Source organism: Streptomyces sp. NPDC004752 (assembly GCF_053601275.1).
This window is the reverse complement of sequence record NZ_JBSGBN010000010.1, coordinates 57,672-115,342: the sequence shown is the minus strand read 5'-3', so window position 1 is coordinate 115,342 and position 57,671 is coordinate 57,672. Positions and strand designations below refer to the sequence as shown.

41 protein-coding genes and 5 pseudogenes (2 of these 46 cut by a window edge) are annotated in these 57,671 nt (G+C 70.1%); 33 read left to right on the top strand and 13 right to left on the bottom strand.

What is annotated here, in order from left to right; genetic code table 11:
* Nucleotides 1-990, top strand: partial view of a GTPase HflX gene (hflX, locus tag ACWEKM_RS06775; RefSeq protein WP_451620083.1) — the 3' portion only. 504 nt of this gene lie to the left of the window's left edge; 990 of the gene's 1,494 nt are visible here — the last part of the coding sequence; the start codon falls outside the window, past its left edge; its stop codon occupies nt 988-990.
* 86 nt (nt 991-1,076) lie between these two features.
* On the opposite strand, the gene ACWEKM_RS06770 is transcribed toward hflX, so the two are convergent.
* Complete coding sequence (locus ACWEKM_RS06770) at nt 1,077-2,282, bottom strand: trypsin-like serine peptidase (RefSeq protein ID WP_451620082.1); 1,206 nt, start codon at nt 2,280-2,282, stop codon at nt 1,077-1,079.
* A 129-nt stretch (nt 2,283-2,411) separates the two neighbouring features.
* A complete protein-coding gene (locus ACWEKM_RS06765; protein WP_451620081.1) occupies nt 2,412-3,635 on the bottom strand; it encodes a trypsin-like serine peptidase in 1,224 nt (407 codons plus the stop codon).
* Between the two features lie 288 nt (nt 3,636-3,923).
* Here ACWEKM_RS06765 and ACWEKM_RS06760 point away from each other — a divergent pair, with 288 nt between their 5' ends.
* The 4 genes from ACWEKM_RS06760 (at nt 3,924) to ACWEKM_RS06745 (ending at nt 10,400) form a co-directional block, all read left to right on the top strand.
* Complete coding sequence (locus ACWEKM_RS06760) at nt 3,924-4,652, top strand: hypothetical protein (protein WP_451620080.1); 729 nt, start codon at nt 3,924-3,926, stop codon at nt 4,650-4,652.
* A gap of 175 nt (nt 4,653-4,827) precedes the next feature.
* Nucleotides 4,828-6,810, top strand: coding sequence for an IucA/IucC family protein (locus tag ACWEKM_RS06755; protein WP_451620079.1), 1,983 nt, complete (start codon nt 4,828-4,830; stop codon nt 6,808-6,810).
* 70 nt (nt 6,811-6,880) lie between these two features.
* Nucleotides 6,881-7,873 (top strand): GNAT family N-acetyltransferase, encoded by a 993-nt coding sequence (locus ACWEKM_RS06750; protein WP_451620078.1) that lies wholly within the window; start codon nt 6,881-6,883, stop codon nt 7,871-7,873.
* 550 nt (nt 7,874-8,423) lie between these two features.
* Nucleotides 8,424-10,400: an ATP-dependent DNA helicase gene (locus tag ACWEKM_RS06745; protein ID WP_451620077.1), complete on the top strand. Its 1,977-nt coding sequence runs from the start codon at nt 8,424-8,426 to the stop codon at nt 10,398-10,400.
* 142 nt (nt 10,401-10,542) lie between these two features.
* On the opposite strand, the gene lexA is transcribed toward ACWEKM_RS06745, so the two are convergent.
* Nucleotides 10,543-11,322, bottom strand: coding sequence for a transcriptional repressor LexA (gene lexA / locus ACWEKM_RS06740; protein WP_451620076.1), 780 nt, complete (start codon nt 11,320-11,322; stop codon nt 10,543-10,545).
* A gap of 506 nt (nt 11,323-11,828) precedes the next feature.
* Between lexA and nrdR the strand changes: the two genes are divergently transcribed.
* Nucleotides 11,829-12,380, top strand: a complete 552-nt coding sequence (gene nrdR, locus ACWEKM_RS06735; protein WP_451620075.1) for a transcriptional regulator NrdR — start codon at nt 11,829-11,831, stop codon at nt 12,378-12,380.
* A 162-nt stretch (nt 12,381-12,542) separates the two neighbouring features.
* Nucleotides 12,543-15,428, top strand: a complete 2,886-nt coding sequence (locus ACWEKM_RS06730) for a vitamin B12-dependent ribonucleotide reductase (RefSeq protein ID WP_451620074.1) — start codon at nt 12,543-12,545, stop codon at nt 15,426-15,428.
* 599 nt (nt 15,429-16,027) lie between these two features.
* Here ACWEKM_RS06730 and ACWEKM_RS06725 read toward each other — a convergent pair.
* Nucleotides 16,028-16,648, bottom strand: a complete 621-nt coding sequence (locus tag ACWEKM_RS06725; RefSeq protein WP_451620073.1) for a TerD family protein — start codon at nt 16,646-16,648, stop codon at nt 16,028-16,030.
* Nucleotides 16,649-16,724: 76 nt separating this feature from the next.
* On the opposite strand from ACWEKM_RS06725, the gene ACWEKM_RS06720 reads away from it, so the two are divergent.
* The 3 genes from ACWEKM_RS06720 to ACWEKM_RS06710 all read left to right on the top strand — a co-directional run bounded on the left by ACWEKM_RS06720 (nt 16,725) and on the right by ACWEKM_RS06710 (nt 19,023).
* Nucleotides 16,725-17,330: a YdbC family protein gene (locus ACWEKM_RS06720; protein ID WP_451620072.1), complete on the top strand. Its 606-nt coding sequence runs from the start codon at nt 16,725-16,727 to the stop codon at nt 17,328-17,330.
* A 118-nt stretch (nt 17,331-17,448) separates the two neighbouring features.
* Entirely contained in the window at nt 17,449-18,108 is a 660-nt protein-coding gene (locus tag ACWEKM_RS06715) for a histidine phosphatase family protein (RefSeq protein ID WP_451620071.1), read from the top strand.
* Between the two features lie 12 nt (nt 18,109-18,120).
* Nucleotides 18,121-19,023, top strand: coding sequence for an ADP-ribosylglycohydrolase family protein (locus ACWEKM_RS06710; protein WP_451620070.1), 903 nt, complete (start codon nt 18,121-18,123; stop codon nt 19,021-19,023).
* Between the two features lie 309 nt (nt 19,024-19,332).
* On the opposite strand, the pseudogene ACWEKM_RS06705 reads toward ACWEKM_RS06710, so the two are convergent.
* Nucleotides 19,333-19,833: pseudogene (locus tag ACWEKM_RS06705) on the bottom strand (MFS transporter); the annotation flags it as partial.
* Between the two features lie 102 nt (nt 19,834-19,935).
* Here ACWEKM_RS06705 and ACWEKM_RS06700 point away from each other — a divergent pair.
* From ACWEKM_RS06700 to ACWEKM_RS06690, 3 genes are all read left to right on the top strand, one after another.
* Nucleotides 19,936-20,169 carry a TetR/AcrR family transcriptional regulator C-terminal ligand-binding domain-containing protein gene (locus tag ACWEKM_RS06700; RefSeq protein ID WP_451620069.1) on the top strand — a complete coding sequence of 78 codons (234 nt, stop codon included), beginning with the start codon at nt 19,936-19,938 and terminating at the stop codon, nt 20,167-20,169.
* Between the two features lie 81 nt (nt 20,170-20,250).
* Nucleotides 20,251-20,952, top strand: a complete 702-nt coding sequence (locus tag ACWEKM_RS06695; RefSeq protein WP_451620068.1) for a ribonuclease HII — start codon at nt 20,251-20,253, stop codon at nt 20,950-20,952.
* Nucleotides 20,953-21,020: 68 nt separating this feature from the next.
* Nucleotides 21,021-21,653 carry a hypothetical protein gene (locus ACWEKM_RS06690; protein ID WP_451620067.1) on the top strand — a complete coding sequence of 211 codons (633 nt, stop codon included), beginning with the start codon at nt 21,021-21,023 and terminating at the stop codon, nt 21,651-21,653.
* Between the two features lie 279 nt (nt 21,654-21,932).
* Here ACWEKM_RS06690 and ACWEKM_RS06685 read toward each other — a convergent pair whose 3' ends face one another.
* Both ACWEKM_RS06685 and ACWEKM_RS06680 read right to left on the bottom strand, forming a co-directional pair.
* A complete protein-coding gene (locus tag ACWEKM_RS06685; protein ID WP_451620066.1) occupies nt 21,933-22,553 on the bottom strand; it encodes a hypothetical protein in 621 nt (206 codons plus the stop codon).
* Nucleotides 22,554-22,835: 282 nt separating this feature from the next.
* Nucleotides 22,836-23,764, bottom strand: a pseudogene (locus tag ACWEKM_RS06680) (hypothetical protein); the annotation flags it as partial.
* A gap of 196 nt (nt 23,765-23,960) precedes the next feature.
* Here ACWEKM_RS06680 and ACWEKM_RS06675 point away from each other — a divergent pair.
* A complete protein-coding gene (locus tag ACWEKM_RS06675; RefSeq protein ID WP_451620065.1) occupies nt 23,961-26,120 on the top strand; it encodes a RecQ family ATP-dependent DNA helicase in 2,160 nt (719 codons plus the stop codon).
* Nucleotides 26,121-26,567: 447 nt separating this feature from the next.
* Here the strand turns inward: ACWEKM_RS06675 and ACWEKM_RS06670 are convergent.
* A pseudogene (locus tag ACWEKM_RS06670) lies at nt 26,568-27,452 on the bottom strand (bifunctional RNase H/acid phosphatase); the annotation flags it as partial.
* Nucleotides 27,453-27,472: 20 nt separating this feature from the next.
* Entirely contained in the window at nt 27,473-30,394 is a 2,922-nt protein-coding gene (locus tag ACWEKM_RS06665) for a helix-turn-helix transcriptional regulator (RefSeq protein WP_451620064.1), read from the bottom strand.
* A gap of 474 nt (nt 30,395-30,868) precedes the next feature.
* Between ACWEKM_RS06665 and ACWEKM_RS06660 the strand changes: the two genes are divergently transcribed.
* Genes ACWEKM_RS06660 through ACWEKM_RS06640 form a run of 5 tightly spaced genes read left to right on the top strand, consistent with a single transcriptional unit; the run spans nt 30,869 to nt 36,106 of the window.
* Nucleotides 30,869-31,633, top strand: a complete 765-nt coding sequence (locus ACWEKM_RS06660) for a class I SAM-dependent methyltransferase (RefSeq protein WP_451620063.1) — start codon at nt 30,869-30,871, stop codon at nt 31,631-31,633.
* A 13-nt stretch (nt 31,634-31,646) separates the two neighbouring features.
* Entirely contained in the window at nt 31,647-32,528 is an 882-nt protein-coding gene (locus tag ACWEKM_RS06655) for an FAD binding domain-containing protein (RefSeq protein WP_451620087.1), read from the top strand.
* Nucleotides 32,519-33,016, top strand: a complete 498-nt coding sequence (locus ACWEKM_RS06650) for a (2Fe-2S)-binding protein (protein WP_451620062.1) — start codon at nt 32,519-32,521, stop codon at nt 33,014-33,016. Before ACWEKM_RS06655 ends, ACWEKM_RS06650 begins: the two co-directional genes overlap by 10 nt.
* Nucleotides 33,013-35,364, top strand: a complete 2,352-nt coding sequence (locus ACWEKM_RS06645; protein ID WP_451620061.1) for a xanthine dehydrogenase family protein molybdopterin-binding subunit — start codon at nt 33,013-33,015, stop codon at nt 35,362-35,364. Before ACWEKM_RS06650 ends, ACWEKM_RS06645 begins: the two co-directional genes overlap by 4 nt.
* Nucleotides 35,357-36,106, top strand: coding sequence for a class I SAM-dependent methyltransferase (locus tag ACWEKM_RS06640; protein WP_451620060.1), 750 nt, complete (start codon nt 35,357-35,359; stop codon nt 36,104-36,106). Before ACWEKM_RS06645 ends, ACWEKM_RS06640 begins: the two co-directional genes overlap by 8 nt.
* An 8-nt stretch (nt 36,107-36,114) precedes the next feature.
* On the opposite strand, the gene ACWEKM_RS06635 is transcribed toward ACWEKM_RS06640, so the two are convergent.
* Nucleotides 36,115-36,411, bottom strand: coding sequence for an ArsR/SmtB family transcription factor (locus ACWEKM_RS06635; protein WP_451620059.1), 297 nt, complete (start codon nt 36,409-36,411; stop codon nt 36,115-36,117).
* 130 nt (nt 36,412-36,541) lie between these two features.
* On the opposite strand from ACWEKM_RS06635, the gene ACWEKM_RS06630 reads away from it, so the two are divergent.
* From ACWEKM_RS06630 to ACWEKM_RS06600, 7 genes are all read left to right on the top strand, one after another.
* Nucleotides 36,542-38,002, top strand: a complete 1,461-nt coding sequence (locus ACWEKM_RS06630) for an MFS transporter (RefSeq protein ID WP_451620058.1) — start codon at nt 36,542-36,544, stop codon at nt 38,000-38,002.
* 418 nt (nt 38,003-38,420) lie between these two features.
* Nucleotides 38,421-39,098 (top strand): GTP cyclohydrolase II, encoded by a 678-nt coding sequence (locus tag ACWEKM_RS06625; RefSeq protein ID WP_451620057.1) that lies wholly within the window; start codon nt 38,421-38,423, stop codon nt 39,096-39,098.
* Nucleotides 39,095-40,783 carry a WD40 repeat domain-containing protein gene (locus ACWEKM_RS06620; protein ID WP_451620056.1) on the top strand — a complete coding sequence of 563 codons (1,689 nt, stop codon included), beginning with the start codon at nt 39,095-39,097 and terminating at the stop codon, nt 40,781-40,783. Before ACWEKM_RS06625 ends, ACWEKM_RS06620 begins: the two co-directional genes overlap by 4 nt.
* Before the next feature lie 124 nt (nt 40,784-40,907).
* Nucleotides 40,908-41,900: a formylglycine-generating enzyme family protein gene (locus tag ACWEKM_RS06615; RefSeq protein ID WP_451620055.1), complete on the top strand. Its 993-nt coding sequence runs from the start codon at nt 40,908-40,910 to the stop codon at nt 41,898-41,900.
* A complete protein-coding gene (gene ribD / locus ACWEKM_RS06610; RefSeq protein WP_451620054.1) occupies nt 41,897-43,027 on the top strand; it encodes a bifunctional diaminohydroxyphosphoribosylaminopyrimidine deaminase/5-amino-6-(5-phosphoribosylamino)uracil reductase RibD in 1,131 nt (376 codons plus the stop codon). The genes ACWEKM_RS06615 and ribD overlap by 4 nt, the downstream gene beginning before the upstream one ends.
* Nucleotides 43,024-44,331 carry a flavodoxin family protein gene (locus ACWEKM_RS06605; protein WP_451620053.1) on the top strand — a complete coding sequence of 436 codons (1,308 nt, stop codon included), beginning with the start codon at nt 43,024-43,026 and terminating at the stop codon, nt 44,329-44,331. The genes ribD and ACWEKM_RS06605 overlap by 4 nt, the downstream gene beginning before the upstream one ends.
* Nucleotides 44,328-45,113 (top strand): class I SAM-dependent methyltransferase, encoded by a 786-nt coding sequence (locus ACWEKM_RS06600; RefSeq protein ID WP_451620052.1) that lies wholly within the window; start codon nt 44,328-44,330, stop codon nt 45,111-45,113. Before ACWEKM_RS06605 ends, ACWEKM_RS06600 begins: the two co-directional genes overlap by 4 nt.
* A gap of 47 nt (nt 45,114-45,160) precedes the next feature.
* Here ACWEKM_RS06600 and ACWEKM_RS06595 read toward each other — a convergent pair.
* A pseudogene (locus ACWEKM_RS06595) lies at nt 45,161-45,340 on the bottom strand (hypothetical protein); the annotation flags it as partial.
* Nucleotides 45,341-45,481: 141 nt separating this feature from the next.
* Here ACWEKM_RS06595 and ACWEKM_RS06590 point away from each other — a divergent pair.
* The 5 genes from ACWEKM_RS06590 (at nt 45,482) to ACWEKM_RS06570 (ending at nt 53,693) form a co-directional block, all read left to right on the top strand.
* Nucleotides 45,482-46,987, top strand: coding sequence for a DUF4192 domain-containing protein (locus ACWEKM_RS06590; protein ID WP_451620051.1), 1,506 nt, complete (start codon nt 45,482-45,484; stop codon nt 46,985-46,987).
* Between the two features lie 538 nt (nt 46,988-47,525).
* A complete protein-coding gene (locus ACWEKM_RS06585) occupies nt 47,526-48,284 on the top strand; it encodes an NUDIX hydrolase (protein ID WP_451620050.1) in 759 nt (252 codons plus the stop codon).
* Between the two features lie 148 nt (nt 48,285-48,432).
* Nucleotides 48,433-50,658, top strand: a complete 2,226-nt coding sequence (locus ACWEKM_RS06580; protein ID WP_451620049.1) for an ATP-binding cassette domain-containing protein — start codon at nt 48,433-48,435, stop codon at nt 50,656-50,658.
* A gap of 162 nt (nt 50,659-50,820) precedes the next feature.
* Nucleotides 50,821-51,708, top strand: coding sequence for a FadR/GntR family transcriptional regulator (locus ACWEKM_RS06575; RefSeq protein WP_451620048.1), 888 nt, complete (start codon nt 50,821-50,823; stop codon nt 51,706-51,708).
* Between the two features lie 443 nt (nt 51,709-52,151).
* The gene (locus ACWEKM_RS06570; RefSeq protein ID WP_451620047.1) at nt 52,152-53,693 is read left to right on the top strand and encodes an RNA polymerase sigma factor; all 1,542 of its coding nucleotides are present in this window, start codon (nt 52,152-52,154) and stop codon (nt 53,691-53,693) included.
* A gap of 116 nt (nt 53,694-53,809) precedes the next feature.
* Here ACWEKM_RS06570 and ACWEKM_RS06565 read toward each other — a convergent pair.
* A pseudogene (locus ACWEKM_RS06565) lies at nt 53,810-55,027 on the bottom strand (IS30 family transposase).
* Between the two features lie 135 nt (nt 55,028-55,162).
* On the opposite strand from ACWEKM_RS06565, the gene ACWEKM_RS06560 reads away from it, so the two are divergent.
* Complete coding sequence (locus ACWEKM_RS06560) at nt 55,163-56,023, top strand: serine protease (RefSeq protein WP_451620046.1); 861 nt, start codon at nt 55,163-55,165, stop codon at nt 56,021-56,023.
* 108 nt (nt 56,024-56,131) lie between these two features.
* Here ACWEKM_RS06560 and ACWEKM_RS06555 read toward each other — a convergent pair whose 3' ends face one another.
* The gene (locus ACWEKM_RS06555) at nt 56,132-56,362 is read right to left on the bottom strand and encodes a DUF7455 domain-containing protein (protein WP_109495566.1); all 231 of its coding nucleotides are present in this window, start codon (nt 56,360-56,362) and stop codon (nt 56,132-56,134) included.
* A gap of 440 nt (nt 56,363-56,802) precedes the next feature.
* Between ACWEKM_RS06555 and ACWEKM_RS06550 the strand changes: the two genes are divergently transcribed.
* Nucleotides 56,803-57,671: the 5' portion of a DNA gyrase/topoisomerase IV subunit B gene (locus tag ACWEKM_RS06550; RefSeq protein ID WP_451620045.1), read on the top strand. 1,255 nt of this gene lie beyond the right edge of the window; the window shows 869 of its 2,124 coding nt (coding positions 1-869); it begins with the start codon at nt 56,803-56,805; its stop codon lies beyond the right edge, outside the window.

Sequence of the window (57,671 nt, the reverse complement as noted above, 5' to 3'; positions counted from 1 at the left end):
AAGGTCAAGGTCATCGACCGTACGGCCCTGATCCTCGACATCTTCGCCCAGCACGCCAAGTCCCGAGAGGGCAAGGCGCAGGTGGCGCTCGCGCAGATGCAGTACATGCTGCCCAGGCTCCGCGGCTGGGGCCAGTCGCTGTCCCGCCAGATGGGCGGCGGCAAGGGCGGCGGCCTCGCCACCCGTGGCCCCGGTGAGACCAAGATCGAGACGGACCGGCGGCGGATCCGCGAGAAGATGGCGAAGATGCGCCGGGAGATCGCGGAGATGAAGACCGGCCGTGAGGTCAAGCGTCAGGAGCGCAAGCGGCACAAGGTACCCTCCGTCGCCATCGCGGGCTACACCAACGCCGGTAAGTCCTCGCTGCTCAACCGCCTCACGGGCGCGGGCGTCCTGGTCGAGAACGCGCTGTTCGCGACCCTGGACCCCACCGTCCGCCGGGCCGAGACCCCGGGCGGCCGGGTGTACACGCTCGCGGACACCGTCGGCTTCGTCCGGCATCTGCCGCACCACCTGGTCGAGGCGTTCCGCTCCACCATGGAGGAGGTCGGCGACTCCGACCTGATCCTGCATGTGGTGGACGGCTCGCACCCGACCCCCGAGGAGCAGCTGGCCGCCGTGCGCGAGGTGATCAGGGACGTCGGCGCCACCGATGTGCCCGAGATCGTCGTCATCAACAAGGCGGACGCGGCCGACCCGCTGGTGCTCCAGCGGCTGCTGCGCGTCGAGCAGCGGTCCATCGCCGTCTCGGCCCGCACCGGCCGGGGCATGGACGAACTGCTCGCGCTCATCGACAACGAGCTGCCCAGGCCGTCCGTCGAGATCGAGGCCCTGGTGCCGTACACGCACGGCCAGCTGGTCGCCCGCGCTCACACCGAGGGCGAGGTGATCTCCGAGGAGCACACCGCGGAGGGCACACTGCTCAAGGCGCGGGTGCACGAGGAGCTGGCGGCCGACCTCGCGCCGTACGTCCCCGCGCCGCTCGCCTGAGCCATCGCGACACAGGTGGGCCACCGTGACACAGGCCGAGGGCCCGCTCCCGCCGACCGCGGGAGCGGGCCCTCGGCCCTCCGGGGTCACTGGCCGCCGTACGTCCTGCTCATGTTCTGGTAGAGCGCCTCGGCCTCCTGGCCGAGCTGGGGGCCCGCTAGCCAGGTGTTGTTCGTCGGGCCGATCGACGTGTTCGAGACCAGCACGGTCCTGCCGTTCGCCACCCGGAACCAGCCGCCCCCCGACGACCCGCCGGTCATCGTGCAGCCGATGCGGTACATCGTCGGCAGCGACGGGCTCAGTGACAGCCGGCCCGGCCGGTCCACGCACTTGAACATCTTCAGACCGTTGAACGGCGGCGCCGCCGGGTATCCCCAGGCGCCCATGCTGGCCGTCTCGGCCGCGGACGGCGCGGAGAAGTCCACGTCGAGCGCCGCGCCGACGGTTTCCTCCAGGGACTTCGACCCGTTCTCCGGCTTCACATGCAGTACGGCGTAATCGTGCGCGGCGCCCGCGCCGCCCGTCTCCGAACCGCCCTGGATCCACTCGTTCGACGTGGCGGCCCAGTTTGCCCACCAGGTGCCGTACGGCGCGATCTGCGAGGTCGTCGCCCCCGACAGCTTCGCCTCCGACTTGCCTAGATCGTTGTACGACGGCACGAAGGCGATATTGCGGTACCAGCCGCCGTTCTGCCCGGCGTGCACGCAGTGACCGGCCGTCCACACCAGGTTGGACCTGCCCGGATGGTTGACGTCCTTGATGACCGTGCCGGAGCAGACCATCGAGCCCTCGGGGGAGTCGAAGAAGACCTTGCCGACCGGGGCCGCGTTCTCGTGGTACGGCGTCTTCTCCGCCTGCGCGTGCACGGGCTGCGGCTCCGGGTCGCTGACCCCCTGGTCCGCGGAGGCGTCCTGCGTCGAGATCGTCTTGTCGGCCTCCTTCGCGGACTGCATCCGCTCCGGCTTCCAGAGGCCCTCGATCACCGGGTTGACGAAGTCCTTGGCCTCACTGAGCCACTTGTCCTTGTCCCAGTCCTTCCAGCCGCCGTCGGCCCACTTGTCGACATCGATGCCGTGCTCCCGGAGCTTGCCCGCGATGTCGGCCGGGATACGAGCCTTGCCGTCATCGGATCCCGCGGCCTGAGAGGCGCCGGACTTGTCGCCCGCCTTCTCGTCGTTCGAGCCGCCGCAGGCCGTCGCCGTGAGTGCCAGTGCCGCGACGAGACCGGTGGCCGCGAGGACGGTGCGCCGCCGCCCGCGCCGGTGCGCGAAGGGCGTACGTATGGAACGCATGGTGCGATAACCCCCGTTGAAGCGTGTGATGACACCCCACTATGCCCGTGGGGTTGGGGACGAACGGCGGCGAGGAGGTGAAGGTTCCCATGACGCCCCGCCGCCCCTGATCCGGCTTTCGGCCAGGCGCTACTGCGCGGCGAACTTCTTGCTGACCGCGCTGTACACACCCTCGGCCACATCACCCAGCCGCGGACCGGCCAACCAGCCCGAACTCACCGGGCCGATGGATGTGTTGGACACCAGCGCCGGCTTGCCGTCGGAACCGGCCTCCACCCAGCCACCGCCGGACGAACCACCCGTCATCGTGCAGCCGATGCGGTACATCGTCGGGTCCGACTTGCTGAGCGACAGCCGCCCCGGCTTGTCCTGGCACTGGTACAGCGACTGACCGTCGAACGGCGCCGCCGCCGGGTAACCGGTCGCCGTGATGCTCGCCACCTTCGGCACCGGCGGGGCGTCGAAGTCCACCGGAAGCGCCGAACCGACCGTCTCCTCCAGCGACTTGCCGCTGCCGCCCTCCTCGGGCGTCACATGGATCACGGCGAAGTCGTACGAGGCACCGTCCCCGCCCGTCTCACCGCCCTGCTCGATCCACTGCTGGGAGGTCTGCGCCCAGTCGCCCCACCAGATCCCGTACGGAGCGATCTGCTCCTTGGTGGCGCTCTGCAACTCCTCGTTCGTCATGCCCTTGTCGTTGTACGACGGCACGAACGCGATGTTGCGGTACCAACCCCCCTTCTTGCCGGCATGCACACAGTGGCCTGCGGTCCACACCATGTTGGACTTGCCGGGGTGCGCCGGGTCCTGCACCACCGTCGCCGAGCAGACCATCGTGCCCTCGGGGGAGTCGAAGAACACCTTGCCGGCGGTGGCGGCATGGGTGTGGTACGGCGGCTGCACCGCCTGTGCCTTCACCGGCGCCGGCGTCGGGTCGGTCACCCCCTGGTCACCGGAGAGGTCGTTGTCGTCCACGCCCCGGTCCGGGTCGTCGGCGTCCCGCATGCGGTCGGGGTCCCACAGGCCCTTGATGATCGGGTTGATGAAGTCGTTCGCCTCACGCAGCCAGTCGTCCTTGTTCCAGTTCTTCCATGCGCCGTTCTTCCACTGGTCGACGTCGATCCCGTGCTCCTTGAGCCGCTCCTTGATGTCCTCCGGGATCTTGATCTTTCCGTCGTCAGCGGACGCGGAGGCGGTGGCCTGACCGCCCGCGTTGTCGTCGCCGTCGCCATTGCACGCGGTGGCGGTGAGCGCCAGCGCCGAGACGAGGGCGACGGCCGCCAGCACGGGGGAGGTTCTGCGGCCCGTACTCCTCCCGCGGCGAACGGTGAAGGACGGCCGTATGGATCGCATGGTCTTGACTCCCCCTGGTGGTAAGGAAACTCGGTGCTGCGACCGTGATGTCAGGCGGAACTCAAGGGGAGTTCACGCCGGTCTCACGGCCCTCTGGGAACGGCACCACACACTATGCGTTCGCTGTGGGGGACTTCCGACGGAACAGCAACAGTTGCGTCACGGCAAGGATCTTGAAGCAACCCGTAACCCGCTGGGCGGTCCGGGGTTGTAGCCGTGAGGGGCCTGCTGCCCGTGCCCGGTCCCGCGGATCAACTCGCCTCTGGAACAGCGGGAGGACTCGGAGCCGTGGCCGTGACCGATTCGGTGACCGATCCGGTGACCGGGGAGCCGTCCGGGGGAGCGCACGCCGCCCCAGCGGGCACCCCGGCGACCCCGTCGAGACGCGAGCCGACAGCCCGCACCAGCGCACCGCTCTTTCCCACCGCCCTGGTGCGATCGCCCGGGCTGACCCTCGATGCCACGGGCGACCACCGCCGCCTCGACTGCCGCTCCGGCGCCGAAACCCTCACCGCCGACCACAGCGCCCCCGCCGCCCTGGAGGCCGTCCGCCAGGTCCTCACCCAGGGCACGCCGCTCTTCGCGCTCGACCTGGCCGCCCCCATCGGGGACGCCTTCGTGCCCGAACCGCTCCGCGCCCTGCTGCTTGCTCTCACCGACTGTGACCGGGCCCGCAGGCGGTGCTACGGATCGGACGGTACGGACGCCGTCGCGGCGGGACTCGTCATGACCCGTGACGCCCCCTCGTACCCTCGCCCTCACCGGCACCCATCCCGGCGTGGCCACCGGTATCCCGACCGCGCCCGTCGACGCCTGCACCGCACGTATCTCCCGGCTTCCGCACCTCCGGGACCACAGCCGTCTGCTCGGCGCCGACAGCCGGTTCGTTGGCCGCAGAACTCCCCGCCCGCGGCCCGCTCGCCCGACGCCGCAGGCCCGGAGGCCGAGAGGCCCGGAGGCCGCACCGGCTGGACGGGACGGACCACTACGCCGTTCCATGTCGGCACCGTCCCGTGAGTCGGGCAAGCCCGAAAGGCCGCCGCGCTGTCGCCTCACCCATGCACCGTCACCTTCGCGCCCTCATGAACCGCCTCCCCTCGCTGTCTCGTCATCGCCCGACGCCTCGTCGCATGAGGCCGAGCGACGCAGAAGGCCATCGCACACCTGCTCCGCACGCCCCCTAGGAACAGTCTTGAACGCCAGCACCACCCCCAACGGCCGTTCCCGCACCCCTGACACCACCTCCCACGACAGACACACCCCGCCTACGCCGAGGGCCGAGCGGGTACCCGAGCAGAAACCCCGGACCCTGGAGGCGGACCGTCCCTGGGGCCTGTCCGAGGACTTCCTGGAGCACCCCGACGTTCACACGGCCGCCCAGAGCGCAGCCGTGGAGAACCTGCTCCGCTGCTGGGTCCGCGAGATGAACCTCGCAGCGCCCGACGCCGGCCCTGACGCCGAGGTCGGCACCGGCACCCGCTCCGGAACTCTTCGCATCCCGTTGCCCCACAGCGGGGCGGCCTTGATGGCACCCGTGCGCTACTGGTCCCCGACCGGCTGGCACCGATTCGGCCGCCCGTGCCTGGCCGACGCCCCCGCGGACGCCCCGCCGGTCGACGCCGTGACCCTCGCGGCACTGATCACTAAGGAGACGCTCGGCGGCTCCCACGCCCCCGCCGGTGCGGACACCGCCCTGACCACCAGCGGCGGAGATCTGGCCGCGCGAGTGGCCGACTCGGTCCGCCGCACCGCTGTCTTCATCAGCGACCGGCGCACCCACCCAGCCGACGGACCCGACGCGTTCCTCAGCGCCGAACAGGCACTCCTGCTCGGACACCCGTTGCACCCGACCCCGAAGAGCCGCGAGGGCCTGTCCGAGGCCGAAGCCCGTCCCTACTCTCCGGAGCTGCGTGGCTCCTTCCCTCTGCACTGGATGGCCGTATCACCTTCCTTGCTCGCTGCCGACTCGGCCTGGACCGAGCGTGGACGCCCCGTCCGGGCGGATCACCTCACGGCACGGCTCGCCGGCTCTGGGCTGCCCTTGCCCGACGGGTTCGCCGCCCTGCCCCTACACCCCTGGCAGTCGCGTGAGGTCCGGCACCGACACGACATCGCCGCCCTCCTCGACGCGGGGTTGCTCCAGGAACTCGGTCCTTTCGGATTCCCGTGGCATCCCACCTCCTCTGTACGCACCGTCCATCAATCCGGTGCTCCCGCGATGCTCAAGCTGTCGCTGGGCCTTCGGATCACCAACTCCCGCCGGGAGAACCTCCGTAAGGAACTTCACCGCGGCGTCGAGGTGCACCGCCTGTTGCGCTCCGGCCTGTCCCTGCAGTGGCAGGCCGTGCACCCGGGCTTCGACATCGTGCGCGACCCCGCCTGGCTGGCTGTCGACGACCAGGACGGCCTGCCCGTCCGGGGACTCGATGTGGTGATCCGGCACAACCCCTTCGCACCCAGCGACGACGTCTCATGCCTTGCCGGTCTTGTCGCGCCTCGGCCCATGGCCGTCCCTGCCGCCAACAGCCACCTTGAGGCCGCGAGGGCACAGCCTGTTCAGTCCCGCCTTGCCCAAGTCGTCACGCGTCTCACCGAGCGGACTGGTCGTCCCCGTGGAGCGGTCGCCGCGGAGTGGTTCCTGCGCTACTTGGAACATGTCGTGCGTCCCGTGCTGTGGTTGGACAGCGAGGCAGGGATCGCCCTGGAGGCGCACCAGCAGAACACGCTGCTCTTGCTGGACGGCGACGGCTGGCCTGCGGGCGGCCGCTACCGAGACAACCAGGGCTACTACTTCCGCGAGTCCCGGCGAGCCGAACTCGACGCACGACTGCCCGGCATCGGCGAGCACAGCGATACGTTCGTCTCCGACGAGGTCACCGACGAACGGTTCGCCTACTACCTCGCCATCAACAACGTGCTCGGCCTGATCGGTGCGTTCGGCTCGCAGCACCTCGCCGACGAGCGCCTGCTCCTGGCCGCGTTCCGTCGTTTCCTCGCCGGCATCGCCGCGGGGCCCACACCGCTGCGGACCTCCCTCCCCGCCCGCCTGCTCGACTCACCTGTCCTGCGCTGCAAGGCCAACCTGCTCACCCGGTTGCACGGCCTCGACGAACTCGTCGGCCCGGTCGACACCCAGTCCGTCTACGTCACCATCGCCAACCCCCTTCATTCCTGAACCGAACAGCACCCACTTCATTCACCTTCCGAGGAACGAGAGCCACCTCGGCCGCTGAGAGGAGCGCGGCATGTCCCCTGCCGACGCGAGCACCGACACCGGACCCGTGCCCGTTCACCCCGGCTCCTGCAATCCCGGAGGGGAGAGCGAGGACACGTTGGACCTGCGCCTCCCCGACGAGCTCGTCGCTTTCTTCGCCGGGGAGCCGAAGGACGCCGACGGCCGAGCCGGTGCCGGCACCGGTGCTGGTCCCCTCGCCGCGGGGGACGAGTGGCGGCTGTCTCCGACGAGGGCCGACCTGAGCGCACGCCTTGCGACGGATGCCGGTCGGCGCTCGGTGCCAGACGCCGGGTCTTCCTCCGCGGCTCGGGGTGGCTTGCCGTCCGCGGCACAGGGTGGCTCGCCCTCCGAGACCGATGCTCGCTCGTCCTCTGAGATCCATGCTCGATCGTTCTCCGCGCCCGACGCCGCTCTGTTCTCTGTCGCGGGCGATGACCTCCTCGACCATGTCGCTGGCTGGGGCCCGACCGGCACACGCGCGGGCCTGTTCCAGTTGGTCCCCGTCCGCCTCGGCCACGATCTCCCGCTCATCAGCCGCTGGATGAACGACCCGGCGGTTGCCGCGTTCTGGGAATTGGCCGGTTCCCAGGACAGGACCGAGGAGCACCTGTGTGCCCAGCTCACCGGTGACGGCCGTAGCGTGCCGTGTCTCGGCATGCTGGACGGCACCCCGATGAGCTACTGGGAGATCTATCGGGCGGATCTGGATCCACTGGCCCGCCACTACCCGGCCCGCCCGCACGACACCGGGATCCATCTCCTTGTCGGCGGCGTCTCCGACCGGGGGCGGGGCCTGGGGTCCGCCCTGCTCAGAGCCGTGGCCGATCTCGTCCTGAGCCGACGGCCCGCCTGCGCGCGAGTTGTCGCCGAGCCCGATCTCCGCAATACGCCGTCCATTGCTGCCTTCCTTTCTGCAGGCTTCCGGTTCGCTGCCGAGGTCGACCTGCCCACCAAACGGGCCGCTCTCATGATTCGGGACCGGTCACTGCGCGATGTGCTGTAGCGCCGAGTGACGATGCATTCACATGTGGTACACCGCTCGGGCCGCTCCGGTTCCCAGCCGACCGAACCGGATGTGAGCGAGGCAGCCGGTTCGACTACATCGAGACAGCCGGATTGCCGGTCGCCTCGTCTTCCGCCGTGAGTCAAGCGATCCGGATGCGGAACGGCGCGCTCCCCGGCACGGCCACGGTCTTCATTTCACCTACCGGAATCAGCCCGACCGGACCCGATCGTCCGGCCCGGCATCCGCTGGAGCCCGTTCGCCCCGGCCCTTGTCCGGCCCTGCTCCAGTGCCACACCGCCCTGAGACCCGCTCCGCCCCCACCCCTCTTCACGTCCCGCCGAGGAGGCCCCACCGTGATCCGCTCCGACCGTCGCCGGTCCCGTCCGTGGCCTCTCAGCCAACCCCACGCCCCTCGGCCCCTCGGCATCCGAGAAGCCCTGTCCGCTGGCCCGTTGTTCGGCCCGACCACCTGCCCACACCCCGTCCCCCCTCTCGTCTCCGGCTTGATCGCCCGTTTGTCGGTGCCGGGCCGTAGGGTGGTCGGGCTATGACGAAGCCCTCACTCCCCGAACTCCTGCATGCCGCTGTCACAGCCGTCGGCGGCACGGAGCGCCCCGGCCAGGTGACCATGGCCGAATCGGTCGCCGAAGCGATCGACGACGGATCCCATCTGCTGGCCCAGGCCGGCACCGGCACCGGTAAGTCGCTGGGCTATCTCGTGCCCGCGCTCGCGCACGGGGAGCGTGTCGTCGTCGCGACGGCCACCCTCGCCCTGCAGCGCCAGCTCGTGGAGCGCGATCTGCCGCGCACGGTCGAGGCACTGCACCCGCTGCTGCGCCGCCGCCCGGAGTTCGCGATGCTCAAGGGACGATCGAACTATCTCTGTCTGCACCGTCTGCACGAGGGCGTGCCGCAGGACGAGGAGGAGGGGCTCTTCGACCAGTTCGAGGCGGCGGCGCCGACCAGCAAGCTGGGCCAGGACCTGCTTCGGCTGCGTGACTGGGCGGACGAGACCGAGAACGGGGACCGGGATGATTTGACGCCCGGTGTGTCCGACCGCGCCTGGGCGCAGGTGTCGGTCTCCTCCCGAGAGTGCCTGGGCGCCTCGAAGTGTGCCTATGGCGCCGAGTGCTTCGCCGAGACGGCCCGCGAGCGGGCCAAGCTCGCCGAGGTCGTCGTCACCAACCACGCGCTGCTCGCGATCGACGCCATCGAGGGCGCCCCGGTGCTTCCTCAGCACGAGGTACTGATCGTGGACGAGGCGCACGAACTGGTTTCGCGTGTCACCGGCGTCGCGACCGGTGAGCTGACGCCCGGGCAGGTCAACCGGGCGGTGCGCCGCGCCGCGAAGCTGGTCAACGAGAAGGCCGCAGACCAGCTCCAGACCGCGGCCGAGGGCTTCGAGCGACTGATGGAGCTGGCCCTTCCGGGCCGACTGGAGGAGATCCCGGAAGACCTCGCCTACGCCCTGATGGCGCTGAGAGACGCCGCCCGCACCGTCATCTCCGCGATCGGCGCGACGCGTGACAAGTCGGTTCAGGATGAGGACGCAGTCCGCAAGCAGGCGCTTGCGTCCGTGGAGACGGTGCACGACGTGGCGGAGCGCGTGGCGAACGGCTCAGAGTGGGATGTCGTCTGGTACGAACGCCACGACCGCTTCGGCGCCTCTCTCCGCGTCGCTCCCATGTCCGTCTCGGGCCTTCTCAGGGAGAAGCTCTTCGCGGACCGCTCCGTCGTCCTCACCTCCGCCACGCTCAAACTGGGCGGTGACTTCAACGGGGTCGGCGCCTCCCTGGGCCTCGCCCCGGAGGGTACGGAAGGCGAGGATCTCCCGCAGTGGAAGGGCATCGACGTCGGCTCTCCCTTCGACTACCGCAAACAGGGCATTCTGTATGTGGCCAAGCACCTGTCCCGCCCGGCACGGGATGGTGACCGCGTCGACATGCTCGACGAGCTGACCGAACTCATCCAGGCGGCAGGTGGCCGCACGCTCGGCCTCTTCTCCTCCATGCGCGCGGCTCAGCTCGCTGCCGAGGAATTGCGCTCGCGGGTCCCCGAGTTCCCGATTCTGCTCCAGGGCGAGGAAACCCTCGGCGAGCTGATCAAGAACTTCGCAGCGGATCCCAAGACCTGTCTGTTCGGCACCCTGTCGCTGTGGCAGGGCGTCGACGTCCCCGGTCCCAGCTGCCAGCTGGTCGTGATGGACAAGATCCCCTTCCCGCGCCCCGACGACCCACTGATGAGCGCCCGCCAGAAGGCGGTGGAGGACGCGGGCGGCAACGGCTTCATGGCGGTCGCCGCCACTCATGCGGCGCTCCTGATGGCGCAGGGCGCGGGGCGGCTCGTCCGGGCGTCGGGGGACCGGGGTGTGGTCGCCGTGCTGGACCAGCGGCTGGCCACCGCGCGGTACGGCGGTTACCTCAAGGCGTCACTGCCCGACTTCTGGTACACGACGGACCGTAACCAGGCGCGGAAGTCGCTCGCCGCCATCGACGCCGCAGCACAGCAGGCCGAGGCTAGGTGATCGCGGTCGGCCTGTCCTCACGCCGGGGCAGGCCACCCGCGATGCGACGCCGCCGGGTATTGGTTCTGTACAGGGCAGGGCCCCGGAACCGGCGCAGGGGTTCCGGGGCCCGGTCAGGGGGACGCGACGGCCCGTCCGGCGGTCAGACGCGCCGCAGGACCGCGACGACCTTGCCCAGGATGGTCGCGTCGTCACCGGGGATGGGCTCGTATGCGGAGTTGTGCGGGAGGAGCCAGACGTGGCCGTCCTCGCGCTTGAAGCGCTTGACGGTGGCCTCGCCGTCGAGCATCGCGGCCACGATGTCGCCGTTCTCAGCGACCGGCTGGCGGCGCACGGTGACCCAGTCCCCGTCGCAGATCGCGGCCTCGATCATGGAGTCGCCGACGACCTTCAGCACGAACAGCTCGCCGTCGCCGACTAGCTGCCGGGGGAGAGGGAAGACGTCCTCGACCGACTCCTCGGCGAGGATCGGGCCACCGGCGGCGATGCGGCCGACGAGCGGGACGTAGGACGCGGCGGGCTTGCCGGCGGTGTCCGTGGGCTGCACGGTCATCGTCTGGTCGGAGCCGCGGACCTCGTACGCGCGCGGGCGGTGCGGATCGCGACGCAGGAAGCCCTTGCGCTCGAGAGCCATCAACTGGTGCGCGACCGAAGAGGTGCTGGAAAGGCCGACGGCCTGGCCGATCTCCCGCATCGACGGTGGGTAGCCACGCCGCTGCACGGAGTCCCTGATGACCTCGATCACCCGGCGCTGTCGGTCGGTGAGTCCCGAGCTGTCAGCCCGGATGCCTGGAGGTCGGCCGGGCAGGGAGCGCTTGTGCCCTTCTGGATTCGCGGCTTCGTTCATCGCATGCACCGGCTCAAGTCGGCCCTGGGAGCGGTCCTGGGCGGTGATGATGGCACTGTCTGCGGTGGTGGTCACGTCGGCCCCTCTCGATGGTCTCCCTGCTGGACAACGGTAGTTGCTTTCGAAAGGTTGCGCCAAACACACGTTCGAGTGAAAAAACGCGGTTCGCCTCACGTGATCACGTGACTGGGTGTATGGCTAACGGGGCACCCAGCGGATAAAAGGGCTCATTGTTGTACCCTTCACCGCCGGGGCGATGACCTCATGGGTTGCGCGCCCAGTCTGCCATCCGGAGGCCCGTCAACCGGGAGCCGGTCCCCGTTCGTGTCCGAGTCGCACGCGTCCTCCGCGCGGCGTCCACGGTATCTCCGTATCCCCCGCCGCGGTACGCACGCGACACGCGCGCGTGTCGATGTGGTGAGCCAGGCACCACATCTAGTGGTTGGATTGCTACAGCAACCCACAAGTTGTGGTCCCCTGGGTCTTCGGCGTCCGGGAGATCGCCTATGCTGGGGGCTGCTTCGAGGGGCCCAGGGGGTCCTTCGAGGCCATTGAGTCTGCTGTGAGGAGGGTTGGAGATCATGCACTGCCCCTTCTGCAGGCACCCCGACAGTCGTGTCGTGGACAGTCGGACGACCGACGACGGCACGTCGATCCGCAGGCGCCGTCAGTGCCCGGACTGCGCCCGCCGCTTCACGACCGTGGAGACGTGCTCGCTCATGGTGGTCAAGCGGTCCGGAGTCACCGAGCCTTTCAGTCGTACCAAGGTCATCAACGGCGTGCGCAAGGCATGCCAGGGGCGGCCCGTCACCGAGGACGCGCTCGCCCAGCTCGGCCAGCGGGTCGAGGAGGCGGTGCGGGCCACCGGGAGCGCCGAGCTGACCACCCACGACGTGGGACTGGCCATACTCGGCCCGTTGCAAGAGCTCGATCTCGTCGCCTATCTGCGATTCGCCTCCGTCTACCGGGCGTTCGGCTCGCTTGAGGACTTCGAGGCCGCCATCGCCGAGCTCAGGCAGGCGAGGCGAGCCACCGCCGCGGACGACGATGACGCGGGAGCGGGGAGCCAGGAGGACGAGCGTGGGCGCGGAGGGACCGCCGAGGTCCCCGTGTCGGTGCACGCCGCCGACTGAAGGGTGCGCCGGGGCGGACGGGGGTCCGGGATCCGGCCGGGCGGCGGCAAGTGAAGACCTGTTGCGGGCGGCAGTGTGGGAGCCCGCAATACAAGTACAGAACACCGTGCCACGGGAACATCCGGGCACTTCGGGGCGTTGTAGCCCGTACAGGGAGGCGGCATGACAGAGACGGCGAGCGGTCCGGCACGAGGTGCCCGAGCCAAGGGCGCCAAGGCCACCAAGGGGCTGCGTATCGAGCGTATTCACACCAACCCCGGCGTACACCCGTACGACGAGGTCGAGTGGGCGCGCCGTGACGTCGTCATGACCAACTGGCGCGACGGCTCGGTCAATTTCGAGCAGCGTGGCGTCGAGTTCCCCGACTTCTGGTCGGTGAACGCGGTCAACATCGTCACCAGCAAGTACTTCCGCGGTGCCGTGGGCACCCCGCAGCGCGAGACCAGCCTTAAGCAGCTGATCGACCGCATCGTGAAGACGTACCGGAAGGCCGGAGAGGACTACAAGTACTTCGCCTCGCCCGCCGACGCCGAGATCTTCGAGCACGAGCTGGCGTACGCCCTCCTGCACCAGATCTTCAGCTTCAACAGCCCCGTCTGGTTCAACGTCGGCACACCCCAGCCCCAGCAGGTCTCCGCCTGCTTCATCCTGTCCGTCGACGACTCCATGGAGTCGATCCTCGACTGGTACAAGGAAGAGGGCATGATCTTCAAGGGCGGCTCCGGCGCCGGCCTGAACCTCTCCCGTATCCGCTCGTCCAAGGAACTGCTGTCCTCCGGCGGCAACGCCTCCGGTCCGGTCTCCTTCATGCGCGGCGCCGACGCCTCGGCGGGCACCATCAAGTCCGGCGGAGCCACCCGCCGCGCCGCCAAGATGGTCATCCTCGACGTCGACCACCCCGACATCGAGAACTTCATCGAGACCAAGGTGACGGAGGAGGCGAAGATCCGCGCCCTGCGCGACGCGGGCTTCGACATGGACCTGGGCGGCGACGACATCACCTCCGTCCAGTACCAGAACGCCAACAATTCCGTCCGCGTGAACGACGAGTTCATGAAGGCCGTCGAGCAGGGAGGAAAGTTCGGCCTCCGCGCGCGGATGACCGGCGAGGTCATCGAGGAGGTCGAGGCCAAGGCCCTGTTCCGCAAGATGGCCGAGGCCGCCTGGGCGTGCGCCGATCCCGGCATCCAGTACGACGACACCATCAACCACTGGCACACTTGCCCGGAGTCCGGCCGGATCAACGGCTCGAACCCCTGCAGCGAGTACATGCACCTGGACAACACGTCCTGCAACCTCGCCTCGCTGAACCTGATGAAGTTCCTGAAGGACGACGGCAAGGGCAACCAGTCGTTCGAGGTCGAGCGCTTCGCGAAGGTGGTCGAACTCGTCATCACCGCGATGGACATCTCCATCTGCTTCGCGGACTTCCCGACTCAGAAGATCGGCGAGAACACGCGCGCGTTCCGCCAGCTCGGCATCGGCTACGCCAACCTGGGCGCCCTGCTGATGGCCACCGGCCACGCCTACGACTCCGACGGCGGCCGCGCCCTGGCCGGCGCCATCAGCTCCCTGATGACCGGCACTTCGTACCGCCGCTCCGCCGAACTCGCAGCGGTCGTCGGACCGTACGACGGCTACGCCCGCAACGCCGACGCCCACAAGCGCGTCATGAAGCAGCACGCCGACGCCAACGGTGCGGCCGTTCGCATGGATGACCTGGACTCCCCGGTCTGGGCCGCCGCCACGGAGGCGTGGCAGGACGTGCTGCGCCTCGGCGAGAAGAACGGATTCCGCAACTCCCAGGCGTCCGTCATCGCTCCGACCGGCACCATCGGTCTCGCGATGTCCTGCGACACCACCGGCCTGGAGCCCGACCTCGCTCTGGTCAAGTTCAAGAAGCTGGTCGGCGGCGGCTCGATGCAGATCGTCAACGGCACCGTCCCGCAGGCCCTGCGCCGCCTGGGTTACCAGGAGGAGCAGATCGAGGCGATCGTCGCCCACATCGCCGAGCACGGCAACGTGATCGACGCCCCCGGCCTCAAGCACCAGCACTACGAGGTGTTCGACTGCGCCATGGGCGAGCGGGCGATCTCCCCGATGGGCCACGTCCGCATGATGGCCGCGATCCAGCCGTGGATCTCCGGTGCCCTGTCCAAGACGGTCAACATGCCGGAGTCGGCGACCGTCGAGGAGGTCGAGGAGATCTACTTCGAGGCGTGGAAGATGGGCGTCAAGGCGCTCGCGATCTACCGTGACAACTGCAAGGTGGGCCAGCCGCTCTCCGCGAAGAAGAAGGACGACGCCAAGAAGACCGAGGCCAAGGCCGAGGAGGCCCCCAAGGTCGAGAAGGTCGTCGAGTACCGCCCGGTCCGCAAGCGCCTCCCGAAGGGACGTCCCGGCATCACCACGTCCTTCACCGTAGGCGGCGCCGAGGGCTACATGACCGCCAATTCCTACCCGGATGATGGTCTCGGTGAGGTCTTCCTGAAGATGTCCAAGCAGGGTTCGACCCTCGCGGGCATGATGGACGCCTTCTCCATCGCCGTCTCCGTCGGCCTTCAGTACGGCGTGCCCCTGGAGACTTATGTCTCCAAGTTCACCAACATGCGCTTCGAGCCGGCCGGTATGACCGACGACCCGGACGTGCGGATGGCCCAGTCGATCGTCGACTACATCTTCCGTCGCCTGGCGCTGGACTTCCTGCCCTTCGAGACGCGCTCCGCGCTCGGTATCCACTCCGCCGAGGAGCGCCAGCGTCACCTGGAGACCGGCTCCTACGAGCCGACGGAGGACGAGGTCGACGTCGAGGGCCTGGCCCAGTCGGCGCCGCGTCAGACCGATCTGAAGGCCGTGTCCACCCCACGGGCCGGCGGCGAGGCGGCCGAGTCCGCTCCGAAGCAGGCACACACCAGCGCCGAACTCGTGGAGATGCAGCTGGGCATTCAGGCCGACGCCCCGTTGTGCTTCTCCTGCGGTACGAAGATGCAGCGGGCCGGCTCCTGCTACATCTGCGAGGGCTGCGGCTCGACGAGCGGCTGCAGCTGATCCCGTGAACTGAGGGGCGCCGGCTGCGGTCCGGCGCCCCTTCTCCGCTCACGCGCCGGGCGACCCGCGCCGCCCCTCCGGCCCTCGCTCTGTCACAGAGCCGGAGTGGCGTCCTCCGCGCGCCGTCCGGTGCGCGCCCCGCGCGGTCGGTGTCGACGGAAGCGCTCGTGGCGGACCTGGGCCCCGTGAACCGGTGCTGCCGGACCGACCCGGGCGGAAGTCTCGGTGGTGCGTCGGCCACTCGGCCCGGACGCGCCCTGGGCGCGACCGGGCGCGACGCCTTGGCGACTGCGCGGCGGCGCACTTCACAGAGCCTGCCACTTGGCCCGCACCTTTGCGCCTCCGGGATTCGCCCGAATCCTCTGCCACCCCGGTCGTGCCGAGGCCCACTCGACGGGGTGGGCGGCGCCCGTCGTCCAGGAGTTCCCGGACCAGCCAGGTCCGGCCCCCGCCTGACGTCCCACACGATGCGTACGCAGCGACCGTTCCATGTACTGGCGGATTACGGCGCCAGCACACCCGACACGGACGAGTCGGCCTGGCGCCACCGACGCCGGGCGGTCCTGGACGCGTCGGCCTGGGCTCCCGCGATCGTCGCCCTACTCGGACCGACCGTCGGGGCCACCGCGCCGGCCCATGGTCCTGCTGAAGACCGCGGGATCGTCCTCGAAGCCATGCACCCCGGGATGGAAGTCCCACCCACCGGACTCGTCACGTACGAACTCCGCGACGGTCGCCGCGGTCGCCCGGGGGACGGATCCGAAATCCTCCTCGGCCAGGATGGTGTAGCCCTCGCGTATGCGCACCGCCGGGTTGAGGACGGCGGCGAACCTGCGGTCCGCAGGCCGCTGCTGAATGACGACACCGACCACCACGCGGGCGTACCGGTCGTTGAGCCGGTCGAGCTCCAGCGTCATGACCTCGTCCGGGCCGAAGCCCTTCCCGTCCGAGCTGTCCCGGTTGAGGTTGATCGTTCCGTCGGGCGAGCGGCTGCCGAAGTGCACCAGGTAATCCGGCGTGCCGTATGGTTCGTCCTTCCTGTACGTGGCGGCGATGAGATCGAGATCGGTGGGTGGCTGTCCCATCGGGCTCGGATCCCACTGCAACGCGACCTCGACCTTGCGTGTCCCCTTGCTCAAGCCGTTCACGAGGCTTCCCCTTCCCCCTCTGGGCTGCGTCCCAACTCCCTGGAGACCAAGATTCGTTGTCCATCGTGCCATGCGCTGTGGGCCGGTGCGTGGGTGATCTCTCGCGGAGCGTGACCGGTGCCACGCTCCATGGCCTTACGATGGCGCGGTGCTGGTCAAGTGGATTCGCTGCACCGTGATGGACCGCCGTGGGTTCGAGCGGGGGCAGCGAAAGTGGGCGGGGCTTCTGGGGGAGCCGGGATTTCGCGGGCAGGGCGGCGGCTGGAGCCGACGGCGGCCCGGCGTGGCACACATCTTCACCTTCTGGGAGAGCCGCGCCTTCTACGACTCCTTCATGGCCCGCTCCCACGACCGGCTCGCGGCGTCCCAGGCGGGCACCTTCAAGGACAGCCAGGTCAAACTCTTCGAGTACCGCTTCGACGTGAAGACCGGCTTCGAACCGAGGTTCGCGGACTCCGACCTGATCCGTGTCGCCCTCTGCCGCGTCCACGAAGAACGTGTGGAGAACTTCACGCTGATGCAGGAGAAGGTCTGGAACCCCGCCATGGCCGGCTCGCCCGGCATGATCCGCGGCATGTTCGCCGAGGCCCCGGAGCACGAGTTCATGATCCTGTCGATGTGGCGCTCGGCCGCCGAGCACGGCAAGTACCGCACCGAGCGCGTGGAGCGGCTGGCCCTACGGGCACAGACCGAAGCGGACGTCGCGGCGCTCACCGGTGACATCGTGGAACTGGAGCCGACCTGGACGGTCTGACACCGAGGGCGTGAAACATGTGCCCCTGTGTGGCCCATGGTGCAGGATTCGTGTGACCTACGCCGTATGGAGCGCTCCCGAGTGCTCGGCAGGGCGTCACCCGATCTAGGGTTTCGGCATGGCACGACCACGGCGCATCGTACTGGTCCGGCACGGCGAGTCGACGGGCAATGTCGATGACTCCGTCTACGAGCGGGAACCCGACCACGCCCTCGCACTCACCGAGCGCGGTTGGCAGCAGGCCGCGGAGACCGGGAAGCGGCTCCGGGAGGTGTTCGGCCGGGAGCGGGTGAGCGTGTACGTCTCTCCGTACCGGCGTACGCACGAGACGCTCCGCGCCTTCCACCTCGACCCCGAGCTGATACGGGTGCGCGAGGAACCGCGACTGCGTGAGCAGGACTGGGGGAACTGGCAGGACCGCGACGACGTACGCCTCCAGAAGACATACCGCGACGCGTACGGGCACTTTTTCTTCCGCTTCCCGCAGGGTGAGTCGGGCGCCGATGTGTACGACCGGGTCGGGGGCTTCCTGGAGAGCCTGTTCCGCAGCTTCGAGGCCCCGGACCATCCGCCGAACGTGCTCCTGGTGACCCACGGCCTGGCCATGCGGCTGTTCTGCATGCGCTGGTTCCACTGGACGGTCGCGGAATGCGAATCGCTGTCGAACCCCGGGAACGCGGAGATGCGCATGCTCGTTCTCGGTGACGACGGCAAGTACACGCTCGACCGGCCCTTCGAGCGCTGGCGGGACCCGCTGCCGCACTGGATCACCGGATAGAGTGGCACGGCGATGACCGCCGATACCTCTCCCCTGGGGCGCCTGGACCGCGCCCTGACCAGTCTGCGCGGACTCGCCGTGGGGGACGCGCTCGGCTCGCAGTTCTTCGTTCCGGCGAACTATCCGCTGCTGAAGCGCCGCGAACTGTCGCCCGGCCCCTGGCAGTGGACGGACGACACGGAGATGGCCTGCTCCGTGGTCGCCGTCCTCGCCGCGCACCGCCGCATCGACCAGGACGCGCTCGCCCGCTCCTTCGCCGAGCACCACGACTTCGACCGCGGCTACGGACCGGCGGTCAACCGACTGCTGCGCCTCGTCCGCGAGGGCCACGACTGGCGTGAGTTGGCCGCCGGGCTCTTCAACGGACAGGGGTCCTGGGGCAATGGCGCGGCGATGCGGATCGCACCCCTGGGCGCCTGGTACGCGGACGATCCGGAACAGGCGGCGCACCAGGCGGAGATCTCGGCGTACCCGACCCACCAGCACCGCGAGGCCGTCGTCGGGGCCATGGCCGTCGCCGCGGCCGCCGCACTGGCCGCCGCCCCCGACGGCCCGCCCAGCCCCGAGACGCTGCTCGACGGCGTCGTCGCGCTCGTGCCGAAGAGCGCCGTGGGCGAGGGTCTGCGGCGTGCCCGGGACATGCTGGACCATGCCGACGCGGGTACCGTCGCAGCCGTCCTGGGCTGCGGACGGCATACGTCCGCCCATGACACCGTCCCCTTCGCTCTCTGGTCGGCGGCCCGCGCGCTCGGTGACTACGAGGCGGCGTTCTGGACGACCGCCCAGGTCGGCGGGGATGTCGACACCACCTGCGCCATCGTGGGCGGAGTGCTGGCGGCCGGAAAGGCGGGGACACCGCCGACCGAGTGGCTGGAGCGTACGGAGACGCTCCCGGACTGGATGACGGCGGCCTGACGGCACGGTCGGCACCGGTCGTGGAAACCCTACGTGATTGCTGGGAACTCTGTGTGACGCCCAGGCGTTGTCCTGGCATCGGCTGTGCGACGTGTGGGTGCGCACAGACCAGAGATTCCGTGGGTGGTAGGGGGTGTGGTGATGGCGTTGGTCGTGCTGGTGCTGGTGCTGGTGCTGGTGCTGGTGCCGGTGGTGCTGGTCTTCCTCTCGGCCGTGGCGGCCGCGGTGCGGAGGGATGGACCGTTGCCCTCTCCGTCCATCCCCCGGCCCAGGGTCGGCCATCCGCGGCCTTGCCTGGCGCCTTCCGGCTCAGCCGATCCTCGGGCCCGCGACTTCGGAGTGGGCTTCGAGATCATTCTTGCGCACCTTGATCACCAATCAGGCGGTGGCCAGAGCGAGTTCGGCCATCGCGGTGGCGGGTGTGAACGCGGTCGAGATGCCGTGCGCGAGCATCTCGTGCCCCCAAGGTGCGGGCATGTGCTGCGTCCTGGCGAACTCCGTCTTCTGGGCGGGCGAGCCGTCGGCGAGGAACTTCGGCAGTTGCTTCGCCGCCTCGTCCTTGCTCGCCGGGCCGAAGACACTGGTCAGGATGGACAGGGCCAGCGAACCGCCCACCTGCTGTGTGGCGTTGAGCAGCTCGGGACGCCGCGCGCCCGCCTCATGGTGAGCGGCGCCGGAGACGGCCGTGACCGCCACCGTCACGAAGCTCAGGCCCCTGCCGAAGCCGAACACCGGCATCGGGCCCAGCGCCCCTCCGAGGTAGGAGCTGTCGGGGCTGATGAAGCTCCGCCAGGCGAGTCCGATGACGACGAACATCGCACCGGTGATCATGCGATGTTCTCCCGCCCCGGCTTTGCACTGCACTTGATGACTCACGAGTGCGAATCACTGCGGGTGGAGTGCTTCCACGGTGTGATCATCGAGGGCCTCGTAGGGCCGACGGTCAGGCTGCTGTATGAGTTCATAACTCGGGGAATGGAGCGGGGTGAGGCGCGCCCTGATGCGGCGAAGGGCTATGTCCACGACGCCATCCCGGCGATGATGATGCACCGCACCGAAATATGCGGCAGCGAATGGTCCGATCGTGACATCGACGTGCTGATCGACCAGTTGATGCTGCCGCTGCTTCGGCCCGACAGTGCCTGATCCCGAGGCGTGGTGGCGCCCCGGCCGAAGGGTGGGCCGGAGTGTCGCTCGGGGATCCTGGCGGCGTACGCTATGGGCGCCATGCCGTACGAACCACCTACTCACACCGTCGAGCGCTCCCTCCGCGCCACGACCGGAGCGAAGGTCATTGCCGGTATCGACGAGGTGGGGCGCGGCGCGTGGGCCGGACCCGTCACCGTCTGTGCGGCCGTCACCGGACTTCGCCGACCGCCGGTCGGTCTCACCGACTCCAAGCTGCTCACCGTCAAACGGCGCACGGAGCTGGCCGAGGCCCTGCGGACCTGGGTGACGTCCTACGCCCTGGGGCACTCCTCCCCGGAGGAGATCGATGCACTGGGGATGACGGCGGCGTTGCGGCTCGCGGCCGTGCGCGCCCTGGACGCCCTTCCGGCCCGCCCCGACGCGGTGATCCTCGACGGGAAGCACGACTACCTGGGCACGCCCTGGAAGGTACGTACGGTGATCAAGGGCGACCGCTCCTGTGTGGCGGTGGCGGCGGCCTCGGTGATCGCCAAAGTTCAGCGCGACAAAATGATGGCCGAACTGGGTATCGACCATGCAGACTTCGGTTTTGCGGACAACGCCGGGTATCCATCTCCCGTGCACAAGGCCGCACTGGAGGAGCGGGGCCCCACCCCGTACCACCGGTTGTCGTGGGCGTATCTTGATGCGCTGCCCCAGTGGCGGCACCTCAAGAAGGTCCGCAGCTGGGCGGAGGGAAGCGTTCCGGAGATCGAGGGCCAGCTCGGCTTCGATTTCTGACGTCTCCACTCGCACTGTTGTGCCACCCGGTCGTGCGCGTCAGACCGGCGTTTGATAAATATCAGCTCATGCCTCTCATTCCCGAGGAGCCTCAGATTCACGAGAGTGCCCAGGGTCCCCGCGTCACGCCGGCCAGTGGCCGCACCGCGCCGACCCCCCGCCCCGTACCCGGCCCCCGCCCCGCGGCTCCGTCGCGTCCCGGTCGTCCAGGGCCTCTCCGGCCCGCGCCGCCGGTGCAACGTACGCCGCGTGACACGGCCGCCGCCAAGCCGGGCCCGTCGGGTCCGGCCGCCTCCGCCGTCCCTGCGGCGACCCCGCAGATCCAACTGATCCCGGCCTCCGCCGAGGGAGCGCTCGATGCCGCCGACGAGGCGGTGGACCTGCTCCTGGAGTCCGGCCGTGCCCCCGGTGACGTGCTGGTGATCACCACCGGTCGGCCGCACCCATGGGCCGAGCACGAACTGTCCTTCGGTGACGCCTCCTACTGGGCGCAGCACGAAGCCGGCGACGACGTCTTCTACGCGGACGCCGCCGTCGCCTCTCGTGCGGCATCCCGTCCGGTGGTGGTGGTCGCGGTCAATGGCGGTCCCGATACCGCTGCTGCCGCCGCCCTGCCGCTGGCCCATGCCCGAGCCGGTGCCCTGCTGATTGTCTGCGGCGACCTGCAGCAGATCAACTCGTTGCTCGGCACGGGCGTCTGAGCCGCGTCCGGCATCCTGCCGGACCATCGAGGGCAAGGGCGTCGAAGGCACCGCTTCGGCGGGCACGTGCACGGCGACGGTTCCGGCGTGCCCGGGAACCGGAGAACGGTCGTTCCTGCCGGGAGCGCCGTACCGGGACCGGGCATTGGTCTGCGATGGCCCGGGCGCCATACGGACCCACCGTGGATCTCGCACCGGCGTCGGTCAAACGGGTCGGCGTGAGACCGGCAGGCTCACCAGAGCACGGAGCGGATCTGCTTGGTCAAAGGACGGTACCGCTCATCGGGCCGCCGCGCGGCGCAATACGTCCGAGACGGCGCCGCCGGTGCGGGGTGACGAGGGCGGTGCGTCCGCGGTGGCGAAGGGTTCTGGCATCGAGTCCACGTTCGGGCGACGCCCGCCGCGGCCCTCGCCCAGCACCTGCCAGCCGTCCCGGGTCAGAGTGATGTACGCCCCGCAGCGCAACCCGTGCAGGGTGCAGGCGTCACGCAGTCCCCACATCCAGGCGCCGTCCTCTTCCGTCCAGCGTGCGTCCCCCTCGCGGCAGTAGAGCAGCACCGCCGTGCGCACGGGCGTGCGGCGCCGCAGATCGTGCGGGATGACCCGGCGCAGCTGGGACAGCAGCGCATTGCGGAACATCCAGCCGTCGGCCGGTACCGGGCGGCGGGTGAACGAGGCGCTCGCCAGCAGCCTTTCCTCGGGATCCAGGACCGCGACGACCGCGGTCGACGCCTTGGGCCGGTGCCGGATGTGCAGCCCGCTGACCACCTCGCGGGGGTTGCGTAGCAGAGGGATCCCCGCCGCGGCCCACTCCGCGGGCTCAAGCAGGCGGCTGGCGGAAGCGGCGGATGCGGACGTCGAGAACGAAGCCGCCGAGGACGGAGCGAATCCGAAGGTCACGTTCCTCCCTTCGGCTACGCGCCCACACTGCGGGCGGGGTCGGATTCGGAGGGCGCGCACCGCAGCAAAGCCCAACCGGATCACGGGCGAGCCGTGCAGGGAGCGGACTTCAATTCTTCCTGTCGAACTGAAATGCGGCAACGAGCAATTGGGGTCACCGACCCTTATCCAGCAGTCTGCGTCTTATGTCCCTACCCGGAGGGTCGTCGGGCGACTCGTGCGTCGGGCGAATCAGGGTACTTTCGGACGCCGTGCGTCGAGCGTGCGCCGGTGTGGCGGGTATCAGCCCTGGACGGCCAGGACCAGTGGCAGCACTCCCTGGGCTCCCGCCTTTCTGAGAAGGCGGGCCGCGACCGCCAGGGTCCAGCCGGTCTCGGTGTAGTCGCCCACGAGCAGGACCGGACCGCTTGCCGCCATGAGTGCGGAGGCCGACGCGGGTGGCACGGCCAGCGCACCGTCCAGTGCGTGCAGACGCCGCGCGCTGTTGCTGCGGGACATCCGCGGCGCCTCTGCGGCGTACTCCACCGATCCGAGCAGCGGCAGGCGGCCGATCTCCGCGATGCGCGCCCAGGGAGTGGATCAGCCGTGGTCGGGTACGTGAGGCGACGGTGACCACGTCGGTCGGCCGTGGCTTGCGCGCCGGCGGCCCCAGAGGCCCAGCCGCCGGGACCCTTGGCCCAGTCGGCCGGCACGTCCACCACGGCCTTCGTCACGTCGTCCGGCACGGGCGCGTCCGCTGTCCCGGGCGCGAGCATCGGCCGCAGCCGACTGCCCCAGCCGATGTCCGGCAAGCGCCCCAACGCGCGCCCGATGCCCGAACCTGGCAGGTCGTCGAGGTGGTCGGCGAGCCGGGCCATGCGGTGTGCGGCATCCGGCAGCCGTAGTACGCCCAGGCTCAGGCTGTCCCGGTTCAACGGGCCGCGCAGGACCAATGCGTCCGACGAACCTCCCGTGCCGAGCCGCTCCGCGACATCGGCGGTCACGCGCGCGTTGGTCGTGGCGGTCGTGGCGGTCGTGGCCGGCGCGGGCACGCCGGGCGGGAGATCGGCGAGCATGGTGTGCAGCCGTCGGTGCTCGGGCCGGAAGCCGTGGCCCCAGTCGGAGATGCAGTGGGTCTCGTCCACGACCAGCAGCCCGGGCGCGGCGGCCGGCTTGGGCAGGACCTGGTCGCGGACATCGGGGTTGTTGAGGCGTTCCGGGCCACGGAACAGGGAGGGCAATCGAGTTCCAGGCCGAGATAGAGCACTGACCTGCGCGAACGTATCGATCGAGGAGGGTCATGGCCGGGTGCTCGGCCTTGGCCGTCTTCGGTCGGCGCGCGATCGGTGGACCGTCCGCGAGCCAGTCGTCACGTTGGGTGAAGCGGCGGATTGGTCGATTGTCAGTGCCATCGGGTTGCATGGAGGGATGGACAACCTGGATCTCCGTACCGAAGCCGACGCCATCCTTGCTGAGCTCGTCGGTGCTCCGGACGGCTCGGCGAGGCTACGGGAGGATCAGTGGCAGGCGGTGGCGGCTCTGGTGGAGGAGTGCCGACGTGCCCTGGTGGTGCAGCGCACCGGGTGGGGCAAGTCGGCGGTGTACTTCGTGGCCACCGCTTTGCTGCGTCGACGTGGCTCCGGCCCCACGGTGATCATCTCGCCGTTGCTGGCGTTGATGCGTAACCAGGTCGAGTCGGCGGCGCGGGCCGGTATCCAGGCACGCACCATCAACTCGGCCAACCCGGAGGAGTGGGACACCATCTACGGGGAGGTCGAGCGCGGCGAGACCGACGTCCTCCTCGTGAGTCCGGAACGCCTCAACAACCCCGATTTCCGCGATCAGGTGCTGCCCAGGATTACGGCCACGACCGGTCTGCTGGTGGTGGACGAGGCGCATTGCATCTCCGACTGGGGGCATGACTTCCGGCCGGACTACCGGCGGTTGCGGGCGATGCTGGCCGAGCTTCCTGCCGGTGTGCCGGTGCTGGCCACCACTGCGACCGCGAACGCGCGGGTTACTGCCGATGTGGCCGAGCAGTTGGGTACCGGTGCCGGCCAGGCTCTGGTGCTGCGTGGCCCGCTGGAGCGGGAAAGCCTGCGCTTGGGCGTGGTCCAGCTCCCGGACGCGGCGCACCGTCTGGGGTGGCTCGCTGAGCACCTGGACGAGCTGCAGGGATCCGGCATCATCTACACCCTGACGGTGGCCGCAGCCGAGGAGACCACCGCCTTCCTGCGTCAGCGTGGCTTCAACGTGGCCTCGTACACGGGCAAGACGGAGAACGCCGAGCGACTGCAGGCTGAGGTCGACCTGCAGGAGAACCGGGTCAAGGCGCTGGTCGCAACATCGGCACTTGGTATGGGCTTCGACAAGCCAGACCTGGGCTTCGTGATTCATCTCGGCTCGCCGTCCTCACCGATCGCCTATTACCAGCAGGTCGGCCGGGCCGGCCGGGGCGTCGAGCACGCTGATGTGCTTTTGCTTCCGGGCAAGGAGGATGAAGCGATCTGGCGCTATTTCGCCGATACCGCCTTCCCGCCCGAGGCCCAGGTTCGACAGACCCTCTCGGCTCTCGCCGATGCGGGACGGCCGTTGTCCGTGCCGGCCCTGGAGGCGGCGGTGGATCTTCGGCGCAGCCGACTGGAGTCGATGTTGAAGGTGCTGGATGTCGACGGTGCGGTCAAGCGGGTGAAGGGTGGCTGGACGGCCACGGGAGCCGAGTGGGTGTACGACGCCGAGCGCTACGCGTGGGTGGCCAAGCAGCGGACGGCCGAGCAGCAGGCCATGCGCGATTACGCGGGCACGTCCCAGTGCCGGATGGAGTTCCTCCGCCGGCAGTTGGACGACGAGGGGGCGGCTCCGTGCGGCCGTTGCGACAACTGCGCGGGCACCTGGACAGATTCCTCGGTTTCGGCGGAGACCTTGACGGGGGCGGCGAAGGAACTGGATCGTCCGGGCGTGGAGGTCGAGCCGCGCCGGATGTGGCCGACGGGAATGCCTGCACTGGGCATCGACCTCAAGGGGCGCATTCCGGCCGGAGAACAGTCTTCCATCGGGCGTGCCTTGGGGCGTCTCTCGGACATCGGCTGGGGCAATCGGTTGCGCCCGCTGCTGGCTGAGAACGCGCGGGATGGGCTGGTGCCCGACGATGTCCTCCGGGCAGCTGTGGCGGTCCTCGCTGATTGGGCACGCTCTCCGGGGGGCTGGGCGCCGAACGTCACGGATGCCTCTGCCCGGCCGGTGGGAGTAGTTGCTGTGCCGTCACTGGCACGCCCGCAGCTGGTCGGTTCCCTTGCCCAGGGAATTGCGACCATCGGCCGACTCCCCTTCCTGGGTACCTTGACCTACACGGGGCCCAGCGGCGCACACGCGGCGCGCCGCAGCAACTCCGCCCAACGCCTCAGAGGTCTGTCCGCCACCTTTACCGTCGGTGAGGATCTGGCCGGCGGGCTGGCCGGCTCTCCCGGCCCCGTCCTGCTCGTGGACGACTACACGGATTCCGGCTGGACTCTCGCGGTCGCTGCCCGTCTACTCCGTCGGGCGGGCAGCGAACAGGTTCTTCCGTTGGTCCTCGCTGCGGCCGGCTGAGGTTCCCCGTTCTGTGGATGCGGCCCGACTCGCTGCGTCCGTTGTGGTGGTGCGCGCGCCATCTGCCCCCAGATACGCGTTGCACCGTGGCCGACGAGTGTCACCTGCGATCGCACATGTCAGGGGGAGTCCCAGGAACGCTGCCGTCACGTCAAGCCATCCTTGAGGCAGTTGTCCACCGTGATCTTGGAATACGCACACGTCTGGTTTCCCGGTGCCGTTGCCAGGCGGTCACGGGCCGACTCGTTCCGCGCAAAAGGCGCCGTCTGCTCCGGCCGGTGCCAGGACCGCGTCGGCCGGAGCAGCGGGCCTTCCGGGTGGTGTCACTGATCCGGATCCGGCCGAGTGCACGCCGCGACGACATCAACAGGCTGGAGAGGAAGGCGAGTTCGCCCTGCGGCAACTGGCCGACCCCAGCGCAGCCCTGTGCCTGTCGGCAGCGGCGGGTCAGCGCAGGTGGGAGGTGTCGTTCAGCAGCCGCACCGAGGCTTTGCCGTCGGTGTAGTACGCCACCGTCGACACGGACGCCGCGGACAGCTCCATCCGGAACAGGGACTCCGCGGGGGCACCGAGCGCGAGCCTGACCAGGGTCTTGATCGGCGCCACATGGGTGACCAGCAGCGCGGTCCGGCCCTGGTAGCGGTCGATGAGCACGTCGCGGGTCGTCCCGACGCGGCGGGCGACCGCGGCGAAGGACTCCCCGCCGGTGGGCGCCACGTCGGGGGAGCCGAGCCAGGCGGCGAGCTCGGTGGGGTGGCGCTCGTGCACCTCGGCGAAGGTCAGCCCCTCCCATGCACCGAAGTCGGCCTCCCGCAGCCCGTCCTCGATCCGCACCTCCAGGCCGAGCCGGCCGGCCACCGCCTCGGCGGTCTCCCGGCAGCGCCGCAGCGGTGAGCTGACGACGGCCTGGACCCCGCCCCGCGCGGCGAAGGCGGTGGCGGCCGCCGCGGCCTGTCGGCGTCCCGTGGCGGATAGTTCGGGGTCGGTGCCACCGCTGCCGGAGAACCGCTTCTCGGGCGTCATCGCGGTCTCGCCGTGCCGCAGCAGCACAAAGGTCGTGGGAGTGCCCAGGCCGGCCGCGCCCCAGCCGGGGGCGCTCGGTGCGGAAGCCGTTTGCACCGCTTCGGCCGCCTCGTCGGCGCCTCGCGGTGCGCCGGGCCCCGAGCGGACGGCCGGCGCCACCCGGGCGTCGCCCGACAGCTGTCCGTCGGTCCTGCCTGCGTCTGCCGCCATGTCGGTGTACCGGTCGGCGTGCATGATCCTCCTCGGATTCTCGTCCGGTGTCTGCGCGACCAGGCAGGCCGCCCCGGACCCGGTGGGTACCGGATCCGGCCGTCAGGTGGGGAGCAGCCCTACCACAGCCGCCCCGTCGACGCGCTCAGCCCGCGCGGAATCACCAGACGGGACCTCATCATCGCCGTGGAGGAAGCGGGCCGGGCGGCCGCTCCATTGTCAGGGAGCACTGCCGGGCCGGCTTCTGCGCGCGCCTTGTCGGGTTGCTCCTTCCCGAGACGTTCGGGCGGGTCGTTCGGGCGCTCGCCGAAGTAGTCGGCGAGGCCGGAGCGGCCGGGTATCGAGAGCTTGCGGTACACCGCGCTCAGATGGAGTTCGACGGTCCGCTGCGCGACGAACAGGCTCGCCGCGATCTCACGGTTGGTGCGCTTGGACACGGCCAGCAGCGCGACCCTGCGCTCGGTGGGGGTCAGCGCGTCGATGCCCACCTCGGTCGGGCGGCGCGGCCGGGCGCCGGACACCAGCAGTTCCTCGCGGACGGTTTGCGCCAGCTTCGTCGCGCCGCAGATCTCGGCCAGCGACAGCGACCGGCGCAGATACTCGCGGGCGTCCTGGAGGCGGTGGGAGCGCCTGGCCAGGATGCCCAGATCGGCCAGTACCCGGGCGAGATCGAGCCGGGCCGGTGAGGACTCCAGGACCTGCGCGGCATCGCCCAGCATGGCTTCCCCCTTGCGGCCTTTGGCCAGCAGACCGGCCGCCCGCAGCGCGCGCCCGATGGCCCGGGGAGCACCCCAGCGGCGGGCCCTGGAAAGCTCGGTGTCGATGAGCCGGCGTGCCTCCTGACGGTCGCCGAGCTCCGCGTAGGCCAGTGCCGCATCGGAACGCCAGGTCAGCACCGCCGGGTTGACGGTGCCCGACTTCGCCAGCTGCGCGCCGCACTCCATGAGATCGGCCAGGCTGCCCTCGACGTCGTCGTCGGCCATCCGCAGCTGCGCACGGTGGAAGAGGAGCGGGCCGAAGCTGCTGCGGTCGGGCAGCTGGTGTTCCAGCCCGGCCCGTGCGAGGAGGAGGTGCGCCTCCTCGAACTGTGCGGTCTCGACCAGTGCGCCAACCCCCGCGGCCATGGCCTGGCCGGTGCACACCCAGTACTCGAAGGAGGACAGCGGCATCAGCTTCAGGGCGCAGTACGCGTCCTCCAGCGCTTTGGGGACGTTGCCGATCCGGATGTGGACCTCGGCGCGCATGCTGTGCGCCAGCGCACCGAGCGTCCGGGAGCGGGCGCCCTTGGCCTGCTCGACGAGCGCATCGGACTCGCTGAGGGCACTGTCCAGCTCATCGGCTGTGGTGAGCACATGGATGGGTACGGTGCGGGCGGCCAGCCGCTCGTTGAGGCCGGTGTAGGGTCTGCGCAGCGACCGTTCGGCTTGCTGGACAGCTTCCTCCCGGGCCTCGCCGCGGCAGCAGGCCAGCATGCTGGCCAGGTCCAGCCGGAGCCGATGGTCGAGCGGGTCGACGGATCCGGGCGAGACGGTCTCCGGCCCGCTGCCGAGGGAGTCCTGGCCGGCCTCTCTGCCGGCCAGGACTCCCAGCACGAACTGCTCGCCCCACAGCCTTGGTCCGCCCGTGGGGTCGCTGCTGCCGCTCTCCGCGAGACCCTTCTCCAGGATTTCCTTGGCCTCGTGCGGCTGGTCCAGAATGTAGAGGGAGTGAATCAGGTCGATCTGGATGTCGGTGCGCTCGGCCGGGTCGGGGCTGAGGGCCAGCGCCTTGCGCAAGTATTCGGCCGCGGTCGCCGGATCCGTGGAGAGTTCGATCTGGCCGAGGACCCGCAGAAGTTTGCCCTGGCACCGGCCCTCGCATTCCTGCAGGCCGCGGATCAGATAGTCGCGTGCTACCTCGTATGCGCCGCGGCCCACGGCCTCCCGGGCGGCCTCGCTCAGCACGCTGCACGTCCAGTGCTCGGCCGCGTCGTTGTGGCTGCGCAGGATCTGCGTAGCGATCTGTTCGTGCGGTGCGCCGGTCTCGTACAGCACATGGGCCGCCCGGGTATGCAGGGCGTTGCGGCGGCTCGGCGGCAGCCGGGCCAGTACCGAGGCGCGCACCATGGGCTGGGTGAAGCGGACGGTGTCGGCGTCCTGGGCCAGGAGTCCGGCCCGCCCAAGGGACTCGACGGTGTCGGCCACCTCCAGCTCTTCACCGCCGGTCAGTCTGGCGATGGTGGCGACGGAGGCGGCGCCGCCGAGCACCGCGGTGGCTTCCGCCGTTGTCTCCGCGCCGGGCCAGGCGCGCTCGTAGCGGCTCAAAAGGGTCTCAGCCACTTCCACCGGCCCTTGTGACGCGATGTCCTGGGGGGTGATGTCGCACGGGCGCAGATTGTTCAGCCGCAGTGCGCGGAAGAGGGCGTTGAGGAGGTAGGGGCTGCCACCGGTGGCGTCGACGGCGGCTTCGAGAGTCTCCGGCTTCGCGGGGGCGCCGAGCGTATCGGTGGCGAGGAGGGCTGCCTCGTCGGTGGTCAGCCCGGCCAGCACCACCCTGTGCTGGAACCCCGAAAGCACCTCGGTCATCAGGGAGTTGGCCGATGCCTCGCCGAGCGCGAGACTGGCCACCAGAGCGACCGGGGAGCTCTCCAGCCGCGCCATCAGGTAGCCGAGGCAGCGTAGTGAGGACAGGTCCATCCACTGCAGGTCGTCGATGGCCAGCAGGACCGGCACGTCATTGGCCAGCACTCGCATCAGCGGGTGCAGGTCGGCGTCGGCCGGCGTCGGGCCCTCGCTGGGAAAGGGGCAGGAAAGTCTGCCGGGCCGGTCTGGTGACCCGTCGGTTCCCCGCGTGTCGCCGAGCCTTGCCATGAGCTGGTGGGCGACGCCGTACTCCATATTCTGCTCCGAGGCGCGGGCACGGGCGGTGAGGACGCGAAAGCCGAATCCGGGCGCGGCTTTCCCGGCGGCACGCAGCATGCTGCTGCGGCCCATACCTGCGGCGGCCTCGATAAGTAAACTCTGGGCTTCTCCGTCCCTGGCTCGGGATAAGAAATCCAACATTTTCCCCCCGCGTGTCATAGGTGATAATGCGGTGCAAGGATATCGAGATGAATTTCTTCGTTCAAGATGAGTCAGGCATGCTTTTCCGGTCAAGGAGGATTTTTTGCATCTCCCTCACTCCGTCAGGTGTCACGCCGCCCGTCGGGTCTATCTGACCCCAGTCTTCCATCGGGCCTTCCCGCTACGCGTCGTCCGTCGCGCTCGGACCCCGCACATCGCAGGGGAAAGTTATGGAATGTGGTGATATATGAGACTTGAAGGTCTGGGTCCATCGCCTATCACTTCGGTGTCAGGGGCGTAATCTCTCGGTGTCCCTGCGGGGCTCCCGTGGAGACCGGCGCATGCCACCGGGAAATGATGGGTGTGTCTGTGAAAGTAGCCGTTGATTAACGTTGCGTGAATTCGAAGCCGGCAGCTGAATGGCCATTTTTATCCGGGCGGATTACCCGCCCTTCCGGTTTTCAAGGAGTCACTATGTCAGAGGCTTCGGAGGAGAATATTCCGCAGTATGACCTAATAGGTGCGGCATATGAGGCGTCCAAGCAGCTGCCGCTGACCCGGTTCGTGGAGCGGCCGAGCGTCCTGCGGCTCATGGGTGACCTCCGCGGACAACGTGTTCTGGATCTGGCGTGCGGCAGCGGGGTCTACACGAGGGCCGCGCGGCGACTTGGTGCCGAACGCGTGGTGGGTGCGGACATCTCCGCCGAGATGGTGGCGGTGGCCGAGCGGCTGGAGGCGGCCGACCCGCTCGGCATCACGTACCGGGTCGCGGACGCCGCGGAACTCCCCGCGCTCGGTACCTTCGACACAGTCCTCGCCATCTATCTGCTCAATTACGCCGATTCCCCGGACGCCATGCTGAAGATGGCTCACTCCGTCGCGCGCCATCTCCGTCCCGGCGGCGCCTTCCGTGCGCTGGCCGCACGGCCGGACCTGGACCTCGACGGGCCGGGCCTGGCCAAATATGGCTTCACCTTCGCACGCGAGCGCACACTGCCGCGCGGCAGCCAGATCCGTGTCACGGCGGGTACCCGGCCGCCGTTCGACTTCCGCGCCTATCTGCTGCACGCATCGGTCTACGAGGAGACCTTCGCGGCCGCCGGCTTCGAGGACTTCCGGTGGGCATCCACCGAACTCGCGGTCGAGGGGGTCTTCGAATTCGGCTGGCCCTACTGGCAGAACTACTTCGCCAATCCGCCGTGGGTGTCGTTCAGTTGCCGCCGGTCCGCCGACGCATGACCACGGGGGAATGATGGAGTTCCTGCTGCCGCGCCACTGGGACGAAGCCCTCGCCATGATGGCGGCACGGCCCACCACCGTGCCGGTCGCGGGAGGCACGGAGGTGATGGTCCGGCTGAACGCGGGTGACGCACCCCCCGACGTGGTATTGGACCTCTCTCGGCTGGGGACCGCGGCCGCCTGGCGGCGGCAAGAAGGGACGGTCCGGCTCGGCGCGACTTTGACGTACACCCGGCTGGCCGACGAACTGAGCGGCCCGCTGCCCGGCGTCGCCGAAGCCGCCGCGGCGGTCGGCTCCCGGCAGATCCGCAACCGCGGCACCCTTGGCGGCGGCCTGGGCGCCGCCTGGCCGGCGGGCGACGCCCACCCGATGCTGCTCGCCTGCCGGGCGGAGATCGAGCTGGACTCGGTGCGCGGCACCCGGCGGGTGCCGGCCAGGGACTTCTACACCGGGTCCGGTCGTACGGTCCGGGAGCCGGACGAACTCATCTCCGCCGTCGTGCTGCCGGTGGCCGACGGGCCGCAGAGCTTCGCGTCGGTGGGCCGCCGCGCCGCCGTGACCCTCTCCACGGCCTCGTTCGCGGTGGCGCTGTGGCCTGCGCGGCAAGGGGTGGGCACCGGCATGGGAGGGGTCGCCGACCGCCCCCTTCCGGCCCTGGCCGCCGAGGAGTTCCTGGCCGGTGCGCTGGCGGACCGCGAGGCATGGCGGTCCGGGGCCCCGCTCCCGCCGGACGTGCTGCGGCGGTTCGGCGAACTGGCCGCACAGGACACCGCACCCGTCGACGACGTCCGGGCCAGTGCCGCCTACCGGCGGCATGCCGTGGCGGTCCTGGCCCGACGGACCCTCGCCCGGACATGGGAGCACTACAGGACGGAATGGCGATCATGCGCATGACCCTGACCGTGAACGGCGAGCGGCACGTACTCGACGACGTGCGGGAGACGGAGAGCCTGCTGTACGTGCTGCGCGAACGGATCGGCCTGCCGGGCACGAAGAACGCGTGCGAACAGGGCAGATGCGGCTCCTGTTCGGTGCAACTGGACGGACTGCTCTGCTGTTCCTGCCTGGTGCCGGCGGCCCAGGTGCACGACCGGCCTGTGCGCACCGTCGAGGGCTTGTCCCCGCCCGGCTGGCAGGAGGAACCGCACCCCCTGCCGCGGGCCTTCCTCGACGCGGGAGCCGTGCAGTGCGGGTTCTGCACCCCCGGCATGCTGATGACCGCCGAGGATCTGTTGAGCCGCAGCCCGGACCCCGACGAGGCCGAGGTGCGGGCCGCGCTCGCCGGGAACCTGTGCCGTTGCAGCGGCTACCAGCACATCGTTGACGCAGTGCTACTCGCCGCCGCCCGGCTGAAGGACCCCACCCCCGAGGCCGGCCGGTGACCGCTGCCGTACCGGCCCGGTACCCCCATCAGGAGACGGTCGTCTCCGGCGGCGTGATCGGGGACAGCGCGCCGCGGCCGGACGGCCCGGCGAAGACCGACGGCACCTTCACCTACTCCTCCGACCTGTGGGCCGAGAACATGCTGTGGGGGTCCACCACCCGCAGCCCTCATCCGCACGCCCGCATCCTGCGCATCGACACCCGCGAGGCATGTGCCCTTCCCGGTGTGCACGCGGTACTCACCCACCAGGACGTCCCGGGGCGGGGGCTGCACGGCGCGATGGTGGTGGACCAGCCGGTGCTCGCTGTGGACACCGTGCGCTACCAGGGTGAGGCCGTCGCCGTGGTGGCCGCGGACCACCGCGAGACCGCCCGCCGGGCCGCCGCGCTGGTCCGCGTCAGCTACGACGTCCTGCCGCCGCTCACCGACGCCGAGGCGGCCCTCGCCCCGGACACCGAACGGGTGCATCCGGACGGCAATCTGGTCCGGCATGTGCGGCTGCGCCGGGGCGACGCGCAGCACGGCCCGCTGCCGCCCGCCGATGTGGTGGTGTGTGGCGAGTACGAGGTAGGCATGCAGGACCAGGCATTCCTGAGCCCGGAGTCGGGGATGGCGGTGCCCGCAGATGACGGGGGCGTCGACCTCTATGTCGCCACTCAGTGGATCCACGTCGACCACGAACAGGTCGTGGCCTGCCTCGGGTTGCCGCACGACAAGGTCCGGCTCCGACTGGCCGGCGTGGGTGGCGCGTTCGGCGCGCGTGAGGACCTCTCCATGCATGTGCACGCCAGCATGCTGGCGCTGCGCACCGGGCGCCCGGTGAAGATGTGCTACTCCCGTGAGGAGTCCTTCTTCGGCCATGTGCACCGGCATCCGGCGACGATGCGCTACGAGCACGGAGCCACCCGGGAGGGGAAACTGGTCTATGTCAAGGCATCCGTTGTGCTGGACGGCGGCGCGTACTCCTCCAGTTCGACGGCGGTGGCCGGCACCGTGGCCACCTGCAGCGTGGGCCCGTACGAGGTGCCGCACGTCGAGGTGGACGTGCGGGCGGTCTACACCCACAACCCGCCTTGCGGTGCGATGCGCGGCTTCGGTGCCGTACAGAGCTGTTACGGCTATGAGTCGCAGATGGACCGGCTCGCCCGCGAACTGGACCTGGATCCGGTGGAGTTGCGCCTGCGCAACGCAATGGCGCAGGGCTCCGTCGTGGCTACGGGGCAGGTGCTCGACCATCCCGCGCCGGTCGCCGAACTGCTGCGCCAGGTGAGGGCCATGCCGCTGCCGGAGCCGGCCGCCCCCGAGGACGGCGCGGGCACCACCGGGGGCCCGCGCACCGTGCGGGGCGTGGGCTACGCGGTCGGCCTCAAGAACGTCGGTTTCGTCGAGGGCTTCGACGACTACTCCACCGCCCGGGTACGGGTCGAGGTCCACGAGGGCACCCCGCGGGCCACGGTCACCACTGCGGCAGCCGAGGTCGGGCAGGGGCTGGTCACCGTGCAGGCGCAGATCGTCGCCGAGGAGCTGGCCCTGGACGAGGTGGTGGTGGAGCAGGGTGACAGTAGCTTCGGCAACGCGGGCCCCTCTTCCTCCGCCCGCCAGAGCTATGTCACCGGCGGCGCCGTCAAGGCTGCGGCCGAGGCGGTGCGCGCCCGGATCTGCGAGCGAGCGGACCGGCTCGTCGGGGTAGCGGGCGCCGCGGCGGGGCTGGCCCGGGGCGCGGTGGTCGACACCGGCGGGCGGGTGCTGGCCAAAATCGCCGAGGTACTGGGCGAGGCGGCGGTCGAGGAATCGGCGGAGTTCCACCACCGGCCGACTCGGCCGCTGGATCCCCGGACCGGCCAGGGCGACTCCGTCTTTCAGTTCGCCTTCGCCGCGCACCGGGCGGTCGTGGAGGTGGACCGTGAACTCGGCCTGGTGCGGGTGGTGGCACTGGACAGCGCGCAGGACGTCGGCCGGGCGCTGAACCCGCAGGCCCTGCGTGGGCAGATCCACGGCGGCAGCTGCCAGGGACTCGGCCTCGCCCTGATGGAGGAGATCCAGCTGGCTGACGGAAAAATCACCAATCCCTCCTTCACCGACTACCTCATCCCGACGATGGCCGACATGCCCCGGATGCGGGTGGACATCCTGGAGCTGCCCGACCCGCATGCCCCCTACGGGCTGCGCGGAGTGGGCGAGATGCCGCACGTCACCTCGCCGGCCGCCGTCGCGGCCGCCGTCCGCGACGCCACCGGGCGTGAGCTGCCCCGGATCCCCATCCGTCCCGAGGACATCCTCGGTATCGCATCCGAACTCGCAGCGGGCCCCGGCCCCGGTCACAGGAACGGCATCCGGCATGACTGAAGGTTTCGAGGCCCAGCAGTACGACGCGATCGGCGCACACTGGAAGAACGCCAGGGAACTGCCCACTGTGTACCCGGAGCGGGAGAGCTTCCTGCGGCTGCTGGGCGATGTCAGCGGATCCCGGGTGCTGGACCTGGCCTGCGGTGACGGCTTCTACACCCGCCAGATCAAGCAGCTGGGCGCGGAGCGGGCCGTGGGGGTGGACATCTCCCCGGCGATGGTCGAGGCGGCCCGCGCGGCCGAACGGCAGGCGCCGCTGGGCGCCGAGTACCTGGTCGCCGACGCCAGGGATCCAGACCTGTCGGAGCTGGGCCGCTTCGACCTGGTCACCGCCGGTTACCTGGTGAACTACGCCAAGGACGCCGAGGAGCTGACGGACATGTGCCGCGGCGCCCGGAGCCTGCTGGGCAGGGGCGGGCGATTCGTCGGCGTCACCCAGCACCCACGGTTCTCCTTCGACGGCCCCCGTCCGGACCCGTACGGCTTTGTCTTCGACCGGCAGCGGGCCACGCCGTTCGGCACATACATACAGGTCACGGCCACACTGCAGCCGCCGATCAGCTTCGAGACCTGTCTGATCCGGCCCGAGGTGTACGCACATGCCTTCGCGGCGGCCGGCTTCAGTGAGCTGCGCTGGGTCGAGATGACCGTGGGGGAGGACGCCACGCGCCGCTTCGGCGATGACTTCTGGCAGGACTTCCTGGCGAACCCGCCGATCGTGCTCTTCGAAGCCCGGAGCTGAGGTGTCGGCTAGCCCACGTCGGCCAGGGCTGCCGGTGCGAGCTCCTCCAACAGCTCACGCAGCTCGGCGATGGCCTCCGGCCGCACCGAGTAGCAGATCTGCACACCACGGCGCCGTGTGCTCACCACGCCGGCCTCGCGCAGCACCTTCAGATGCTGGCTGATGGTCGGCTGTGACACGGCGAAGAGCTCGGTGAAGTCGCAGGCGCAGGTCTCCGGTTGAGCGGCCAGCGCGCGCACGATGCCCAGCCGCACGGGATGGCCGAGGGACTTCAGCATTGCGGCACTTGACTGGTTGGTTGTCACGCTTGACAGCGTATCAAGGAATCTCTATATAGTGGTTTCACTGTATAGGGAATCTCCTATATGAGCGGGGCGGGCTACGGGCGCCCCATGGCCATCGCGCAGCCGCGCTGTACAGGTTTGGAGAGCCCTCATGAGCGAGTCCGCTCGCACGAGCGCCCCAGAAGAGGGCATCTGGTCCCTCCGATATCGGTCCCTCACCCTCGGGCTGATCCTCTCGGTCACCTTGGTCGCGTTCCTCTGGCTGGGCGTCGCGACGGTGCTCCCCTCGGTGGCTGAGGACCTTGACGGGCTGGGCTTGTTCGGCTGGGCTTTCACCGCGTTCATGCTGGCCAACATCTTCGGCACGGTTCTCGCCGGCCATGGGGCGGACCGGACGGGTCCGACCCGTCCCTACCTCCAGGCATTCTTCTATTTCATCGTCGGCTGTGCGGTCTCCGCCATCGCGACCAACTGGTATGTGTTCCTGCTCGGCAGGACGCTTCAGGGAGCCGGTGTCGGTGGGGTGCTGGCCCTCGCCTATCTGACCGTGGGCCGCGCCTACCCGGACGAGCTGCGCGCCCGGATGCTCGCGCTGGTGGCCTCCGCCTGGACGCTGCCCGCGCTGCTCGGGCCGGCCGTCGCCGCCGCCATCGCCGAGGCCAGCAACTGGCGGGTGGTCTTCCTCGTCCTGGTGCCGCTGGTGCCGATCGGCGTGGCGCTGACCCTGCCCGCACTGCGCAAGCTGGGACCGCCCGAGGTCTCGGCCCCCGACAAGCGCCGTATTCCCTTCACCCTGCTCCTGGTGGTGGGCGCGGGCGCCGTGCTGGCCGGGCTGGAGGAGCACAATCTGGCGCTCACCCTGCCGCTCGTGGCGGTGGGTGCCGCACTGGCGCTGCCGATGCTGCGCAAGCTGCTGCCGCCCGGCACGCTCGCCGTCCGGCGCGGTATGCCGGCCGGCATGATCGTGCGCGGACTCGTCAGCACTGCCTACTACGGCGCCGAGTCCTTCTTCCCGCTGAGCATGACCCACGTCTTGGGGCTGAGCACCCTGGAGTCCGGACTGGCGCTCTCCGCGGGAGCGCTCACCTGGGTCAGCGGTGCCTGGATCCAGGCCAAGCTGGACACCCGCAGTGGCGGCAAGGGGCGGCACAGCCGCGTCGTCGCCGGCTTCGTGCTGCTGCTGGCCGGTGACGCGCTGATCGCCGTGTCCATCGGCACCGAGCTGCGGAGTGTGGCGCTCGCCGTCATCGGCTGGGCCATCGCCGGCTTCGGGATGGGGCTTGTGTACCCCGCCGTCACCACCATCGTCCTGGCGCTGGCCCCCAAGGGCCAAGAGGGTGCGGCCAGTTCCAACCTCCAGCTGTCCGAGACCCTGTCCGTCGCCGTGATGACAGGGCTGGGCACCGCCGTCAGCGCCTTCGGCGCCGCCCAGGGTTGGGAACAGCACAGCGCCCTTGGCATCGTCTTCACCATCACCGCGCTGGCGGCCCTGCTGGGCATCGGTGCGGGGCTTCGGACCGTGGTGCGGGGCGCTCCGGAAGCCGATCCGGCTGACGAGGACACCACCACCGAGACCGATCCGCTTCGCAAAGGAGCGGGACGGACCGCCTGACCGGGACAACCCCCGGGTCCCCCGCGGACGGTGACGACAGGTGCCCGGCCGGAGAGCGACAGCGCTCCGGCTCCTGTGCGCGGCATGCCGTGCCGCATCCGTCACGCCGCCCGCCGACCCCTGGAGGTCCGCCACGAGTCTTGAACCGTTGGACACAAACGACGCCGCCGACCGCACCGCATCGGGCCGCCACCTCGCGCTTCAGGGTGGCGGCCCGATGCGTGTCGAGGCACCCACCGGTTCCGCGGCAAGGTCAACTCCGGTGCTGCGAGGCCCTTTCAGTGGGGACTCGGCAGGCGCCGGAAAATACTTCGGGGATGTATCGGTGCGTACCGCATGTCCGTTGCGGGCCGCGTTGTGAAGACTCTTCCTGGTCCGGAAGTAACGAGTACAGGTGGGTCTTCAACCTGGAGGATCAGTGACCGACGCACTCAAAGGCGAGAACACGTCGTCGCGCACCGCGGAGGCGGACCCGGTTCACGACGGTGCAAGCGTCAGAGTACGGGTGGAAGTACCTCTGCGCTTGGCCGACGGCACCGCCCTGAACGTGCACATGGTTTCGTTCCGAGGTCTCAGCGACGGGCTGGAGCATCTGGCGCTCACCTTCGACCCGATAGCCGGCACCCCACTGGTCAGGCTCCACTCGGAGTGCCTGACGGGCGATGTCTTCGGCTCTGCCCGGTGTGACTGCGGCCCGCAGCTGACGGAGTCGCTGAAAATGCTGTCCGTGTCCGGCGGCATCCTGTTGTACCTCCGGCAGGAGGGCCGGGGTATCGGCCTGTTCAACAAGCTCGACGCCTACAGCGTCCAGGACCGTCTGGGCCTGGACACCTTTGCCGCCAACCGGCATCTGAATTTCTCCGACGACCTCCGGGACTACCGGGCAGCGGCCCAGATGTTGCGCGTGCTGGGCGCGTCCCAGGTGTGCCTGCTCAGCAACAACCCGGACAAGACCGAGCAGTTGCGGCGCTACGGCATCGACGTCGTGGATCAGGTGCCCACCGGGGCGTTCCTCAATGAACGCAACCTTCGCTACCTCCGAGCGAAGGTGGAACTGCACGGCCACCGAATCGAGATCACGCAGGAGATCGCATGATTCAGCACCGGGGCCCCATCAGCGGAATAGCCGCCTGGCAGGACCGCTACGTGGCAACCGCCGGTTACGACAACCAAGTCATCTGCTGGGACCAGAAGACCGGGGAGTCGATTTCCCGTTCCTCGCACGACCATCTGGCCAACCAGTGCACCTTCTCGCCGGACGGCCGTTTTCTGCTCACCTCCTCCAGCGACTACACGGCGCGGATGTGGACCGTACCGGAGCTGCGGCTGGTCGCCGTGTTCGACGGCCAGGAGGACGACGTCGAGATGTCGGTGTTCCACCCGACCAAGGAACTGGTCGCGACCGCGTCCCGGGACCACCGGGTGCGGGTCTACGACTTCGGCGGGCGGCTGACGCATACCTTCACCGGGCACACCGCCGACGTCATCTCCGTCGAGTGGAGCCATGGCGCGGACGAGCTGATCTCCTCCAGCGACGACGGCACCATCAAGCACTGGTCCCTGGAGACCGGCGGGCTGCTGGCGGACCTCGACATGGAGGGCGTGGAGACCGACACCATCGCGATCTCCGCCAGCGGCATCATCTTCGCCGGCAACGACGAGGGCCAGATCATCGTGGTGGGCGCGGACGGCCGAGAGGTGCTGCCCGCACACGACGCCGGCATCAAGCGGCTGGTTCTCGACGACGCGCGGGACCTGCTGGTCAGCCTCAGCTACGACCGCACCATGCGGCTGTGGAACGTCGCTTCACGGCGCCCCGAGCCGATGGGCACCACCGCACTGCCTGACGACGTCTGGCCGCGCTCCTGCGCCCTCGCCGCGGGCTCCCGGCTGGTCTTCGCGACATTTGGTGCCACCTATCGCGGTTACGACTACGAGCAGCGCGTCTGGGACACCGCCACGGTCCCCAGCACCGGCGGCATCAACGCCGTCCTGCCCCGGTCGGCCGCGTCGAGCCTCACCGTGGGGGACGCGGGCACCGTGCGCAGCGGCGGCGCCGTGGTCGCCGAGACGGGCAGCCTGTGCAACTTCCTGGCGCCGCTGGGCAATCTGGTACTGACCGGCGGCCAGTTGGGCAAGGTGTTCGACGCGCTGACCGGCAACGAGCTGTACCAGCACCGCTCTCCGCTCAACTGCGCGGCGGCCTTCGAGCACGACGGCGCCCGGCACGCGGTCGTCGGCGCGTACACCGGCGAGGGCGTGGTGCTGCGGCTGACCGGCGACGGCCGGGCCGAGCAGGTCCGGAACCTGCCCCTGCACACCAACGCGGTGAAGGGAGTCGCCGTCTCCGGCGACTTCATCTTCTCCGTCGCAGCGGACGCCTCGGCCACCTGGTACCGCGTCTCGACGCTGGAGAAGGTCGCCACCCTCGATGATGCCCATGACAAGATCGCCAACGGCTGCGCGGGGCTCGGCGAGGGCTGGTTCGCCAGTGTCAGCCGCGACCTGAAGCTGCGGCTGTGGGACCCCGAACGCAACGCCCACGAGTTGTCGACACCGCACACGCACTCCATCAAGTGCGTCACGGCCTCGGACGACGGGAGGCTGATCGCCACCGGCAGCTACAACGGCCGGGTCGCGATCTACGACCGTACGACCGCCTCGTGGAGCGCGGTGACCCGCCCCACGGCTGCCGGGATCTCCTCTCTCGCCTATGACGCGGAGCAGAAGGTGTTCCTCGCCGCGTCCTACGACGGGCAGGTCTACCCGCTCGCCGGCTGACCGCCACGACCGGCTGTCCGGGAAGCGGTGTCGGTGCCCGCCTTCCCGGACGGCCCATGTGCGCGTCCCCGCCGTGGCTCCAGCCAGTGGGCTCCATCCTCGTGACAGCACACCGGAGGCAATCGTGACCGGCAGTAGGCCGCCGGCCGTCATGGCCAACCCCAACACCTTGTCCGACCGCGAGGCGATGGGACTTCCCCCTTCCTTCGCCTCCCGTGGTCCGTACTGGGCCCTGCGCAGCCATCAGGACCTCTTGACGAAGACCCCGAAAGACCTCGTCGCCCTGGCCGAGGACCCCCGGCAGGAGTTCGCCACCCGCTGTGCGGCCGGCACCGTCCTGGGACTCATCGGGGACCCCCGGGTGCAGTCGTACGACCCGCCGATGGCCGAAGTGCCGGCGGCATGCGTCTCGCTGGGGCTGGCGCCCGGTTCGGTGGACGCCGTCGTCGGGCAGTGGCGGCATGCCGGGGTCGAGCCGGAGTGGATCGCCAAGGAGTGCCCGGTTCACGAAGTGCGCCTGGCCGCGTTCCGGATCGCCCTGCACCCCGTCACCAACGCCGAGTACCGGCTGTTCCTGGAAGACACCTCCAGCACCTGGCTGCCCTCCTCCTGGCGGTTCGGTGTCTATCCCGAGCTGCTGTCCAACCACCCGGTGTGGACCGTCCCCGCCGAGGCCGCGGACGCCTACGCCGCCTGGCTGGCCGCTGCGACCGGGCGCCGGTTCCGGCTGCCGACCGAGGCCGAGTGGGAGTACGCAGCGTCCGGCGGCGACGGCCGCGCCTATCCCTGGGGGGAATCGTTCCAGCCGCTGTGCGCGAACACCGTCGAGGGCGGGCCGCTGACCACGGTGCCGATCGGCGTCCATCCTGCGGGACGCTCCCCGTTCGGGGTACACGATATGGCCGGAAACGTGGAGGAGTACGTCGCGGACGACTACCGGGCCTACCCCGGAGGCGACCCGGTCGACGACGATCTCGTCCGCACCCGCGGAAACTACCGGGTGGCCCGCGGCGGCAGTTTCACCCGCTTCGGCGACCTCGCCCGCTGCCGCCGCCGGCACGGCTGGTACGAACGGGACATCTACGCCATGGGTTTCCGCCTCGCGGAGACGATATGAGCGCCGGGGAGCCGCAGCCCACCGCTGCCACGCCCGCCGAACACGCTGCCATGGCGCGGGCCGTGCATCTCGCCGCCACCGCCCTGGGGCACACCAGCCCCAATCCGGTGGTGGGGTGTGTGCTGCTTGCCCTCGACGGCAGCCCGGTGGGCGAGGGATACCACCGGGGGGCTGGGCAGCCGCATGCGGAGGTGGAGGCCCTGCGCGTCGCCGGCGCGCGGGCGCGCGGCGCGACCGCGGTGGTCACGCTGGAACCCTGCGCGCACCAGGGCCGCACCGGCCCGTGCGCCGAGGCGCTGCTCCACGCCGGGGTGGCACGGGTCGTCTATGCCGTGGACGACCCGACACCGCAGGCGGGCGGCGGCGCGGCGCGGTTACGGGCCGCCGGCGTGCAGGTGGTCGGCGGGGTGCTGCGCGAGGAGGCCGAGCGCGGCAACGAGCTCTGGCTGACCGCGGCCCGGCGTGGCCGGCCCTGCGTCACCTGGAAGTTCGCCGGCACGCTCGACGGCCGGACGGCCGCGGCGGACGGCACCTCACGGTGGATCACCGGCAGCGCGGCCCGCGCGGACGGCCATGTGCTGCGTGCCACGCACGACGCGGTGCTGGTCGGCTCGGGAACGCTGCGCAGCGACGACCCGCACCTGGGGCTGCGGCACGGGGTCACCGGCCGGCCCCCGCTACGGGTGGTGCTGGACCGGACCGGCGGCATCCGGCGGGAGGCCCGGGTCCTCGACGACGCGGCGCCGACACTCGTCGTGGTCGCCGAGGGCACCCGGCTGCCCCGGCTGCCGCACGGCCACGAGGTGCTGGCCCTGCCGTGTGACGCGCAGGGCATCGATGTCGCGGAGCTGACCGCGGAGCTCTACCGGCGCGGACTGCGCTCGGTGCTGCTGGAGGGCGGCGCCAAACTGGCCGCCGCGTTCGCCCGGCGCGGCCTGCTCGACCGCACCGTCGCGTACCTGGCGCCTGTGCTCCTCGGTGCGGGCGGCCGCGCTGTCCTGGACGACTTCGGCGCGATGAGCCTGGCGCAGGGACTGCGGTTCCGGTTCGGTGAGGTGCACCAGCTCGGGGACGACATGCGGCTGGTCCTGCGCACCACACCGCACCCGGCGGCGGAGGCGCGATGACCGGCCGGTGGAGCGCCGGCCGGGAGCGGCCGAGGGTCGCGGTGGTCTTCCACAGCCGCCGGGGCACGATGCGCAGGCTTGCCCTCGCCGCCGCCGAGGGGGCCCGCGCCCGCGGGGCACAGGTGCGGCTGCTGCGGGTTGCGGACACCGCCGAGGACCCGCTGGAGCCGGGGATGACCGCCTCCTTCGCCCTGGAGGAAGAGGTGGCCACGCCCGATGACGTGCTCTGGGCGGACGGGCTGGTGCTGGCGACGCCCACCTATTTCGGAAATGTCTCCGCGCCGTTCAAGCGTTTCCTCGACTCCACGGCCCGGCTGTGGGCCCAGGGCCTGCTGGCGGACCGGGTGGTGACCGCGATGACCTCCGCCGAGTGCACTTACGGCGGCCGCGAGGCCACCCTGCTGAGCCTGTACCAGACCGTCTACCACTGGGGCTCCTGGGTGCTCGGCGCGGATCTCGGGGACACGGAGCACACCGGCACCAGCGGCAATCCCTACGGCCTGTCCGCCGCCTACCGGCGGGGCAGTGAGGTCGGGCCGCCCGAGATACGGGCCGCGTGGGCGCAGGGGCGGCGGCTGGCCGGATTCGCCGCGCGCGGACCGCGCTGCCACCCACCCGCCGTACCGGACACGACGCACCCTCCCACCCGGGTGACGGTGGTGCACCACGCGGACGGCGGCGCCGTCCGGACTCTGGCCCAGGAATGCGCCGCGGGCGCCCGGGAGTCCTGGGCCGAGGTCCGGCTGCGGCGTGTGCGGGAGGCCGGCTCGGGCAACGGGCCGTCGCCGGGCGGGCCATGGGGTGCTCCCCGGGCCCGGGTGGTCGCCGCCGAGGACCTGGCGTGGGCCGATGCGGTGGTGTTCGGTGCCGTGGCGCAGCTCGGCATGCTGGCCGCACCGCTGCTGGACTTCGCGCAGCGGCTCGAACCGGTGGTCGGCGGCGGCCCGTTGGCGGGGAAGGCGGCGAGCGCCTTCGTCGTCACGCCGCGCCCGCACACGGGGAGCGAGTCGGCGTTACTGGCGTTCCACCAGGTGCTGTTCCACTGCGGCGCGGTGGTCGCACCCCCCGGGTACACCGACCCCGCGGTGTTCGCGGCGGGCGGGAACCCGTACGGCTGCGCGTACGCGCTGTCGGACGGCGCTGTCCCGAGCCCGCAGGTGCTGGCCGCCGTCCGCCACCAGGGGCACCGGGCCGCGGTGGTCGGGCGCTGGCTGCGTCGGCAGCCGGAGCGGCAGGCGGGCCGCTCGCCGTACGGGGCATCCGGCGCGAATTTCGAGGACCACAGGGGAAGGGCAGTGACGTGAGCGTTCAGCAGTACGACGAGATCGGTGAGGCGTACGAGGGGTTCAAGACCCTTCCGATGGCCCGGTATGCGGAGGTGCCCAGCTTCCTGGGCATGCTGGGCCCGCTCACCGGCGGTAGTGTGCTGGACCTCGCCTGCGGCACCGGTTTCTACACCCGGCAGATCGAACGGCTGGGCGCCGCGCACGTTCTGGGCGTCGACATCTCCGGCGAGATGATCGCCGCCGCCCGGAGCATCGAGGCACGGCATCCGTCGGGCATCCGTTACGACGTCCGGGACGCCGCCGAACTGGACTTCCCGGAGCCTGAGTTCGACGTGGCGACCGCGGTGTATCTGCTCAACTACGCCGACGACGAGGAGGGCATGGCCCGGATGTGTCGCGGTATCCACGGCAGCCTGAAGGACGGTGGGAGGTTTTACACCCTGACCCAGAATCCCGCCTTCCGCTTCGATGGCCCCTCGACCGACCCCTACGGATTCCGCTACGAACAGGTGGGTGCGACGCCGATGGGCCCCCGGGTGCACATCACGGCACTGCTCGACCCGCCGATCGGCTTCGACACGAACTGCCCGCCACGGGAGACGTACGAGCGCGTTCTGCACGCTGCCGGGTTCCGGAACGTGGAATGGGTCCCGCTCCAGGTGTCGGAGGCATCGAAGGCGGCGTTCACCGACGGCTTCTGGGACGATTTCCTGGCCAACCCGCCGCTGGTCATGCTGCGTTGTACCAAAGACCCGGCCGGAGCCTGGCAGGAGGAGACACCGCCATGCGCGTTGCCGTGACCGTTCGAACGCCACCGACCACCTGATCACGTTCCCCGGCCACCTGTCGCGGATTTGCCCCACCCTGTGCGCTGGACGACCAGGGCTCTGCGGCGATCGGAGACCAGCGCCTCTATCGCCCGCCACTGGTCCTCGCGCAGCCGGGCGCCGCCCGTGGCGTCCCCGACCGGCCGGGTGAGGAGGGTGTCGGCCTGTGCACGCAATTCCGTGTTGCTCGTGTGCTCCATGCATCCCATCCAACAGGACGCCGGTGACAGCCGGACGGACCCTGTGGACAAGGGGCGAGCCTCCGGCATGATTGTCGTGTCCCTGCCTTGACTTATCCACAGGCTCAAGCGGAACTTCATGATCTGCGAGATCGTCTGCGCATGACGAATCACAGCGAATCGACTGGACCCGCCGAAAACAGCGATATCACGGAACAAAGGGCATTCGGCGCTCGCGCCGCCCACGACGCCCAGGTCACCCTGCGCACCCCGGCCGAACTGGCCGACGCCCTGCCGTATCTGCTCGGATACCGCCCCGAGGACAGCCTCGTGCTGGTGGCCCTCCATGACCGGGACGGACGCGGCCGGTTCGGCGGCAGGGCGCGGCTCGGCATCCCCGCGAGCAGGGACGACTGGGCGTCGGCAGCCCAGCAACTGACGCACGGCCTGGTGGTCGGCAGCGAACGCCGGGGAGCCAGGCCCGCACAGATCGTCGCCTACGTCTGCCAGGAACCGGCGAAAGGGGAGACCGGCCGCGAGGTCATGCAACGCCTTCAGCCGCTCGCCCAACTCCTGCGCACCGAATGCGGCGCCCTGGACGTGCCCGTCATCGAGGCCCTGTGCATCTCGGACGGCCGCTTCTGGTCGTACTGCTGCCCGAACGTGGGCTGCTGTCCGGACGACGGAACGCCCATGGGCCTGCCCGGCACCTCAGTGCTGGCCGCCGCCGCGGCCTATGCCGGCCTCCAAGTACGTGGCACGCTGCGCGAACTGCGGGCTCGGCTGCTGCCCTGGGAGACCTCCGCCGCACTGGAACAGGAGATCGCCCTGGACACGGCGGGCACGGCTTTGGTGCCCCGGATTCTCGACGACACGGCCCGCGCCGACGTGGCGGGGGAAACGCTGCGCCTCGCCGAGCGCGTGCTCACCCGGTTCGCGGCGGCGCAGCCGGCGTCGGGCACGCTCCCGGCGGATCTGCGCGACGACGCGCTGCTCACCCACGACGAAGCGGCGCAGCTGATCCTCGGCCTCCAGGACCGCACCACCCGTGACCGGGCCGCCGCCTGGATGGAGGGCGACGACGCCGGCCACGCCCTGCGCCTGTGGCGTGCCCTGGCCCGCCGTTGCGTCGGACCGTACGGCGAACACGCCGCCGCGCCGCTCACCCTCGCGGGCTGGGTCGCCTGGTCCACCGGCGACGACGTGGAGGCAAGGGAAGCACTGGCGATGGCCCTCGGAGCGGACCCCGATTATCTGTTCGCCCGACTTCTGCACCAGGCATGCAACGAGGGCCTGGATCCGGAGGCGATCCGCCGATGTCTGCGCGCGGAGCGCGCCGAACACGCGGAGGCACGGACCGAAGCGGCAGAGGCGATGGACCAGAAGAAGACGTCCGCTGCAGGTAAGGACCCCTCCGAGCCCGGATCACGCCGTCGGCGCCGGGTACGCATCAGGGGAGGCGCGGACGGCGACCCACGTCCGGTGCGAGCGGTGGGCCGGAGCCCGCGGCTCGCCTCCAGGCGCCCGGCCCGGGGCGAGGGCTCCACATGTCCCGGCGCCCCGGCTTTGCGCGGCACTCGTGCGGCGGACAGGAACGACACGCGACGTGGGCCCGCATCCACTGGCGGTACACGGTCCGGTGGCGATGGCGCCGAGGGGGACTCGTGACCAGCGGTGGAGGCGATGCGGGCAGGTGGCGACGGGCAGTCCTGGACCGACTGCGGCTCAGCGGCCGGAACCGCCAAGGACCCCTTGGCCCGAGCCGGTTGCCGTTGCGCTGTCTCATCCGCCTGCTGTTCCAACGCCCGAACCGACCGCCGTTCCGCGCCCCGCGATCTGCCGCCCGGCGGCCACGTCGACAGCCTCCGGCGTGCTGCTCCTGACCGCGCTCACGGGCATCCGCCTCGACGCCCACCCCAGGACGATCGTCCTTCGGCCGGTGCAGAGCGAGCCGCTGGGCGAGATGGTCCTGACGGGGCTGCAGGTCGCGGGCGCGCCGTTCTCCGTACGGGGCGGCCGCCAGGGGGCTCGCCATGGTCGAGGAGGCTGCGGACGGGCTGCAACCGGGAGCCTGACCTCACACGACGCCATTCGGACGAGGAGACGGAATCCGCTCGCGTGTCCGGCACCCGACCCGAACGAATCAGCCGCCGATGAGGCCGACGAAGGGAGTGTTTATCGTCAGGCAGACGACTATGATCGCCGCATGCCCTACGACCCGTCAGCCTTTCCGCCCTTTGCCGTCACCGTGGACCTGGTCGTGCTGACCGTGCGCCGCCACGCCCTGTGTGCGCTGGCGGTGCGCAGGGGTGAGGCGCCGTTCCAGGGGCGATGGGCACTGCCCGGCGGCTTCGTGCGGGCCGATGAGGATCTCGCGCAGGCCGCGGCGCGCGAGCTGGCCGAGGAGACGGGGCTGCGCGCACACGACCCGTCCGCCCCCGCCGAGGACAACGGCGCCCACCTCGAACAGCTTGCGACGTACGGCGATCCCCAGCGGGACCCGCGCATGCGAGTGGTCAGCGTCGCTCACCTGGCGCTCGCCCCCGACCTGCCCGCGCCCCGTGCGGGTGGCGACGCGAGCAACGCACGCTGGGCTCCCGTGGAGGAGCTGCTGCAGCAGGGCGGGTACGGCCGTGACGGCGAGCCGCTGGCACCGCTCGCCTTCGATCACGCTCAGATCCTGGCCGACGGGGTGGAGCGGGCCCGCTCCAAGATCGAGTACTCGTCCCTGGCGACCGCGTTCTGCACGCCCGAGTTCACCGTCGGCGAGCTGCGCCGGGTCTACGAAGCGGTATGGGGAGTGGCCCTCGACCCGCGCAACTTCCACCGCAAGGTGACCGGGACCCCCGGATTCCTCGTCCCCACCGGAGGCACGACCACACGCCAGGGCGGCCGTCCGGCTCAGCTCTTCCGGGCCGGCGGTGCCACTCTGCTGAACCCTCCGATGCTGCGTCCCGAGGTCTGACCGGAGGGGGCCACCCGGTGACGGGGCCCGATTCCGCCCCCCCAGTCCGGTGAACCGCCGGGCACCACCCCGAAGAGGAAGACCCCTCATCGCCGGGCAGACAGGGTGATACCCGAAAAAACGGACTCGGCGCGCTATCTTGCTGCGGGTGATCCAGGCCTTCGGACTGACCAGCAACCCCCGCAAGGCGCACCCGCCCGCCGTCAACGATGTCTCCTTCGAGGCACACGCGGGCCGTGTCACGGCACTTCTGGGTGCGCCCCGCGCCGGCAAGACAACGGCACTCAGACTGATGCTCGAACTTCAACAGGGCCGCGGGATCACCCACTTCAGAGGGCGTCCGCTGAACCGGATCGCCCATCCGTCGCGCGAGGTGGGCATTCTCCTCGGTGACGTGCCCGGGCATCCGGCCCGCTCGGTCCGCGGGCATCTGCGCATGCTGTGCGCCGCCGCGGGGGTCCCGGTCCGGCGAGCCGACGAGGTTCTCGAAGTCGTCGGCCTCGTCAGCCTGCGGGAGGAGCGCCTGGGCACCCTCTCGCGTGGCATGGACCTCCGGCTCGGTCTGGCCTGCGCCCTGCTGCCCGACCCCCACACTCTGGTGCTGGACGTGCCCATGGACGGGCTGTCCGCCCACGAAGCCCGTTGGCTGCACGGCATGCTCCGGGCGCACGCGACCCAGGGCGGTACGGTCCTGTTCACCACCGCCGAACCCAAGGAGGCGGCACGCAACGCGGACCGGGTCGTCACCCTGGAACGCGGCAGACTCGTCGCCGACCAGGAAGCCGTCGAGTTCGCCCGCACGCGGCTGCGTCCCCGGGTGGCGGTCCGCACCCCGCACGCCGCACGCCTGGCGGCCCTGCTCACCAAGGAGGCCCGAACCGACCGGCGCTCCATCGAGATCGTTCGGGAGGAGGGCAACCGCCTTTCCGTGTACGGCAGTACGACCGCGGACATCGGTGACGCCGCCTTCCGGCATGGCATCCTCGTCCACCAACTCGCGGACGAGGTGGGCGACATGGGGCCCGGCGCCGGTACCCGCCCGGTTGACAGGGAGCGCGCGGACGACGGGCCGGGGGTGCCGGGAGAGTTGAAGCCCACGGTCGAAGCGCCGGTGTCGGGGCAAGGGCCAGGCCCGGGGAACCGAGAAGGATTTCGGCTGCAACCGGGCCGTGGCCTGTCCATCCTGACGAGGCGACCGCGGGCGGTCCACGAGACACCCCTGGCGACGGAGGGGCCAGGCGAATCCGAGGCACCACTTTCCGTGGGCGCGCCGACGGTGGCGACGTCCCCTGATCTGCCCGGTATGCCTCCCACCGAGAGCGCACCGGCCCAGGCCGAGGGCCCTCCGGAATCCGACGATCACACGCCGGGTGGCGGCACGGAAACGCCCGGACCCATGCCAGGGTCCAAAACACCGGCCTCAGCCACAGCACAAACCCCCGACACCGCACCCACCTCACCCGGCCTCGCCGTCAACCGTCCGGCTCCGGCCACCGGCCGCGTACCCGGTGCTCGACCCGAGGCCGGACCCTCGCGCCGCCCCGCCGGATCGCTCACCCCCGACTCCCTGTCCCCCCTCCCTCCCCCCATCTCCGTTCGCCCCGCCCCCAGCCCCCTCCGTCCCCTCCGCTATGAACTGCGCCGCGCCACCGGGATCGGCACGGGCTTCCTCACCTGCGGTGCCGTGCTCTTCGTCTCCGCGATCACGGCCGTCCTGCTCGCCTGTATCGGCCACACCCCGCAGGAGCGCCTGTTCGCGGCATGGCCGCAGGAGGTACCCCTGCCGCCCGCGGCGCTCGGTGCGGGACTGCTCGGCGCGCTGGCCTTCGGCGACGAGTTCCGCCACCCCGCCCTGGCGGCGGACCGCGGTTCCGTGCCCCGCCGACTGGGGCTGCTCACCGCGAAACTGCTCGTCTCCGGAGCCACGGCGTTGATGCTGGCCTTCCTCACCGTGGGCTGCGACGCCGAGGTGCTCTACGTCGTCTACGGGCGGGAGCTCGCGAAAGTTCCCGCCGACTGGCTTTCACTGGGCGCGAGTTGGTTCGGGCTCGTGGTCGGGTGCGCCTGGGCCGGGGTGCTGGCGGCGGGCGTCTTCCGCTCCACGACGGCCGGACTTGCCGCGGTGCTCGCCGTACCGGTCGTCGTCGTCCCCGTCGTGCAGAAGATGCTGGGGGGCCCGGCCGTACGGACCGCGGCAGGTCTTCCGGTCCGGATGCGCGAGGTCTTCCTGCTCCAGTGGCCCTTCGGGGGAGAGCGGTACGTGGCGGTAGCGGCCCAGGTGCTCGCCCAACCCGTGGGCGGCGCACTGACGTTGTCGCTGACCGCCCTGCTCTGTGCGTATCTGCTCATGACACTGCGCAGCAGGGTCAGATGACGACCGTCCGCACGCTTCCGATCCCACCGTGCGCACAACTCCCCGGAGTGCGCCCATTTCTTTCCGATAAGGCGTCAATTGCGACGGGGTGAGCGATCACCCTTTCGTGTGCTTTTCACCAAAGACCTCAAGGGAGTTGGAGACAGCGCCGACAAAGGTTCCGTGAGTACCCTTGCGCACACCATGATGACCGCCGCCCGCGCCACCGACTCAGGTCTGGCCGGCCCGGGCGAACTCGACCGCTACCCCTACGCCGAGGGCCCCGTCGCCGACCGGCTCGGAACACCCGCCTGGGACGGCGCGGACCCCGAACTGGGCCGGGTGGGACGGCGCGCCGCGGGCACCCGCGGACGCGGACTGCACGGCCAACTCGTACAGCAGTTGGGCCAGATGATCGTTTCGGGCGACCTGGGCGCGGACCGCCCTCTCGTGCCCGAGGAGATCGGCCAGCGCTTCGAGGTGTCCCGGACCGTCGTCCGCGAGTCCCTCCGTGTCCTGGAGGCCAAGGGCCTGGTCAGCGCCCGCCCGAACGTCGGCACGCGCGTGCGTCCCGTCAGTGACTGGAACCTCCTGGACCCGGACATCATCGAATGGCGCGCATTCGGGCCGCAACGCGACGACCAGCGCCGCGAACTGAGTGAGCTGCGATGGACGATCGAGCCGCTCGCCGCCCGCCTCGCCGCGGGGCACGGGCGCGAGGACGTCCAGCAGCGGCTTTCCGACATGGTTGAGATCATGAGCCACTCCATGGGGCAGGGTGACGCTCTCACCTTCTCCCGTGCCGACGCCGAGTTCCACACGCTGCTCATCCAGATCGCGGGCAACCGCATGCTGGAGCACCTGTCGGGCATCGTGTCGGCCGCGCTCCAGGTCTCCGGTGGCCCCGTCACCGGCTGTGACCGGCCGAACGACGCCTCCCTGGCCCAGCACGCGCGCATCGTCGACGCGCTCGGCACCGGCGACGGCGCCGCGGCCGAGGTGGCGATGCGTCAACTGCTCACCGTCCAGCCCGAGGTGGAGCGTGTGGTGCCCGCGCCGCGCGAGCACTGACCGCGGGCCGCGGGCACTGCGGTCGGAGCGCACCGCCTTGTGGGACTGCGGGCCCGGGAACCGTCCCTCACCGGGCCCCGTCGGACCCCGCCGGATCCTCATCGGTCCGGAGGGGGCCGGTGGGGCTCAGCGGCTGGGCGATGCGGCCTGATGACCGCAGTGGTCCGGGCCGACGCCGTCGGCAACCTCCTCTGCCCGCGTCTGACCGTTTTTGAGCGGTTACGGGGTGTGACTCGGGCCACGAAGATTGGGCGTAACGCTCGGGGGATCAGCGCGATGACCTAAGAGGTGACAGTCGCGGAGGGAATACGGACGCCACACAAGGCGCTGTGAATCTTCCCGGCGCCCGCCCGCGCCGTCGGCCCATCCCCAGGCCGGTGGTCGGCTCCAGTCCGCTGTGGACGGGGCCGGAAGCCGTTTTCCAACGTTCCGAGAGGTTGTTCGTGTCGGCCAGCACATCCCGTACGCTCCCGCCGGAGATCGCCGAGTCCGTCTCTGTCATGGCGCTCATTGAGCGGGGAAAGGCTGAGGGGCAGATCGCCGGCGACGATGTGCGTCGGGCCTTCGAAGCTGACCAGATTCCGGCCACTCAGTGGAAGAACGTACTGCGCAGCCTCAACCAGATCCTCGAGGAAGAGGGTGTGACGCTGATGGTCAGTGCCGCGGAGCCCAAGCGCACCCGAAAGAGCGTCGCAGCGAAGAGTCCGGCCAAGCGCACCGCCACCAAGACGGTCGCGGCGAAGACGGTGACCAGCAGGAAGGCCACCGCCACAACGGCTGCCCCGGCCGTGCCCGCCGTGCCCGTCGCCGCTGATCCGGCCGAGGAAGTCGCGCCCGCCAAGAAGGCCGCAGCCAAGAAGACGACCGCCAAGAAGACGGTCGCCAAGAAGGCCGTGGCCAAGAAGACGGCGGCGAAGAAGACCACCGCCAAGAAGGACGACGCCGAGCTGCTCGAAGAAGAGGTGCTCGAAGACGCCAAGGGCGCCGAAGAGCCCGAGGGCGCCGAGAGCGCCGGATTCGTCCTGTCCGACGAGGACGAGGACGACGCGCCCGCGCAGCAGGTCGCCGCCGCCGGCGCCACCGCCGACCCGGTCAAGGACTACCTCAAGCAGATCGGCAAGGTCCCCCTGCTCAACGCCGAGCAGGAGGTCGAGCTGGCCAAGCGCATTGAGGCGGGCCTGTTCGCCGAGGACAAGCTGGCCAACGCCGACAAGCTGGCCCCCAAGCTCAAGCGTGAGCTGGAGATCATCGCTGAGGACGGCCGCCGTGCCAAGAACCACCTCCTGGAGGCCAACCTCCGTCTGGTGGTCTCCCTGGCCAAGCGCTACACCGGCCGCGGCATGCTGTTCCTGGACCTCATCCAGGAGGGCAACCTGGGCCTGATCCGCGCGGTCGAGAAGTTCGACTACACCAAGGGCTACAAGTTCTCCACCTACGCCACCTGGTGGATCCGTCAGGCGATCACCCGCGCCATGGCCGACCAGGCCCGCACCATCCGTATCCCGGTGCACATGGTCGAGGTCATCAACAAACTCGCGCGCGTGCAGCGCCAAATGCTCCAGGACCTGGGCCGCGAGCCCACCCCGGAGGAACTGGCCAAGGAACTCGACATGACCCCGGAGAAGGTCATCGAGGTCCAGAAGTACGGTCGCGAGCCCATCTCGCTGCACACCCCGCTGGGCGAGGACGGTGACAGCGAGTTCGGCGACCTCATCGAGGACTCCGAGGCTGTTGTCCCGGCCGACGCGGTCAGCTTCACGCTTCTGCAGGAGCAACTGCACTCCGTCCTCGACACCCTGTCCGAGCGCGAGGCGGGCGTCGTCTCGATGCGCTTCGGTCTCACCGACGGTCAGCCGAAGACCCTCGACGAGATCGGCAAGGTGTACGGCGTGACGCGTGAGCGCATCCGTCAGATCGAGTCCAAGACGATGTCGAAGCTGCGCCACCCATCGCGTTCGCAGGTCCTGCGCGACTACCTCGACTAGCCCGCGACCACGTCACCGTCTCGGCCGGGCAAGGTCCGCCTCGGCCGTACGACCTCGAAGGCCCGGTTCCCCGCTCGGCGGTTTCTAGGGATCGTCGCAACACGTGGTCGTGTTGGTCAGGCCGCGAGCAGTTTATGCAGGCGCTCGGCTGGGGTTTCCCAGCCGAGCGTTTTGCGTGGTCGGCCGTTGAGTTCGGCGGCGACGGCGGCCAGATCGTCGCGGGTGTGGACCGTCAGGTCGGCGCCCTTGGGCAAGTGCTGTCGGAGCAGGCCGTTGGTGTTCTCGTTCGAGCCGTGCCAGGGGCTGGCGGGGTCGCAGAAGTAGACCGGGACGTCGGTGGCGATGCTGAAGCTCTTGTGGGCGGCCATCTCGGAGTCTTGGTCCTAGGTCAGCGAGCGGACCAGGTGTCCGGGCAGGGTCTGGACGGTGTCCACCAGGGCATCGCGGACGTGCTCGGCGCTGCGGCCGTCGGGCAGGTGCAGGAGCATCACGTAGCGGGTGGCGCGCTCGACGAGGGTGCCGATGGCCGAGGCGCTGTCCTTGCCGATGATCAGGTTGCCTTCCCAGTGGCCGGGGCCCCCGTTCTTCCGCCTCCGCGGGCTGGTCACTGATCATGACCATGGGGTCCTTGAAGCGGGGCTGGCGGTAGTTGGCGTGCCGTTGGGGTTTGCGGCGGGTGCGTCCACTGCGTAGAGCGCGGGCCACCTCGCGGCGCAGTTCGCCCCGGCCCCGGACGTAGAGGGCCTGGTAGACGGTCTCGTGGACCACGTGCATCTCCGGCCGGTCGGGGAAGGTCCTGCGCAGAGCCTGGCAGTTCTATTCCGGTTCCACCGCCGGTCCAGGCCGGCCTGGACGAAGTCCCGCAGCTCAGGGCTCTGGCGGATCTTCCCCGGCTTGGGCCGGGGGCGGCGGGCATCGGCGCGGACCTGGGCGGCGTATGGCCGGTACTGCCACTGGCCGCGGGTCCCGTAGGTACGGTTGCGACGTATCTCCCGGCGGACTGTGGACGGGCTGCGGCCCAGCTCGGCGCCTATCGCACGGACCGATGCCTTCTCCCGCAGCCGGTCGGCCATGTAGATCCGGTCTGCCTCGTGCAGGTACCGGGACGCACCGGAAGGCGGCACCATCGGTCGAACCGGCGGTGCCGCCTTCTGCTTGCGGTCGGCGCTGCGGCCGTTGCGCCATCGGCGCCCGGTCTTCGGGTTGGCGCCGACGATCTGACACGCGTGCTCGTTGCTGAAGCCCTGCTGCATGAGCCGGAAGTATGTCTCCCGCTCACGCAGCAGCTCCTTCGGCCCCTGAGCCGTCCGGATCTCCCGAATCTTGAAGTCCATCGCACCCCTTGAGCTGGGGTGTTGCGACGACCACCAGAACGGAAGACTTCTCGGGTCGCTGGGCCTTCGTGCTGCGGGTCGTCGTGCCCTGGATGACTCTGGGTGTCTCAAAGGCACTCAGAGTGAGGAGCGCGCATGCGTCGCCCTATCGTGCGAGCACTGATCCGGCCGCTGGTCCTGGCGGCTGCCGCGACCGCCATACCGCTGGCCACCGCGGCCCAGGGCGCCGCCGACAGCGTTGTCGTCGGCGGCTTCCCCGTCGACGTCTCCCAGAGCCCTTGGGCGGTCGCGCTGTCCAGCCGTGACCGGTTCGGGGGTACGCGGGCGGGGCAGTTCTGCGGTGGTGTGGCGATCGGCCGGACCACCGTGCTGACCGCGGCCCACTGCCTGACCGAGGAGGTTCTGGGGGCGGTGCCGGACAAGGCGCGCGACCTCAAGGTCATCGTGGGTCGTACGGATCTCCTGTCGACCCAGGGGAAGGAGATCGCCGTACGCGGGGTCCGGGTCAATCCGAACTACGACACGGACACCAACGCCGGCGACTTCGCCGTGCTCACCCTTGCCACATCCCTCCCGCAGAGCGACGTCATCGGCATGGCGGCAGCGGGTGATCCGGCCTACGCGCCGGGCACGAGCGCCACGGTGTACGGATGGGGCGACACGACGGGCGCCGGGGACTATCCGCGGCAGCTGCGCGCCGCACACGTGCGCGTACTGCCGGACACTCAGTGCGAGCAAGCCTATCCCGGCGGCGTCGACGGAGCGTATCGCTCCGAGTCCATGCTGTGCGCCGGAGAGACCCAGGGCGGCCCGGACGCCTGCCAGGGTGACAGCGGAGGGCCGCTGGTCGCCGAGGGGCGGCTCATCGGCCTCGTGTCGTGGGGGAGTGGCTGCGGGCGGGCAGGGAGCCCCGGTGTCTACACCCGGGTCTCCGAAGTCGTCAGGGCACTGGGCGCGAGCGACGGCGGCGCGCGCAAGCCGCACACGGGCGCCTGACGCCCTCGACCGGCTGTTGGGGGACATGACGACGGGCGGCGGCTCCCAGGGGAGCGGCCGCCCGTCCACCGGCCCGTGCCGGGACTGGCTCGTCGTGGATGCGAGGTGTCAGCGCTCTTCTTCAGAGGCGGATGCCGGAACGGACGTCAGCCGTTCCGTCTCGTCCTGTATCTCAGCGGCGATCTTCTTGAGTTCCGGCTCGAACTTGCGGCCGTGGTGGGCGCAGAAGAGCAGTTCTCCGCCGCTCAGCAGGACGACGCGCAGGTATGCCTGGGCGCCGCAGCGGTCGCAGCGATCGGCGGCCGTCAGTGGGCTCGCGGGGGTCAGAACAGTAGTCACGTCGCCTCTTCTCTAGCTCGACGAGCTGTCGTACCAGGGTCAACATCCAACCAGCCCGAAAACGTTCCCGCTCGTGGCTTTACCTCGAAAAATTTCTCCGGGGCGGCTGTCTGCTGCCGGTTGGCGGCGAATGTGCCGTATTGCGTGTCTATGTGTCTTACGGGTTCGCGCTGTCTATTGGGTTTCGGTCCCCCGGCTGGCTTGCCGGTTGTGAATGAGGACGTGCCCGGAGCCTAAATGGTTCATGCCTCGAAGGGAACGTGATATGTACTTCACTCCATGGAGGGATCGAACACCCATACGACTCTGGACTAGTGTGAGTTCAGACCGAGGGTGGCGTTGCAACGGCTCTACCAGGCATCGGTACCCTCATGGCGGCGACCGAAGCCGTGCCCTTACCCAGAAGGGCCCCAACTGAAATTCAGCGAGGAGCGAACCGCGTGACCGCCGATACGTCCGTGCCGTCCACTGCGCTGCTGGCAGGAGCAGACCGGGACGGCTCCAACTACACCGCGCGGCACCTGCTCGTCCTCGAGGGTCTTGAGGCCGTGCGGAAGCGTCCCGGTATGTACATCGGCTCGACCGACAGCCGCGGTCTGATGCACTGCCTGTGGGAGATCATCGACAACGCCGTGGACGAGGCCCTCGGCGGCTACTGCGACCACATCGAGGTGATCCTCCACGACGACGGCTCCGTGGAGGTGCGGGACAACGGCCGCGGCATCCCTGTGGACGTCGAGCCCAAGACCGGCCTGTCCGGCGTCGAGGTCGTCATGACCAAGCTGCACGCCGGCGGCAAGTTCGGCGGCGGCTCGTACGCGGCCTCCGGCGGTCTGCACGGCGTCGGCGCATCCGTGGTCAACGCGCTGTCCGCCCGCCTCGACGTCGAGGTGGACCGCAACGGGCACACCCATGCGATCAGCTTTCGTCGCGGTGTCCCGGGCGTCTTCGCGGCGAACGGTCCGGGCGCCAAGTTCGAGGTCGAGAGCGGCCTGCGCAAGACGAAGAAGATCCCCAAGACCCGCAACGGCACGCGCGTGCGGTACTGGGCCGACCGCCAGATCTTCCTCAAGGACGCCAAGCTCGCCCTGGAGACCCTGCACCAGCGGGCCCGGCAGACCGCGTTCCTCGTGCCCGGCCTGACCATCGTCGTGCGCGACGAATTCGGTCTCGGCGAGGGCGGCAGCAAGGGCGAGGAGTCCTTCCGCTTCGACGGCGGCATCAGCGAGTTCTGCGAGTACCTGGCCACCGACAAGCCGGTCTGCGATGTCCTGCGCTTCTCCGGCCAGGGCACCTTCAAGGAGACTGT

Excerpts from the sequence above, each read along its gene's own strand:
- ACWEKM_RS06770 (WP_451620082.1), bottom strand. The coding sequence starts at position 2,282 with ATGCGTTCCATACGTACGCCCTTCGCGCACCGGCGCGGGCGGCGGCGC.
- ACWEKM_RS06765 (WP_451620081.1), bottom strand. The coding sequence starts at position 3,635 with ATGCGATCCATACGGCCGTCCTTCACCGTTCGCCGCGGGAGGAGTACG.
- ACWEKM_RS06750 (WP_451620078.1), top strand. The coding sequence starts at position 6,881 with ATGTCCCCTGCCGACGCGAGCACCGACACCGGACCCGTGCCCGTTCAC.
- ACWEKM_RS06745 (WP_451620077.1), top strand. The coding sequence starts at position 8,424 with ATGACGAAGCCCTCACTCCCCGAACTCCTGCATGCCGCTGTCACAGCC.
- nrdR (WP_451620075.1), top strand. The coding sequence starts at position 11,829 with ATGCACTGCCCCTTCTGCAGGCACCCCGACAGTCGTGTCGTGGACAGT.
- ACWEKM_RS06730 (WP_451620074.1), top strand. The coding sequence starts at position 12,543 with ATGACAGAGACGGCGAGCGGTCCGGCACGAGGTGCCCGAGCCAAGGGC.
- ACWEKM_RS06725 (WP_451620073.1), bottom strand. The coding sequence starts at position 16,648 with ATGGCACGATGGACAACGAATCTTGGTCTCCAGGGAGTTGGGACGCAG.
- ACWEKM_RS06715 (WP_451620071.1), top strand. The coding sequence starts at position 17,449 with ATGGCACGACCACGGCGCATCGTACTGGTCCGGCACGGCGAGTCGACG.
- ACWEKM_RS06710 (WP_451620070.1), top strand. The coding sequence starts at position 18,121 with ATGACCGCCGATACCTCTCCCCTGGGGCGCCTGGACCGCGCCCTGACC.
- ACWEKM_RS06695 (WP_451620068.1), top strand. The coding sequence starts at position 20,251 with ATGCCGTACGAACCACCTACTCACACCGTCGAGCGCTCCCTCCGCGCC.
- ACWEKM_RS06690 (WP_451620067.1), top strand. The coding sequence starts at position 21,021 with ATGCCTCTCATTCCCGAGGAGCCTCAGATTCACGAGAGTGCCCAGGGT.
- ACWEKM_RS06675 (WP_451620065.1), top strand. The coding sequence starts at position 23,961 with ATGGACAACCTGGATCTCCGTACCGAAGCCGACGCCATCCTTGCTGAG.
- ACWEKM_RS06665 (WP_451620064.1), bottom strand. The coding sequence starts at position 30,394 with ATGTTGGATTTCTTATCCCGAGCCAGGGACGGAGAAGCCCAGAGTTTA.
- ACWEKM_RS06660 (WP_451620063.1), top strand. The coding sequence starts at position 30,869 with ATGTCAGAGGCTTCGGAGGAGAATATTCCGCAGTATGACCTAATAGGT.
- ACWEKM_RS06655 (WP_451620087.1), top strand. The coding sequence starts at position 31,647 with ATGGAGTTCCTGCTGCCGCGCCACTGGGACGAAGCCCTCGCCATGATG.
- ACWEKM_RS06650 (WP_451620062.1), top strand. The coding sequence starts at position 32,519 with ATGCGCATGACCCTGACCGTGAACGGCGAGCGGCACGTACTCGACGAC.
- ACWEKM_RS06640 (WP_451620060.1), top strand. The coding sequence starts at position 35,357 with ATGACTGAAGGTTTCGAGGCCCAGCAGTACGACGCGATCGGCGCACAC.
- ACWEKM_RS06630 (WP_451620058.1), top strand. The coding sequence starts at position 36,542 with ATGAGCGAGTCCGCTCGCACGAGCGCCCCAGAAGAGGGCATCTGGTCC.
- ACWEKM_RS06620 (WP_451620056.1), top strand. The coding sequence starts at position 39,095 with ATGATTCAGCACCGGGGCCCCATCAGCGGAATAGCCGCCTGGCAGGAC.
- ribD (WP_451620054.1), top strand. The coding sequence starts at position 41,897 with ATGAGCGCCGGGGAGCCGCAGCCCACCGCTGCCACGCCCGCCGAACAC.
- ACWEKM_RS06605 (WP_451620053.1), top strand. The coding sequence starts at position 43,024 with ATGACCGGCCGGTGGAGCGCCGGCCGGGAGCGGCCGAGGGTCGCGGTG.
- ACWEKM_RS06590 (WP_451620051.1), top strand. The coding sequence starts at position 45,482 with ATGACGAATCACAGCGAATCGACTGGACCCGCCGAAAACAGCGATATC.
- ACWEKM_RS06585 (WP_451620050.1), top strand. The coding sequence starts at position 47,526 with ATGCCCTACGACCCGTCAGCCTTTCCGCCCTTTGCCGTCACCGTGGAC.
- ACWEKM_RS06560 (WP_451620046.1), top strand. The coding sequence starts at position 55,163 with ATGCGTCGCCCTATCGTGCGAGCACTGATCCGGCCGCTGGTCCTGGCG.